Source organism: Citrobacter sp. L55 (assembly GCF_002850715.1).
In the GTDB taxonomy this organism is placed as follows: Bacteria; Pseudomonadota; Gammaproteobacteria; order Enterobacterales; family Enterobacteriaceae; genus Citrobacter; species Citrobacter braakii.
Map to the genome: position 1 here is coordinate 172,515 of NZ_KZ559401.1, position 57,671 is coordinate 230,185.

Annotated in this window: 46 protein-coding genes, 3 tRNA genes and 2 pseudogenes (1 of these 51 only partly in view); 19 read left to right on the top strand and 32 right to left on the bottom strand. The window is 53.2% G+C overall.

Translation table 11 applies throughout. The features are described 5' to 3' along the window. On the top strand, positions 1-550 hold the 3' portion of the coding sequence (xni, locus tag B9P82_RS08250) for a flap endonuclease Xni (protein ID WP_019077587.1). 206 nt of this gene lie to the left of the window's left edge; only the last 550 of its 756 coding nucleotides appear in the window; its start codon lies off the left edge, out of view; it ends in the stop codon at positions 548-550. A 91-nt stretch (positions 551-641) separates the two neighbouring features. Here the strand turns inward: xni and fucO are convergent, their stop codons facing one another. From fucO to B9P82_RS08285, 7 genes are all read right to left on the bottom strand, one after another. Continuing rightward, the gene (gene fucO / locus B9P82_RS08255) at positions 642-1,790 is read right to left on the bottom strand and encodes a lactaldehyde reductase (RefSeq protein ID WP_019077588.1); all 1,149 of its coding nucleotides are present in this window, start codon (positions 1,788-1,790) and stop codon (positions 642-644) included. A gap of 27 nt (positions 1,791-1,817) precedes the next feature. Then, on the bottom strand, positions 1,818-2,465 hold the full coding sequence (gene fucA / locus B9P82_RS08260; RefSeq protein WP_003034062.1) for an L-fuculose-phosphate aldolase: 648 nt from the start codon (positions 2,463-2,465) through the stop codon (positions 1,818-1,820). A 141-nt stretch (positions 2,466-2,606) separates the two neighbouring features. Next, on the bottom strand, positions 2,607-3,605 hold the full coding sequence (locus tag B9P82_RS08265; protein WP_016154251.1) for a LacI family DNA-binding transcriptional regulator: 999 nt from the start codon (positions 3,603-3,605) through the stop codon (positions 2,607-2,609). 66 nt (positions 3,606-3,671) lie between these two features. Beyond that, positions 3,672-5,252, bottom strand: coding sequence for an FGGY-family carbohydrate kinase (locus B9P82_RS08270; protein WP_101700179.1), 1,581 nt, complete (start codon positions 5,250-5,252; stop codon positions 3,672-3,674). A 53-nt stretch (positions 5,253-5,305) separates the two neighbouring features. Further along, positions 5,306-6,256 carry an ABC transporter substrate-binding protein gene (locus B9P82_RS08275; RefSeq protein WP_016157361.1) on the bottom strand — a complete coding sequence of 317 codons (951 nt, stop codon included), beginning with the start codon at positions 6,254-6,256 and terminating at the stop codon, positions 5,306-5,308. A 73-nt stretch (positions 6,257-6,329) separates the two neighbouring features. Then, positions 6,330-7,313, bottom strand: coding sequence for an ABC transporter permease (locus B9P82_RS08280; RefSeq protein ID WP_003034055.1), 984 nt, complete (start codon positions 7,311-7,313; stop codon positions 6,330-6,332). 3 nt (positions 7,314-7,316) lie between these two features. Then, entirely contained in the window at positions 7,317-8,816 is a 1,500-nt protein-coding gene (locus B9P82_RS08285; protein ID WP_046276142.1) for a sugar ABC transporter ATP-binding protein, read from the bottom strand. Between the two features lie 463 nt (positions 8,817-9,279). Here B9P82_RS08285 and fucI point away from each other — a divergent pair, with 463 nt between their 5' ends. From fucI to fucR, 4 genes are all read left to right on the top strand, one after another. Further along, positions 9,280-11,055, top strand: a complete 1,776-nt coding sequence (gene fucI / locus B9P82_RS08290; protein ID WP_047357907.1) for an L-fucose isomerase — start codon at positions 9,280-9,282, stop codon at positions 11,053-11,055. Positions 11,056-11,154: 99 nt separating this feature from the next. Next, entirely contained in the window at positions 11,155-12,573 is a 1,419-nt protein-coding gene (fucK, locus tag B9P82_RS08295; protein ID WP_101700180.1) for an L-fuculokinase, read from the top strand. A 1-nt stretch (position 12,574) separates the two neighbouring features. Then, entirely contained in the window at positions 12,575-12,997 is a 423-nt protein-coding gene (gene fucU / locus B9P82_RS08300; RefSeq protein WP_019077593.1) for an L-fucose mutarotase, read from the top strand. A 57-nt stretch (positions 12,998-13,054) separates the two neighbouring features. After that, positions 13,055-13,783 carry an L-fucose operon activator gene (gene fucR / locus B9P82_RS08305; RefSeq protein WP_016157366.1) on the top strand — a complete coding sequence of 243 codons (729 nt, stop codon included), beginning with the start codon at positions 13,055-13,057 and terminating at the stop codon, positions 13,781-13,783. A gap of 35 nt (positions 13,784-13,818) precedes the next feature. Here the strand turns inward: fucR and rlmM are convergent, their stop codons facing one another. From rlmM to B9P82_RS08325, 4 genes are all read right to left on the bottom strand, one after another. Further along, on the bottom strand, positions 13,819-14,919 hold the full coding sequence (gene rlmM, locus B9P82_RS08310; protein WP_003034040.1) for a 23S rRNA (cytidine(2498)-2'-O)-methyltransferase RlmM: 1,101 nt from the start codon (positions 14,917-14,919) through the stop codon (positions 13,819-13,821). Next, the gene (locus B9P82_RS08315; RefSeq protein ID WP_003034037.1) at positions 14,912-15,307 is read right to left on the bottom strand and encodes a DUF423 domain-containing protein; all 396 of its coding nucleotides are present in this window, start codon (positions 15,305-15,307) and stop codon (positions 14,912-14,914) included. The genes rlmM and B9P82_RS08315 overlap by 8 nt, the downstream gene beginning before the upstream one ends. 18 nt (positions 15,308-15,325) lie before the next feature. Continuing rightward, the gene (gene gcvA / locus B9P82_RS08320; protein WP_016154260.1) at positions 15,326-16,243 is read right to left on the bottom strand and encodes a glycine cleavage system transcriptional regulator GcvA; all 918 of its coding nucleotides are present in this window, start codon (positions 16,241-16,243) and stop codon (positions 15,326-15,328) included. Positions 16,244-16,606: 363 nt separating this feature from the next. Beyond that, complete coding sequence (locus B9P82_RS08325; RefSeq protein WP_016154261.1) at positions 16,607-16,834, bottom strand: YgdI/YgdR family lipoprotein; 228 nt, start codon at positions 16,832-16,834, stop codon at positions 16,607-16,609. 192 nt (positions 16,835-17,026) lie between these two features. Here B9P82_RS08325 and csdA point away from each other — a divergent pair, with 192 nt between their 5' ends. After that, positions 17,027-18,232 (top strand): cysteine desulfurase CsdA, encoded by a 1,206-nt coding sequence (gene csdA, locus B9P82_RS08330; protein ID WP_101700181.1) that lies wholly within the window; start codon positions 17,027-17,029, stop codon positions 18,230-18,232. Then, positions 18,232-18,675, top strand: coding sequence for a cysteine desulfurase sulfur acceptor subunit CsdE (gene csdE / locus B9P82_RS08335; protein WP_016154263.1), 444 nt, complete (start codon positions 18,232-18,234; stop codon positions 18,673-18,675). The genes csdA and csdE overlap by 1 nt, the downstream gene beginning before the upstream one ends. Before the next feature lie 47 nt (positions 18,676-18,722). Here csdE and tcdA read toward each other — a convergent pair whose 3' ends face one another. Together tcdA and mltA are read right to left on the bottom strand one after the other, a co-directional pair. Continuing rightward, the gene (gene tcdA, locus B9P82_RS08340; RefSeq protein WP_019077596.1) at positions 18,723-19,529 is read right to left on the bottom strand and encodes a tRNA cyclic N6-threonylcarbamoyladenosine(37) synthase TcdA; all 807 of its coding nucleotides are present in this window, start codon (positions 19,527-19,529) and stop codon (positions 18,723-18,725) included. A gap of 39 nt (positions 19,530-19,568) precedes the next feature. Next, entirely contained in the window at positions 19,569-20,666 is a 1,098-nt protein-coding gene (gene mltA, locus B9P82_RS08345; protein ID WP_019077597.1) for a murein transglycosylase A, read from the bottom strand. A gap of 205 nt (positions 20,667-20,871) precedes the next feature. On the opposite strand from mltA, the gene B9P82_RS08350 reads away from it, so the two are divergent. The 3 genes from B9P82_RS08350 (at position 20,872) to B9P82_RS08360 (ending at position 21,170) form a co-directional block, all read left to right on the top strand. Further along, positions 20,872-20,948: transfer RNA gene (locus B9P82_RS08350), tRNA-Met, on the top strand. 34 nt (positions 20,949-20,982) lie between these two features. Beyond that, positions 20,983-21,059: transfer RNA gene (locus tag B9P82_RS08355), tRNA-Met, on the top strand. Between the two features lie 34 nt (positions 21,060-21,093). Beyond that, positions 21,094-21,170, top strand: a tRNA-Met gene (locus tag B9P82_RS08360). Positions 21,171-21,244: 74 nt separating this feature from the next. On the opposite strand, the gene amiC is transcribed toward B9P82_RS08360, so the two are convergent. Continuing rightward, a complete protein-coding gene (gene amiC / locus B9P82_RS08365) occupies positions 21,245-22,498 on the bottom strand; it encodes an N-acetylmuramoyl-L-alanine amidase AmiC (RefSeq protein WP_016154266.1) in 1,254 nt (417 codons plus the stop codon). A gap of 235 nt (positions 22,499-22,733) precedes the next feature. Here amiC and argA point away from each other — a divergent pair. Next, a pseudogene (gene argA / locus B9P82_RS08370) lies at positions 22,734-24,064 on the top strand (amino-acid N-acetyltransferase). A gap of 46 nt (positions 24,065-24,110) precedes the next feature. Here argA and recD read toward each other — a convergent pair. From recD to rppH, 12 genes are all read right to left on the bottom strand, one after another. Next, entirely contained in the window at positions 24,111-25,931 is a 1,821-nt protein-coding gene (gene recD, locus B9P82_RS08375; RefSeq protein ID WP_101700183.1) for an exodeoxyribonuclease V subunit alpha, read from the bottom strand. Then, entirely contained in the window at positions 25,928-29,473 is a 3,546-nt protein-coding gene (gene recB / locus B9P82_RS08380) for an exodeoxyribonuclease V subunit beta (RefSeq protein WP_101700184.1), read from the bottom strand. The genes recD and recB overlap by 4 nt, the downstream gene beginning before the upstream one ends. After that, entirely contained in the window at positions 29,466-32,354 is a 2,889-nt protein-coding gene (gene ptrA, locus B9P82_RS08385; protein ID WP_016157372.1) for a pitrilysin, read from the bottom strand. The genes recB and ptrA overlap by 8 nt, the downstream gene beginning before the upstream one ends. A 185-nt stretch (positions 32,355-32,539) precedes the next feature. Beyond that, complete coding sequence (gene recC, locus B9P82_RS08390; protein WP_101700185.1) at positions 32,540-35,902, bottom strand: exodeoxyribonuclease V subunit gamma; 3,363 nt, start codon at positions 35,900-35,902, stop codon at positions 32,540-32,542. 12 nt (positions 35,903-35,914) lie between these two features. Then, positions 35,915-36,238 (bottom strand): prepilin-type N-terminal cleavage/methylation domain-containing protein, encoded by a 324-nt coding sequence (locus B9P82_RS08395; protein ID WP_101700186.1) that lies wholly within the window; start codon positions 36,236-36,238, stop codon positions 35,915-35,917. Further along, positions 36,223-36,630, bottom strand: coding sequence for a DUF2509 family protein (locus B9P82_RS08400; RefSeq protein ID WP_016154272.1), 408 nt, complete (start codon positions 36,628-36,630; stop codon positions 36,223-36,225). Before B9P82_RS08400 ends, B9P82_RS08395 begins: the two co-directional genes overlap by 16 nt. Further along, entirely contained in the window at positions 36,627-37,190 is a 564-nt protein-coding gene (locus B9P82_RS08405; RefSeq protein ID WP_101700187.1) for a prepilin peptidase-dependent protein, read from the bottom strand. Before B9P82_RS08405 ends, B9P82_RS08400 begins: the two co-directional genes overlap by 4 nt. Further along, positions 37,181-37,651, bottom strand: coding sequence for a prepilin peptidase-dependent protein (locus tag B9P82_RS08410; RefSeq protein WP_047359083.1), 471 nt, complete (start codon positions 37,649-37,651; stop codon positions 37,181-37,183). Before B9P82_RS08410 ends, B9P82_RS08405 begins: the two co-directional genes overlap by 10 nt. 183 nt (positions 37,652-37,834) lie before the next feature. Beyond that, positions 37,835-38,629: a thymidylate synthase gene (thyA, locus tag B9P82_RS08415; protein WP_101700188.1), complete on the bottom strand. Its 795-nt coding sequence runs from the start codon at positions 38,627-38,629 to the stop codon at positions 37,835-37,837. 6 nt (positions 38,630-38,635) lie between these two features. Then, positions 38,636-39,511 (bottom strand): prolipoprotein diacylglyceryl transferase, encoded by an 876-nt coding sequence (lgt, locus tag B9P82_RS08420; RefSeq protein WP_016157378.1) that lies wholly within the window; start codon positions 39,509-39,511, stop codon positions 38,636-38,638. Positions 39,512-39,675: 164 nt separating this feature from the next. Beyond that, complete coding sequence (gene ptsP, locus B9P82_RS08425) at positions 39,676-41,922, bottom strand: phosphoenolpyruvate--protein phosphotransferase (protein WP_016157379.1); 2,247 nt, start codon at positions 41,920-41,922, stop codon at positions 39,676-39,678. A 12-nt stretch (positions 41,923-41,934) separates the two neighbouring features. Beyond that, entirely contained in the window at positions 41,935-42,465 is a 531-nt protein-coding gene (gene rppH, locus B9P82_RS08430; RefSeq protein ID WP_003825602.1) for an RNA pyrophosphohydrolase, read from the bottom strand. 684 nt (positions 42,466-43,149) lie between these two features. Here rppH and mutH point away from each other — a divergent pair. From mutH to B9P82_RS08455, 4 genes are all read left to right on the top strand, one after another. Continuing rightward, positions 43,150-43,845: a DNA mismatch repair endonuclease MutH gene (mutH, locus tag B9P82_RS08440; protein WP_016157380.1), complete on the top strand. Its 696-nt coding sequence runs from the start codon at positions 43,150-43,152 to the stop codon at positions 43,843-43,845. Between the two features lie 75 nt (positions 43,846-43,920). After that, positions 43,921-44,634 (top strand): TerC family protein, encoded by a 714-nt coding sequence (locus B9P82_RS08445; RefSeq protein ID WP_016154277.1) that lies wholly within the window; start codon positions 43,921-43,923, stop codon positions 44,632-44,634. A gap of 144 nt (positions 44,635-44,778) precedes the next feature. Further along, positions 44,779-44,997 (top strand): lipoprotein YgdR, encoded by a 219-nt coding sequence (gene ygdR / locus B9P82_RS08450; protein WP_000758660.1) that lies wholly within the window; start codon positions 44,779-44,781, stop codon positions 44,995-44,997. Between the two features lie 106 nt (positions 44,998-45,103). Then, complete coding sequence (locus B9P82_RS08455) at positions 45,104-46,144, top strand: NADP(H)-dependent aldo-keto reductase (RefSeq protein ID WP_046276130.1); 1,041 nt, start codon at positions 45,104-45,106, stop codon at positions 46,142-46,144. 100 nt (positions 46,145-46,244) lie between these two features. On the opposite strand, the gene lplT is transcribed toward B9P82_RS08455, so the two are convergent. Beyond that, positions 46,245-47,450 carry a lysophospholipid transporter LplT gene (gene lplT, locus B9P82_RS08460; protein WP_016154279.1) on the bottom strand — a complete coding sequence of 402 codons (1,206 nt, stop codon included), beginning with the start codon at positions 47,448-47,450 and terminating at the stop codon, positions 46,245-46,247. Beyond that, entirely contained in the window at positions 47,443-49,602 is a 2,160-nt protein-coding gene (gene aas, locus B9P82_RS08465) for a bifunctional acyl-ACP--phospholipid O-acyltransferase/long-chain-fatty-acid--ACP ligase (RefSeq protein WP_016154280.1), read from the bottom strand. The genes lplT and aas overlap by 8 nt, the downstream gene beginning before the upstream one ends. A gap of 599 nt (positions 49,603-50,201) precedes the next feature. Between aas and galR the strand changes: the two genes are divergently transcribed. Next, a complete protein-coding gene (gene galR / locus B9P82_RS08475) occupies positions 50,202-51,230 on the top strand; it encodes an HTH-type transcriptional regulator GalR (protein ID WP_016157382.1) in 1,029 nt (342 codons plus the stop codon). 13 nt (positions 51,231-51,243) lie between these two features. After that, positions 51,244-52,254: a LacI family DNA-binding transcriptional regulator gene (locus tag B9P82_RS08480; RefSeq protein ID WP_016157383.1), complete on the top strand. Its 1,011-nt coding sequence runs from the start codon at positions 51,244-51,246 to the stop codon at positions 52,252-52,254. 51 nt (positions 52,255-52,305) lie between these two features. On the opposite strand, the gene lysA is transcribed toward B9P82_RS08480, so the two are convergent. Next, positions 52,306-53,562 carry a diaminopimelate decarboxylase gene (gene lysA / locus B9P82_RS08485; protein WP_101700189.1) on the bottom strand — a complete coding sequence of 419 codons (1,257 nt, stop codon included), beginning with the start codon at positions 53,560-53,562 and terminating at the stop codon, positions 52,306-52,308. 118 nt (positions 53,563-53,680) lie between these two features. Here lysA and B9P82_RS08490 point away from each other — a divergent pair, with 118 nt between their 5' ends. After that, positions 53,681-54,616: a LysR family transcriptional regulator gene (locus B9P82_RS08490; RefSeq protein WP_101700190.1), complete on the top strand. Its 936-nt coding sequence runs from the start codon at positions 53,681-53,683 to the stop codon at positions 54,614-54,616. On the opposite strand, the gene B9P82_RS08495 is transcribed toward B9P82_RS08490, so the two are convergent. Next, complete coding sequence (locus B9P82_RS08495; protein WP_016154284.1) at positions 54,588-55,295, bottom strand: aspartate/glutamate racemase; 708 nt, start codon at positions 55,293-55,295, stop codon at positions 54,588-54,590. The two genes, B9P82_RS08490 and B9P82_RS08495, sit on opposite strands and share 29 nt — an antisense overlap. A gap of 137 nt (positions 55,296-55,432) precedes the next feature. Between B9P82_RS08495 and B9P82_RS08500 the strand changes: the two genes are divergently transcribed. Beyond that, the gene (locus B9P82_RS08500) at positions 55,433-55,759 is read left to right on the top strand and encodes a cupin domain-containing protein (protein WP_065554331.1); all 327 of its coding nucleotides are present in this window, start codon (positions 55,433-55,435) and stop codon (positions 55,757-55,759) included. A 144-nt stretch (positions 55,760-55,903) separates the two neighbouring features. Here the strand turns inward: B9P82_RS08500 and kduD are convergent, their stop codons facing one another. Together kduD and kduI are read right to left on the bottom strand one after the other, a co-directional pair. Further along, positions 55,904-56,665, bottom strand: a complete 762-nt coding sequence (gene kduD / locus B9P82_RS08505; RefSeq protein ID WP_016154286.1) for a 2-dehydro-3-deoxy-D-gluconate 5-dehydrogenase KduD — start codon at positions 56,663-56,665, stop codon at positions 55,904-55,906. A 57-nt stretch (positions 56,666-56,722) separates the two neighbouring features. Then, positions 56,723-57,558, bottom strand: a pseudogene (gene kduI / locus B9P82_RS08510) (5-dehydro-4-deoxy-D-glucuronate isomerase). Between the last annotated feature and the right edge of the window lie 113 nt (positions 57,559-57,671).

Here is a 57,671-nt window from a genome sequence, read left to right on the forward strand (position 1 = left end):
TCGCCCCCCGATGCCTGATGAATTGCACCAGGAAATGCCCGCCTTACGCGCCGCTTTTGAACAGCGCGGCGTCTGCTGTTGGGTCTCCAGCGGGAATGAAGCCGATGATTTAGCCGCAACCCTGGCGGTTAAAGTGAGCCAGGCGGGACATCAGGCTACCATCGTCTCAACCGATAAAGGCTATTGTCAGTTGCTCTCCCCGACGCTACGTATTCGTGACTACTTCCAGAAGCGCTGGCTGGATGCACCGTTTATTGAGAAAGAGTTTGGCGTGCTGCCGCAGCAGTTGCCTGATTACTGGGGACTGGCCGGGATCAACAGTTCGAAAGTACCGGGGGTTGCAGGTATTGGTCCCAAAAGCGCCACGCAGCTGCTCGTACAGTTTCAACATCTGGAAGGCATTTACGCGCATCTTGATGAAGTACCGGACAAGTGGCGCAAGAAACTAGAGAAGCACCAGGAGATGGCGTTTCTGTGTCGCGATATCGCACGGCTGCAAACGGACTTACATATCGACGGAAACCTGCAGCAATTACGGTTGGTGCGATAGCTCTGTTGCCGAATGGCGCTGTGCTTATCTGGCCTACACGTCGAACACCCCGGTAGGCCGGATAAGGCTTTCACGCCGTCACGCTGAAAAATTACCAGGCGGTGTGGTACAGCTCAACGATATCCCCAAGATTCGCTTCACGGGGATTTCCCCCGGTACAAACATCGTCAAATGCCGCCTGCGCCAGCGCAGGAATATCCTCTTTACGTACGCCAACATCGCGTAAATGCAGCGGGATCCCTACATCGCGGTTAAGGGCGAAGACGGCATCTACTGCCGCTTTACGTGCCTCTGCCAGCGTCAGTTCTTCAACCTTAACTCCCATCACCCGGGCGATATCGCGGAATTTTTCCCCGGTGAATTCGGCGTTATAGCGCATCACGTGCGGCAGCAAAATGGCATTTGCTACGCCGTGCGGCGTGTTATAAAACGCGCCTAACGGGTGTGCCATTCCATGCACTAATCCCAGACCAACGTTGGAAAAGCCCATCCCGGCCACGTACTGGCCCAGCGCCATCGCTTCCCCGGCCTGGGTATCGCCCGCAACGGAACCACGTAATGCCCCGGCTATCATTTCAATGGCTTTAATGTGCAGCGCATCGGTAAGCGCCCATGCTGCCCGCGTAATGTACCCCTCAATAGCATGGGTCAGGGCATCCACTCCGGTGGCGGCTTTTAGCGCCGCTGGCATGCCGTCCATCATGTCTGCATCGATGAACGCTACCTGTGGGATGTCATGGGGGTCGACACAAACAAACTTACGCCGATTTTCTTCGTCAGTGATCACGTAGTTAATGGTCACTTCCGCTGCCGTTCCCGCAGTGGTTGGGATAGCCATAACCGGCACGCTCGGGCTGCGCGTTGGCGATAACCCTTCAAGGCTGCGTACATCCGCAAACTCAGGGTTATTATTGATAATGCCAATCGCTTTACAGGTATCCTGAGGGGAGCCTCCGCCGATGGCGATCAGATAGTCTGCGCCGCTTTGCTGAAAGACACCCAATCCTTCCTGCACCACCGCAATGGTTGGGTTAGGAATAACGCCTGAATAGATTTCCCATGCCAGACCAGCAGCATCCATTCGGGAAGTCACCTTATCGACAACGCCGCACTGCACCAGATTTTTATCAGTCACAATCAACGCCTTGCGATAACCACGACGGATGACTTCATCGGTTAATGCACCAACAGCTCCCCGGCCAAACCATGCCGTTTCGTTCAGAATCATTCTGTTCGCCATCGTATTTCTCCTTTTCGCTATGCGAAATTACTCTTCAATGCGTAATCCGTAAGATTTGAATTTCTCCAGCACAATGGCGATCTCCTCGTCATCCAGCACCGGCACCGGGTCAACAATCGCCAGCGTGCTCAGATAAAGGCGGGCCAGAACTTCCACTTCATGCGCCAACCACAGTGCTTTTTCCAAATTCGCTTCACAAGCAATCAACCCATGGTGCTGTAAAAGCGTTGCCTTACGGTTTTTCAGGGCGACGCTCACATGCTCTGACAGCTCTCGTGTACCAAACGTCGCATAAGGCGCACACGGAATAGAGTTCCCCCCTGCCGCCGCAATCATGTAGTGAATTGCCGGGATAGGGCGATTAAGAATAGAAACGGCCGTGCAATGTACGGCATGGTTATGGACAACCGCATTGGCATCCGGACGCGTCTGGTATGCCGCCAGGTGAAAACGCCATTCACTGGAGGGTAATTGTCCTTTATCATATTTCCCGTCGTTATCTACATACACGATCATATTTTCAGTAAGTCTTTCATAAGGAATACCGCTGGGCGTGATCAGCATCCCATTTTCATAACGCGCACTCACATTTCCCGCCGTCCCCTGATTCAATCCAAGGCTGGTCATTTCAAGGCAGGTTTCAATGATTTCTCGTGACAAACGCATTCTTTCCATAATGATTCTCCGGGTACAGTTTCCCCTCGTCTTTATTGCGAAAAATGCAGCCGCAGAGTAAGACGGGTCAGGTTTCAGATACAGGCAGCCACTGAACGTATATATTCAGGTTCAGTAGGCCGATTTATTTATAGCGGCGTATTAAGGTTGTCTTACGCGCTTAATAAGTTTCATCTCAACTTTTACAGTTTCTTTAATTGGCTGGTCATCAATAGCACTCATCATCATATCGAACGCTTTTTCCGCCCAAACATTTTCATCCTGCTGCATTGACCAGACATTATTGGCGAGGAATCCCAGCATTGGGTGTTCATCGAATGTCCCAATATTAATTTCAGGTGGAATTGTGCCAAAACGATTACGAATAGCGTTAATGGCCCCCTCCAGTACGGGTAATGATGAGGCGATAAATGCCTGTGGGCAGCCCTGTTCGCCGATCAACTCATCCATCAGTCGATAACCACCCTCGGGCGTGTTATCCGGCCCTTCGCGCACCCAATCGCTATGCAAAATACCATTATTGTTCAATGCATTAAGATAACCTTGCAAACGGTCGCCGATGCTGGGTAATCCCGTATCTCCCACCAAAAACCAGATCGGCGACTTTCCAGCGTCAAACAAACTTTGCGTCAACTTTTCGCCGCCCAAAATGTTATGGCTTTCTACCAGAGCGTTATCGGTATACTTAAAATCACGGTCAAGTAACACCATCGGTTTTCTAACCTGACGTAAATGGTGCTGCTGATTCTCTAATGTTGAGGGAACAATAAAAAGGCCATCGACATTGCGAGCTATTAACGCTTTGGTCAGTTTATTTTCGTAATCAACATCGTCATAGGTACAGCTAATCGTTAGCTGATAACCGGAACGACGACAGCGTTGCTCAAGTTTTTCTGCGAGTGTGGCAAAAAACACGTTGGAAATATTGGGCACAATCAATCCCAACGTATCCGTTTTATTCAATTTCAGGCTGCGTGCTGAATGGTTAATGACGTAACCATAGCGCTCGACATATTCATTAATACGCGTTTGGGTTTTGACACTGATTCGATATTGCTCTGCTTTCCCGTTCAGCACCAGTCGTACGGTCGTAACCGATAAATTCAGATCGCTGGCTATCTGTTCTACTGTTTTAGCCATTTTTATGCCCCAGTTCACATCCAAAAACGTCAATCTACAATCATAAAAGTATTTTAAACTTTTGTCTTACTGCATAAGTTGGTTAATCGCCTGCTGCTGATCCCACATCATCAGATAAGCCTGATATTTGCGGTCATAGAAGTTCCGCCGTGCCGGGTTAGCCTTAATCACCTCGCCAGATCGAACCATCGCCTGGCATGCAGATGGAATATTTTCCCACGCGCCGCAGGCAACCGCGCCGGTGATGGCCGCACCTAACGTCACTGCATCCTCTTCCTGCATCAGATGAATATCGCATCCGGTGGCATCGGCATATTCTCGCAACCACAGTGGGTTATGCGTTGCGCCGCCGCACAGCGTCAGTCGGGAAATGGTGTGACCGTTTTCGCGCATCACTTCCATAATATGCCGCGTACCGCAGGCGATCGCCTGTAATGTCGCCAGGTACAGACGAGCAACCTGCATCTCGCCTCGCTCAAGAGTCAAACCGCAAACACTCCCCCGGGCATCGGGTCGCGCGCGCGGTGAACGATTACCGTGATGATCGGCCAACACATGCAAATAACGACCAGGCTCTGACTCCTGCGCCTCAAGTGCGGCAACCCATTCATTAACTAAAACGATGGGATGGCAACCCCGCGCCTCAGCCTTGTGAAATAGCGCCGCGCTGGCTCCTGACTCCTGAAGCGTCCAGTCGACTAACGCCCCAGCGGCACTTTGCCCCCCTTCTGTCAGCCAGTAGCCTGGCAGCATGGCTGACCAGTACGGCCCCCATACACCAGGTGTATGAATTTCCTGCTCGCTGCACAGCATATGGCAATTTGACGTTCCGCTGATCAACGCCAACGTCCCCTCAGGCTCAACACCGGCAAGCGCTACTCCGCCCGCATGGGCATCAATCATTCCGCTGGCGACGACCACTGCAGTCGTCAGCCCCAGCGCCTGGGCCGCATCGGCGCTAAGCGTTCCAACGGCGGCGCCTGGCGGCAGGATCCGCGACGGGATTTTGCCCAACAAATCCGTTAGCTCAACAGCGTCAAGCAAAGAGTGGCTAAAGCGTTGTTCATGTGCCAGATAGTTCCATTTACACGTCAGCGTGCACAGACCAGCAACATCACAGGCGGTAGCTTTAGAGACCAGAAAGTCCGCCAGATCGTAGAAGCGATGCGCACTCTGCCAGGTGGCTGGAAAATGGTTTTTCAGCCACAGCACTTTAGGAAGCTCCATTTCGACGCTGACTTCACCGCCAACGTAGCGCAGAGCCGGATCCTGCGTGGCGTTTATACGTTGCGTCTCCTGCGCCGCACGATGATCCATCCACATGATGATGTTATGGTCCGATGGTTCGCCTGGTGAAACTGCCAGACCCCGCCCCTGTTCATCCAGTGCCACCAATGAACAGGTGGCATCAAATCCCAATGCGCGAATCTCCTCAATGCGAACCCCGGATGACGACACCGCCTCCTTCACTGCATGGCAAACCTGCTGCCAGATTTCTGCAGATGACTGCTCAACCCGCTCAGGACCGGGTCGAAACTGCGAGATGGCATATGTCGCAAAAGCCAGCCGTTTGCCACTGGCATCAAAGACACCAGCCCTGACGCTGGCGGAACCGACATCCACACCGAGGAAATATCCACTGCCCATAGTAACTCCCTGACGCTGGCGAATGATGGGGCGAGCACTTCGCCCCAACGGTGTTATTTTTTACCGAATGGGTGTAACAGCTTGTCAATTTCCGGGGTGTCAATGTTCTTCGCATTAACGAATTTAACCGGAATATCAATTTCTTTCGGTACAGACTGACCCGATACCGCTGCATTTAGTGTCTTGATACCCTGGTAGCCAATCTGATAAGCGTCCTGCACGACAAAGCCCTGAATGACCCCAGACTTCAGGAAAGCAATGATTGCCTCGGTGCTATCAAAACCAATCACTTTCACTTTACCTTTCAGGTTTTGACTATCAATGGCGTTTGCTACGCCCAGCGTTGAGCCTTCATTGGTGCCATAAATCCCTGCAATATCAGGGTTGGCCTGGATCATATCGATGGTTTTATCCATCGCTTTTTGCGGATCGCCATCGCTGTACTGGACCGGTAGCACCTGGATTTCCGGGTATTTCTCTTTCATGCGGGCAATAAACCCTTCCGAACGCTCAATCGCTGAGGAGGTCCCCGCTACGTGCGCAATAATGCCCACTTTACCTTTGCTGCCCACTTCCGCTGCCAGTGCATCCGCCGCTTCAGCACCGGCTTTACGGTTATTCGTGGCGACAAAGCTCACTGGGATATCAGAATTCACGCCGGAGTCAAACGTCACAACTTTAATGCCGCGTGAATTTGCGGTCTCAACTAATGGCGCCAGCGCATTGGCATCTAACGCTGCCAGCAATAGTCCATTGGGTTTTTGCGCCATCGCGTTTTCAACTAGCTGAATCTGCTCGGCAATCTGAGTTTCATCCGCCGGGCCAACATAGCTGGTTTTATCACCCGACTCTTTTGCTGCCGCTTCCGTCCCCATTTTTACGGTTTGCCAGAATTCATGCTGGAAACCTTTACTGACCACCGGAAGGTTCATATCTTTAGCCAATACGCTGGATGTCATACAGGCCAGCAGGGATAACGCATAGACAAAATTCCTGGTTCTCATTGTTTTACTCCGTTCTGAGTGAGTCACCCTAAACGTCAGGGTTATGATGCCCCGTGACTTCCGGGAGCGTAAATCAACGAATTTTTTTGCGTAATGTATCGAGATAAACCGCAGCAATGACCACCACGCCCATGGCCACCATTTGCCAGAACTGGGAAACCCCCATCAGGTTCAGACCGTTTTTCAACACGCTCATAATGAATGCGCCGATGATAGTCCCGCCGATGGTGCCAATTCCCCCCATCAGGCTCGTCCCACCAATAACAACCGCCGCGATGGCTTCCAGTTCATAACCCACGCCAACCGTTGGCTGACCAGAGTTCAGACGTGAGGCCAGAATAACCCCGGCGATCCCGGTCAGCAGACCGCAAAAGGCGTAGACGAAAATTTTGACGCGTTGAACTTTAATTCCGGAAAGGTGTGCGGCCACCTCATTGCTACCCACAGCGTAAACATAGCGACCAATCACCGTTTTCTTCAGGATGTAGGCGGCGATTAGCGCCACCACCACCAGGTAAAAAACGGGATAAGGCAACACATCGAACAAACGTCCCTGGGCCAGCATTTTGAAGGTGGGGTAATCAGCGAAATAAATCGCACGACCATCTGTCATCACCATATTGATGCCTCTGACGGACATCATCAGGCCCAGCGTGGCGATAAAAGGTGGGATAGTCATTTTGGTGACCAGCAGACCATTGATATAGCCACATAATCCACCGGCCAGCACCCCGGCCAGAATACATACGGGCAGAGGCAATCCCAGCGTGGCGCTGATGCCTACCGCAACACCCGAAAAGGCCACCACCGAGCCAAGAGAAAGGTCGATTCCTGACGTGATAATGACGAAGGTAACGCCAATCGCCATAATGCCAATCACTGAAGTTTGCAGAGCGATTGTCATGATGTTTTCAGTGTTAAAGAAAAATGGCGAACCAAAGCTAAAAAATATTACTAAAATAATCAGACTCAAAAGCGGCGCAAGGCGCATTAAAAGTTCTTTGTTAATTTTTATTTTCTTATTATTGCTGTCTGAAGAGGTTACAGAGATAGTCATAAATTAGTCCTCTAACGTCGCATATTGCATGATTTTTTCTTGTGTGGCGTCATCAGAAGCTAACTCCCCGGTAATACGTCCATTACGCATCACTAAAATGCGATCGCACATACCCAGCACTTCCGGTAATTCAGAGGAGATCATGATAATTGACTTCCCTTTTGCCACCAGTCGATTCATTAATTCATAAATCTCAAGTTTGGCACCCACATCAATACCGCGAGTGGGTTCATCAAAGATGAGAATATCGGTGTCTTTACACACCCATCTGGCAATAATAATTTTCTGCTGATTACCACCACTTAAATTCAGAGCAGCCTGTTCTAAATGTGGTGTTTTAATGCGTAGGGCTTTCACCTGTTCTTCGCTGGTTTTCTGACAACGTTTGCTGTCCACGTTGCCATAACGATCGGAATACTCAGGATAATTGCCCAACATAATATTGCGCTCAACGGACAGTCCTAATGCCAGCCCCTCTTTTTTCCTGTCCTCGGTTAAATAGCTGATACCCTGTTTGATAGCATCAGGAATATCTTTAATTACCGTCACGTTACCGTTCAGCTTGAGGGTTCCGCCATCAATGGGATCCGCACCAAAAATCGCCCGCGCCAGCTCAGTACGTCCTGCCCCCATCAGACCGGCGAAGCCCAAAATTTCGCCCTGATACAGAGTGAAATCAATATTGTTCAATACGCCATTGCGCGTCAGACCGCTTACTTCCAACACCGGCTTGCGTTGAGCCAAAGGTTCGCGGCGAGGATAGATATTGCCAAGATCGCGCCCAACCATCATGGCAATCAGATCGCTAATTTTAACCGCATCATAATCCACAGTGGCAATAAACTGACCATCCCGCATCACCGTCGCGCGATCGGCGATCAGCGCCAGTTCCTCTAATCTGTGCGAGATATAAACAATGCCCGTTCCCTGTTCTTTCAGCAAACGAGTTACCTGAAATAAGCTGTCAATTTCCGTTTCAGTCAGCGCTGCCGTCGGTTCATCCATAATAAGAATCTTGGCATTTACCGATATCGCTTTAGCAATCTCAACCATTTGTTGTTGCGCGACGGTCAGATCGGCCACCAGCGTTTCTGGAGAGATATTCAGGTTTAATTTTTGCAAAATATCGATAGCTGCCTGTCGCTGTTGTTTTTCATCCAGACGCCAGCGATTATTTTTGCAAAACTCCCTGCCAATAAATATATTTTCTTCCACCGTGAGTTCAGGGAAAAGGTTAAACTCCTGGTGAATGATGGTGATACCTGCGCTTTGTGCACTCAACGGATTCGCAAAAGTAACAGGTTGTCCCTCAAAAATAATATCCCCTTCATCAGGCTGATAAACACCGGATAAAATCTTCATCAACGTAGACTTTCCTGCGCCATTTTCACCCAGCAGCGCATGAACCTCTCCTTTGCGTAAAGCAAAATCCACATTACTCAACGCTAATACGCCGGGAAAACGTTTCGTAATATGACTCATCTGTAAAAATGTTTCAGACATTGCTGCTTTCCTCAATATACAGAAACTGCAATCAGTGAATCAGGCGCAAAACGTTGCCAGGAAGCCATCGTCACCGTTAATGCGAATACTACCTATAAGTTCATATGCGTTTTATCAATTATGCTAACTCGAGTTAGCGAAGTGCCTTTTAAAGCTATTTTAGCTACTCAAAATAGCCAAATCATTTGGTTTAAAACTGTGACGCTGAACAGACAATTTATTACAACCAATTAATTTAAAAAGGATTTATTGAAAATACCCGTCCTGGTTTATTTGACGCAGATCGAATTTTAACCACTTCTCGTGAAGCCTCTCACAGTTCCACAACAAAAAAGTTGTGCAAAAAACTCTCCAATACCTAAGCTAACTCGAGTTAGCAAAAATGGGTTATTCAGCCAACTGCGACGGTGGTGTTCAACATCCGCTTTTGCAGCACGGCATAAAGTGAGATGAGGAACCTCGAATGAACAAAAATAGCTTACCGAAAATTGGAATTCGTCCGGTGATTGATGGGCGCCGTATGGGTGTTCGTGAATCGCTCGAAGAGCAAACCATGAATATGGCTAAAGCCACTGCTGCGCTGATCACAGAGAAACTTCGTCACGCCTGTGGCGCACAAATTGAATGTGTGATTGCCGACACTTGCATTGCCGGGATGGCTGAATCTGCCGCCTGTGAAGAAAAATTCAGCAGCCTGAACGTAGGCGTGACGATTACTGTTACCCCATGCTGGTGCTACGGTAGCGAAACCATCGACATGGATCCGATGCGCCCGAAAGCTATCTGGGGCTTTAACGGAACAGAACGTCCCGGCGCAGTTTATCTGGCCGCAGCATTGGCTGCGCATAATCAAAAAGGGCTTCCCGCCTTCTCTATTTACGGCCATGACGTACAGGATGCCGGTGACACCACGATCCCTGCCGATGTTGAAGAAAAATTGCTGCGCTTTGCCCGCGCGGGCCTGGCGGTTGCCAGTATGAAAGGCAAAAGCTACCTGTCCGTAGGCGGCGTTTCAATGGGCATTGCCGGCTCGATTGTCGATCATAACTTCTTTGAATCCTGGCTGGGAATGAAGGTTCAACCCGTTGATATGACCGAACTGCGTCGTCGCATCGACCAAAAAATCTATGACGAAGCTGAGCTGGAAATGGCGCTGGCGTGGGCGGATAAAAACTTCCGCTACGGTGAAGATCAGAACGCACAGCAATATAAGCGTAACGCAGAGCAGAGCCGTGCGGTGCTGAAAGAGAGCCTGCTGATGGCCATGTGTATTCGCGACATGATGCAGGGTAACCAGAAACTGGCAGACAAAGGTCGGGTTGAAGAGTCGCTGGGGTACAACGCGATTGCCGCAGGCTTCCAGGGCCAGCGTCACTGGACCGATCAATACCCGAATGGCGATACCGCCGAAGCACTGCTCAACAGCTCCTTTGACTGGAACGGCATTCGCGAACCGTTCGTTGTCGCCACCGAAAACGACAGCCTGAACGGCGTGGCGATGCTGTTTGGTCATCAACTCACCGGCACAGCGCAGGTCTTTGCCGATGTGCGCACCTACTGGTCGCCAGAGGCGGTTGAACGCGTCACGGGTAAACCGCTGACCGGCCTTGCTGAGCACGGTATTATTCACCTGATTAACTCCGGCTCGGCAGCGCTGGATGGCTCCTGCAAACAGCGCGACGGCGAAGGGAAACCGACCATGAAGCCGCACTGGGAGATCTCACAGAAAGAGGCGGATGATTGCCTGGCGGCTACCGAATGGTGTCCGGCTATTCACGAATACTTCCGCGGCGGCGGCTATTCTTCTCGCTTCCTGACCGAGGGCGGCGTGCCGTTCACCATGACCCGCATCAACATCATCAAAGGCCTGGGCCCGGTGCTGCAAATCGCGGAAGGCTGGAGCGTGGAATTGCCGAAAGAGATGCACGACCAGCTTGATGCGCGCACCAACTCCACCTGGCCAACCACCTGGTTTGCCCCGCGCTTAACCGGTAAAGGCCCGTTCAGCGATGTCTATTCCGTCATGGCTAACTGGGGCGCAAACCACGGCGTACTGACGATAGGTCACGTGGGCGCGGACTTTATTACGCTCGCCGCCATGCTGCGTATCCCGGTTTGTATGCACAACGTGGAAGACGAAAAAATTTACCGCCCTTCAGCCTGGGCAGCCCATGGTATGGATATGGAAGGCCAGGATTATCGCGCCTGCCAGAACTACGGCCCGCTGTATAAGCGTTAATGCGACTCTGGCCCGGTGGCGCAAGCTTACCGGGCCTGCGCGGTGAATTTTGTAAGCCGGGTAAGCGCTGCGCCATCCGGCTACGTTTGGGGAGCGATTATGAAACAAGACGTTATCCTGGTTCTCGACTGTGGCGCGACCAACGTGCGGGCTATCGCCGTTGACCGACAGGGAAAGATTGTCGCCCGCGCAGCAACCCCGAACGCCAGTGACATCGCAACAGAAAACAGTACCTGGCATCAATGGTCGCTGGAGGCCATTCTGCAACGCTTCGCCGATTGCTGTCAGCGCCTCTGCACGCAACTAGCCGCCTGCCATGTCCGCGGGATCGCCGTCACCACTTTTGGCGTAGACGGCGCGCTGGTTGATAAGAACGGCAAGCAGCTGTATCCGGTGATTAGCTGGAAATGTCCACGCACCGCAGCGGTGATGGAGAATATTCACCGCTACATATCACCGCAGCAATTGCAGGAAATTTCCGGCGTCGGCGCATTTAGCTTCAACACGCTGTATAAACTGGTGTGGCTGAAAGAAAACCATCCGCAATTTCTGGAGCAGGCGCACGCCTGGTTGTTTATCTCGTCGCTTATCAACCACCGTTTAACCGGCGAGTTCACTACAGATATCACCATGGCGGGCACCAGTCAGCTGCTGGACATCCGGCAGCGCGATTTTAGTCATGACATTTTGCAGGCTACGGGCATACCGCGCCGTCTGTTCCCGCGCCTGGTTGAAGCAGGCGAACAGATTGGGGTTTTGCAACCAGAGGCTGCCAGCTTGCTCGGGCTTACGGCGGGAATTCCGGTCATCTCTGCCGGACACGACACGCAGTTTGCGCTATTTGGCGCTGGAGCCCAGCCAGATGAACCGGTGCTCTCTTCCGGCACATGGGAAATTCTGATGGTGCGCAGTGCGCAGGTGGATACCTCCCAGCTCAGCCAATATGCGGGTTCCACTTGTGAGCTGGATAGCCAGGCTGGACTGAATAACCCCGGCATGCAGTGGCTGGCTTCCGGTGTACTCGAGTGGGTGCGTAAGCTGCTGTGGACTGCCGACACCCCCTGGCAGACGCTGATCGACGAAGCCAGGGTCATCCCGGCAGGCGCCGAAGGCGTGAAGATGCACTGCGACCTGCTGGCCTGTCAGAATGCGGGCTGGCAAGGGGTTACGCTCAATACCACCCGTGGTCACTTTTATCGCGCCGCGCTGGAAGGACTGACAGAACAGCTGCAGCGAAACCTCCATACGCTGGAAAAAATCGGTCATTTCCAGGCCACTGAACTGCTATTGGTAGGTGGGGGAAGCCGCAACGCGTTGTGGAATCAGATCAAAGCGAATGTGCTCGGGATACCTGTCAAAGTGCTGGATGACGCCGAAACCACCGTGGCTGGTGCCGCAATGTTTGCGTGGTCGGGCATTGGGGAATTTGCCTCACCGGAACAGGCACGCGGGCAGGTACGCTACCAGTACCGTTACTTCTATCCGCAAACCGAATCCGAACTAACAGGAGTCGAGTAACATGCTCAAAACAATATCTCCCTTAATTTCGCCCGACCTGCTGAAGGTGCTGGCTGAGATGGGCCACGGCGATGAGATTATATTTTCCGATGCCCACTTTCCGGCCCACAGCATGGGACCGCAGGTTATCCGCGCCGACGGTCTATTGGTCAGCGACCTTCTACAGGCGATTATTCCGCTCTTTGAACTGGACAGCTATGCCCCACCGCTGGTGATGATGGCGGCTGTTGAAGGCGATGCCCTCGATCCTGACGTCGAGGCCCGCTATCGTCAGGCGCTTTCACTGCAAACCCCCTGCCCGGACATCACGCGTATTGACCGCTATGCCTTCTATGAACGCGCGCAACAGGCGTTTGCGATCGTTATCACAGGAGAGCGGGCAAAGTACGGGAATATTCTATTAAAAAAAGGAGTAACCCCGTAATCTCTGGTCTGAATGCCCGTCAGCTACGGGCATTCATCATAAGATGAGGATCAGAACATGAAAGCGGCGCGCCAGCAGGCGATCGTAGATCTGCTTACCAACCACAAAAATCTGACAACCGAAACCCTTGCTTTGCAACTTAAGGTCAGCAAAGAGACCATCCGCCGCGATCTCAGCGAGCTACAAGCCCAGGGAAAAGTGCTGCGCAATCACGGACGGGCCAAAGTGATTCATCGGCAAAATCAGGACAGCGGCGACCCGTTTCATATGCGACTCAAAAGCCACTATGCCCACAAAGCGAATATTGCCCGCGAAGCGCTGGCATGGATCGAAGAAGGTATGGTGATAGCCCTGGACGCCAGCTCAACGTGCTGGTACCTGGCGCGACAGTTACCGGACATCAACATTCACGTCTTTACCAACAGCCAGCCCATTTGCCAGGAATTGGCTAAACGCGAACACCTTCAGCTCATCAGCTCCGGCGGTCGCCTTGAGCGTAAATACGGTTGCTATGTTAACCCCTCGCTCATCTCGCAGCTCAAACCACTCGAGATCGATCTGTTTATTTTTTCCTGCGTAGGGATCGACAGCGACGGCGCACTCTGGGACTCTAACGCAACCAATGCCGACTTCAAGTCCATTCTGCTTAAGCGCGCAGCGCAGTCATTATTGCTGATCGATAAAAGTAAATTTAATCGTTCGGGAGAGGCCCGGATTGGGCATCTGGATGATGTGACGCATATTATTTCAGATACGCCGCTGATTGAAACAATGCAGGCCGGATGAGGCATTTACGCCTTCATCCGGCCTGCAATTTTACCTTATCGCTCGTCGCGACGGCCACCAACAGCAGCCCACAGGCGACGGACGTGCACGGTGACTTCTTCACGGTCATGATACAGCTGACGCGCCTGAATCTGGGCATTTACGCCATGCTCGTCAAGCTGTGCCTGAATATAAGCCAGGTTTTGCGACACCTCTTCGTAGCGTTTTTTCATCGGCAGCTTGAGGTTGAAGATAGTCTCACGACACCAGCCGTTGACCAGCCATTGCGCCATCAGGGCGGCAACCTTCGCGGGCTTTTCCACCATGTCGCAAACCATCCACGAAATGTTATTGCGATTTGGCCGGTACTTAAATCCGTCTTCGCGCAGCCAGGTAACTTGTCCGGTATCCATCAGACTTTGCGCCATCGGACCATTATCCACGGAGTAAACCCACATGTTGCGTTTAACCAGTTGATAGGTCCAACCGCCCGGGCATGCCCCTAAATCCACCGCATACATTCCGTTAGCCAGACGTTCATCCCACTCATCGGCAGGAATAAACACGTGCAGCGCTTCTTCCAGCTTCAGTGTTGAACGGCTCGGCGCATCGGCCGGGAACTTCAGACGCGGAATGCCCATGTAGAACGGGGAGTTATTGTCAGGCCAGGAATAGCCGGTATAGCAACAGCCTGGTGCGATAAAGAACACATGAACCACCGGACGTTTTGGCGTTTCATACTTTGCCAGCACACCCGCTTCCCGCAGCGCCGCGCGCAGCGGTACGGTAAACTTACGGCAAAATTTAACCAACTCTTTGCTTTCATTGGTATCAGCAACTTCAACGCGCAGATCGCCGCCTTTCTCTACCACGCCCTGCAACATGCCGACAATCGGCGTAATGCGGTCTTCCGGCGGTAAATATTGCAGCAGTTCGCCCACCACAAACATTTGACGGGCAAAAATCAGTGAGCTAAACGGCAACTCTTTCACTAACTTTTCGGCATCGTCCTGCTGATAGCATTCGAAGATGACGTAACCCGCATTGTCTTTCACGCGGGCAAAACCGAAGATTTCCCGGCGTCCTGCTTTATCCGTAATTTCTGCGGCGCACTCTTTTTCAAAACCTGGGCGACACAACAATACAACCTTATTCATGGCTAACGCCCTTACGTTTCAATCGAATAGCGCCCACTAACATCAGCGCCCAGCCCACAAGGAAGCTGAAACCGCCGACGGGGGTAACAAACGCCCACAGGCGTAAATGCGAGAGCGCGAGGCAATACAGGCTGCCGCTAAACAGCACCGTTCCTAATGCCAAAAACACGCTACTCCAGTAAAACCAAATGCTAATGCGCCGCTGCATGGCGACAGCCAGGCCAAATATAGCCAGCGTATGGAACGCCTGATACTCGAGGCCAGTCTGGATCCACCCCATCTCAACGACACCGAGGGTTTTACTCAGAACATGTGCCCCAAAGGCGCCCAACGCCACAAAGATAAAGCCACTTACGGCGGCAAAAATCAGCATAAAACGGCTGGTCATGTGAATACCCTACGTAAATTATTGTTCATAACGAAAGCGGAATTTTTCTTGTTCCGTGGCCGCTTTCGCCAGAATCCACTGACGGAAGGCGGCTATTTTACCCAGTTCTGCCTGACTGTCATGACAAACCAGATAAAATGCGTTTTTGCTGACCAGAACATCATTAAACGGACAGACCAGACGTCCGGCTTCTATTTCGGATTGCGCCATGACGTTATTAGCCAACGCAATTCCCTGTCCATGGATAGCAGCCTGGAGCACCATGGCGCTATGGCTGAAGATGGGTCCCTGCTGTACGTTGATATGATTCAGGCCAAGCTGGCGCGTATAGGCTTGCCAGTCACGGCGCGACGCATCGTGCAATAATGTGTGTTTCGCCAGATCTTCGGGCGTCTTTAGCGGTTTATCACCGGTGAGTAATAGCGGCGAGCAGACCGGCAATAGATATTCTGCGTACAATTTTTCAACACGCAGACCCGGCCAGTTGCCACGTCCGTAGAAAATCGCCACATCAACGTCGTCAGCCAGTTTGTCTTCCTGACGGTCCACCGCCTGGATCCTGACATCGATTCCCGGATAAGCTGAGTTAAAGCTAGAGAGTCTGGGAACCATCCATTGGATTGCAAAACTGGGCAATAAACTCACAGTGAGCGCACCTTTTGCACTGCGTGCCTGAAGTTTACGCGTCGCGTCGGTTAATTGCGAAAAAATCTCTTTGATGTCGAGAAAGTAGCTTTGGCCTTCTTCCGTTAACAGCAAAGATCGATTGCGTCGACGAAACAGCTTCAGCCCCAGGAAATCCTCAAGTGACTTGATTTGATGACTTACTGCGGCCTGCGTCACAAAAAGCTCTTCTGCTGCGCGAGTAAAGCTCAAATGACGCGCTGCAGCATCAAAAACACGCAACGCATTTAGGGGTGGTAATCGTTTTGACATGACTTTTAGGCTTTGATGTTAAATGAATTTAACAATTAACCAACAGGTTGTAACCTATTAGTTTTTTTTATCTGAGCCATTATAAATTGTCCGTTGAGGTTCTACCAGCAAATACCTATAGTGGCGGCACTTCCTGAAGCCGGAACGAAAAGTTTTATCGGAATGCGTGTTCTGGTGGGCTTTTGGCTTACGGTTGTGATGTTGTGTTGTTGTGTTTGCAATTGGTCTGCGATTCAGACCATGGTAGCAAAGCTACCCTTTTTCACTTCCTGTACATTTACCCTGTCTGTCCATAGTGATTAATGTAGCACCGCCAAATTGCGGTGCTTTTTTTTGTCCGACTCTTTGTCGATGGACGACCGGTTAGTTATCCAGTTCTACCATCTCTTTCACATCGGTACGGTTAATCTGCTGTTTGTTGCCGTTAGCGTCTTTATACGAAATCATCCCCGTTTCATTGTCGGTCTGTGGCTTACCATCAGATACGATTGATCGACCATCATTGGTGTGCATCACGTAATTCGAACCAGAACAGGCGCTCAGGGCAAAAGTCAGCATACAAGCAGAGATAATTGCGGCAGTCTTTTTCATCTTTTTCTCCTTAAAGCGATTTATGCTATTAAAAACACACTCCGTAACAGGCTAAATTGCTCGCCTAACGGTATATAGCATAAGACACTGCGTGGACTTTGCCAGGATATCCAGAGTATTCCGATGGTTAGCACACCCCTTGTATCAGCGCCCTTTTTGCGCCACGATCGGTTTACTGAACTGAGGAATACCATGAACGCTTTTAACCCCGCGCAGTTTCGCGCGCAATTTCCCGCACTCAACGATGCTGGCGTCTATCTCGACAGCGCTGCTACAGCACTGAAGCCGCAGGCAGTGATTGAGGCCACCCATCAGTTTTATAGCCTGAGCGCCGGGAACGTCCATCGCAGCCAGTTTGCCGAAGCACAGCGCCTGACCGCACGCTATGAAGCCGCGCGGGAAAAAGTCGCAAGCCTGATTAATGCGCCGGATGACAAAACAATCGTCTGGACCCGCGGTACGACTGAAGCGATCAACATGGTTGCCCAAAGCTATGCGCGACCTCGCTTACAACCGGGTGATGAGATTATCGTTAGCGCAGCAGAGCATCATGCCAACCTCGTGCCCTGGCTGATGGTGGCGGAGCAAACGGGGGCGAAGGTCGTCAGGCTGCCGCTTAACGCCCATTTATTGCCAGACGTTGAAAGCCTCGCGCAACTCATCACTCCACGCAGCCGCATTCTGGCGCTTGGGCAGATGTCGAACGTTACCGGCGGTTGCCCGGATTTAGCCCGCGCCATTACGCTCGCCCATGCGGCTGGAATGGTGGTGATGGTGGATGGTGCCCAGGGGATTGTCCATTTCCCCGCCGACGTACAGCAATTAGACATTGATTTCTATGCGTTCTCGGGCCACAAGCTGTATGGTCCCACCGGCATTGGCGTGCTGTACGGTAAACCGGAACTGCTGGATGCCATGTCTCCCTGGCTCGGTGGCGGTAAAATGATTAGCGAAGTCAGTTTTGACGGTTTCACCCCCCAGGCTGCTCCATGGAAGCTGGAGGCCGGTACGCCTAACGTTGCTGGCGTTATCGGACTAAGCGCGGCGCTCGAATGGCTGGCGGACGTTGACGTGGTGCAGGCCGAAAACTGGAGCCGGGGTCTGGCGACGCTGGCAGAAGATGCACTGGCGAAACGCCCCGGCTTTCGCTCCTTCCGCTGCCAGGACTCCAGTCTGTTAGCCTTTGATTTCGCAGGCGTTCATCACAGCGACATGGTGACGTTGCTGGCCGAATATGGCATTGCACTGCGTGCAGGACAACACTGTGCGCAACCGCTGCTGGCAGAACTGGGCGTATCCGGGACGCTACGCGCCTCATTTGCACCTTATAATACGCAAAGTGATGTAGATGCGTTGGTCGCAGCCGTTGACCGCGCGCTGGAAATATTGGTGGATTAATGACAAGCCCTCTGTTCGCCGGACACCCGTTTGGCACAACCGTAACGGAAGAGACGTTACGCAATACCTTTACCCCGCTCACCCAGTGGGAAGATAAATATCGCCAGCTGATTCTGCTGGGTAAGCAGTTGCCAGCGCTTCCTGATTCGCTAAAGGCACAGGCCAAAGAGATCGCGGGCTGCGAAAACCGCGTTTGGCTGGGGCATACCCTTCATGAGAATGGTACTTTGCATTTCTTCGGCGACAGCGAAGGTCGCATTGTTCGCGGGCTGCTGGCGGTATTACTCACGGCGGTCGAAGGTAAAACTGCAGCCGAGTTACTGGCGCATTCGCCTATGGCATTATTTGACGAGCTAGGTTTACGCGCGCAGCTCAGCGCCTCGCGTACCCAGGGGCTGCATGCTCTGAACGAGGCGATTCTTGAGGCTGCCCGACAGGTTTGATGGTTGCCGGATGGCGACGCGAACGCGCCTTATCCGGCACAACACACTCAACTCTGGCGCGCCGCTTTCGCCATCATCTTCTTCAGCGCATGTGAGACGGCAACAAAACCAAAGGTGGCGGTCACCATAGTGGCCGCGCCAAAACCGGATGCGCAATCCATTCGCTTCGGCCCTTCCGCCGTCGCTTTCATCGCACATACCGAGCCATCTGCCTGCGGGTAAACCAGCGCTTCGGTCGAGAACACACAGTCCACGCCCAGCTTGCCTTTGCTGTTTTTCACCACGCCAAAATCGCTTTTCAGCCGCTCGCGTAGCTTGGCTGCCAGCGGATCCTGGATAGTTTTTGCCAAATCAACGACCTGTATCTGCGTCGGGTCGATCTGCCCTCCCGCACCACCGGTGGTCACCAGCGGAATTTTGTTACGCCGACACCAGGCGATCAGTGCCGCTTTTGGGCGCACGCTGTCAATCGCATCAATGACATACGAATAACCCGCACTCATATACTCAGCAACATTATCCGGCGTGACAAAATCATCGACCACGTTCACCCGGCACTCCGGGTTAATCTGGCGGATACGTTCAGCCATCACTTCAGCTTTTGCCAGGCCGACGTTATCGCGCAGAGCATGGATCTGGCGGTTAGTATTGGTGACGCACACATCATCCATATCGATGAGCGTGATGGCGCCAATACCGGTACGCGCCAGCGCTTCCGCCGCCCACGACCCTACCCCGCCAATCCCGACCACACAAACGTGCGATTGGGCAAACAACTGCAGCGCATTTTCGCCATACAGACGCGCCGTACCGCCAAAACGCTGGCGCCAGGCATCACTGATAACCACAGACATAACACCTCAAATTCATTAATATCGAGCGCCATCCGGCTATTAACCGCTGAACACGTTACCCGTACCCGGCGCTGTTTTCAGTACCCACACGCGACCGTAGTGATTATACCACCCCGCACGGTGTCCGGCGTCAGCACCAATGCCCTGATAGATATCGAAGTGTTGCCCTTTAATAGCGCCACCCACATCTAACGCCACCATCAGGCGCAGTTCGTACTGGCCGGTAAACTTGCCGTTATTGTCCAGTAACGGGACTTCCGCCAGCAATGTTGTGCCCGCCGGAATGATACTGCGGTCAGAAGCCACAGACGCGCGGCCAATCAACGGTACCGCGCTGGCCCCTTTGACCGGTGCAAAAGATTGCGGTTTAAAGAAGACAAACGATGGGTTCTGCTCCAACAGCTCACGCACTTCGGCTTCGCTGTGCGTTTCACCCCAATGGCGAATAGCCTGCATCGACATATCTTCTTTTTTCACTTCGCCACGGTCGATAAGCACTTTACCGATGCTGCGATAGGCGTGGCCGTTTTTCCCGGAATAGCTAAAGAAGTTAAGCGGACTGCCATCGCCAAAATCGATGTAACCACTGCCCTGCACATCCATAATGAAGTTATCCATCAGGGAGTTGCTGTACGCCAGAATGTAGTTGTCGCTCAGCGCACCCGCGTAAATCTCGGCACGGCTTGGTAAGCGCCCACGTTTTGGCGGCATGCGATAGATAGGATACTGAAACTCGCCCTGGCGCGTATGGCGCGCCTGAATAACCGGCGTGTAGTAACCGGTAAACTGGACGTTACCGTAATTGTCCGCCCCTTCCATTTGCCAGGCATCAATACCAAACTGGCGCATACTGCGCGTATCACCGCCCGCACGTAACCACTGCTGGATAGCGTTGTAAACGTTGCTCTGGTTGCCGTACAAACGTGGCGAAGCGCTGCGAATTTGATTAACCTGCTCGGCGAAATCACCGGCATTGATTGGTGCGCCAACCGCATCAGGCTGGTTCACCAGTGAGAAAGGCTGGGTAAATTTCCCGTCTTTATACTGCTGCCCACGATCGGTGGGTTTTGAGGAACACGCGGCGAGCATCGCGACGACAGCTCCCGCAAGAAGATATTTTGCCCAACGTCCTTTCATTGTTCTCGTCTTATGTTGCCTGAATGCGAGACGAAGATAACAAACCCCCGAACCTAATGAAATGCGTATACATACCCGAACGCAAATTTTGAGCAAAAAACAATCCAGAATGCGTTGTTTTTGTTCATTTTCACCTTAAAAACGTGATCAAGGTGAAAAAAGGGTTGCATGAAAATGCGAGCAGAGTATAGTGCGCATCCACGGACGCGGGGTGGAGCAGCTTGGTAGCTCGTCGGGCTCATAACCCGAAGGTCGTCAGTTCAAATCTGGCCCCCGCAACCAATTAAAATTTGATGAAATAAAAGCAGTACGGTGACGCGGGGTGGAGCAGCCTGGTAGCTCGTCGGGCTCATAACCCGAAGGTCGTCGGTTCAAATCCGGCCCCCGCAACCAATCAAATTTGATAAAATATAAAGCAGTACGGTGACGCGGGGTGGAGCAGCCTGGTAGCTCGTCGGGCTCATAACCCGAAGGTCGTCGGTTCAAATCCGGCCCCCGCAACCAACATTATAAACACCCTAAAGGGTGTTTTTTTGTATCTGCGGTCCATAAAAAAAGCGCTTTTCAGCGCTTTTTTGTTATCCCCTTCTCGCCAGCGTCGCGCCATCGGCAAAGTAGGCTTTGATCCCCGCCAGAATCGACTCTGCAACTTCCTGCTGGAAGGTCGCAGTTTTGAGCTTGCGCTCTTCCTCAACGTTACTGATAAATGCGGTTTCCACCAGAATAGACGGAATATCCGGCGCTTTTAGTACCGCAAACCCGGCTTGTTCAACCTGGTTCTTATGCAGATTGTTAACTTTACCGAGCTTATTCAATACCGCTTTACCAAACTTCAGGCTGTCGGCGATGGTCAGCGATTGCACCATGTCGAACATGGTATGGTCGACGTAGCGATCGCCGCTCTTGCTGACGCCGCCAATCAAATCCGAGGCGTTCTGAGTTTGCGCCAGATATTTCGCGGCGGTGCTGGTCGCCCCTTTGGTCGAGAGCGCAAATACCGACGAACCTCTGGGCTGTCGACTGGTAAATGCATCAGCGTGAATAGAGACAAACAGGTCTGCACGCTGCTTCTGCGCTTTCGCCACGCGGACTTTAAGCGGAATGAAGATATCTTCATTTCGCGTCATAAAGACCTTCATGTTGCCCTCTTTCTCTATGAGGGCTCGCAGGCGTCGGGCAATCTGCAGCACCACATCTTTTTCACGCGTCTTGTATTTCCCCACCGCACCGGAGTCCTCTCCGCCATGTCCTGGGTCGAGCATAATGACAATGGGACGATCGCGCCCCGCTTTACCCGGCTGCGGGCCACTTTGCGCAGGCGGCACCTGTTTGTCCAGATCGCCCTTGTTGTATTCTTCCAGCAACGCCAGCAGCGGATCCTGAACATCCTGGGCATTCGCGGGATAGAGATCCATCACCAGACGTTCTTTAAAGCCGGCCACCGGAGCCAGCGCAAAAAGTTGCGGCTTCACATTCTGTTTCAGCTCGAACACCATCCGCACGGTCTGTGGGTCAAACTGCCCGACGCGCGCCGATTTAATATACGGATCGTCAGGACGGATCTGCGCCCCCATGCCCTTGAGCACCGAGTTCAAATTAACGCCTTCAATATCCACAACCACACGCTCAGGATTACTCAGGGCAAACTGTTTGTATTTCAGCAGACGGTTAGATTCTACCGTGACGCGGGTGTAGCTGGACGCTGGCCAGACACGTACGGCAACGACCTGACTCATGGCAGCCAGACCAACCTGGCTGACGCTCAAAAGCCACATAGCACCCGCACCTTTCAGTAAACGGCGGCGACTGATTGCTGAATTGGATCCCGACATGCTTCTCCCGAGCAAAAAGAAATCTTTATTGAGGTAATACGTAAAACGTCTGAATTGACCGGAAACTTTAGCGAATGACGCATAATCTGTCATCTATAAAAGGGTAAACATTCTTTTTATATTCACGGCATTACTGAGAAAAATCTTCGGCATGGGTAAAAATTACGCTTGCGCACAGCGCCAAAACAGAATAAAAATACACAAATTACGAATAATCATGCAATGAGGGTGTGCCGTGGTGAAGGAGCGTAGAACCGAACTGGTACAGGGATTCCGCCATTCTGTTCCCTATATCAATACCCATCGGGGAAAGACGTTTGTCATTATGCTGGGCGGCGAAGCCATCGAGCATGAAAACTTTTCCAGTATCGTCAATGACATTGGCCTTCTTCATAGCCTCGGCATCCGCCTTGTCGTGGTCTATGGCGCACGACCGCAGATTGATGCCAATCTTGCGGCACATCATCATGAACCGGTGTACCACAAGAATACGCGCGTTACCGACGCTAAAACCCTGGAGCTGGTCAAACAGGCGGCAGGGTTACTTCAGCTTGATATTACCGCCCGCCTGTCAATGAGCCTGAATAATACGCCATTGCAGGGGGCGCACATCAATGTGGTCAGCGGTAATTTTATTATCTCCCAGCCACTGGGCGTTGATGACGGTGTGGATTACTGCCATAGCGGACGTATTCGTCGTATTGATGAAGATGCCATTCACCGCCAGTTAGACAGTGGCGCGATTGTGCTGATGGGCCCGGTCGCCGTTTCCGTCACCGGAGAGAGCTTTAACCTGACTTCAGAAGAGGTCGCCACGCAGTTGGCTATCAAACTGAAGGCAGAGAAAATGATCGGCTTTTGCTCCTCTCAGGGCGTCACCAACGATGATGGCGATATTATTTCCGAGCTGTTTCCTAACGAAGCCCAGGCGCGCGTTGAGTTGCAGGAAGAGAAAGGCGATTACAGCTCCGGCACAGTGCGCTTTCTGCGCGGGGCAGTGAAAGCCTGTCGCAGTGGGGTACGGCGCTGCCATCTGATCAGCTATCAGGAAGATGGCGCATTGCTGCAGGAACTGTTCTCCCGTGACGGGATCGGTACGCAGATCGTAATGGAAAGCGCCGAGCAGATCCGCCGCGCTACCATTAACGATATCGGCGGGATTCTGGAGCTGATCCGCCCGCTGGAGCAGCAAGGCATTCTGGTACGTCGCTCCCGCGAACAACTGGAAATGGAGATCGACAAATTCACGATTATTCAGCGCGATAACCTGACCATCGCCTGCGCCGCTCTGTACCCTTTCCCGGAGGAGAGAATTGGCGAAATGGCGTGCGTGGCGGTGCATCCGGACTACCGTAGCTCATCGCGCGGGGAAGTATTGCTGGAGCGGATCGCCGCGCAGGCCCGGCAAATGGGACTGAGCAAACTGTTCGTGCTGACCACGCGCAGCATTCACTGGTTCCAGGAACGTGGTTTCACGCCGGTGGATATCGACCTGCTGCCGGAAAGCAAGAAAGAGATGTACAACTATCAGCGGCGGTCAAAGTGCTGATGGCGGATTTGGGGTAGTGGTCGTTGCCGGATGCGGTATAAATGCCTTATCCGGCAACGAATTTTATTGATTAAACAACGCCGACAATCCGCTGCGACGTTCGGTGCGGGTGGCAATGGCGTTACTTAATATCCGCTCATCGGCATACAGTGACAGACGCCGGCGCGCGCGGGTGACGGCGGTATAGACCAGCTCGCGGGTAACCACGGGTGAATGCTGGCTGGGTAAAATCAACGCCGCATGGTCAAACTCAGATCCCTGCGATTTGTGCACGGTCATCGCCCAAGTGGTTTCATGTTCAGGTAAGCGACTGGGCTGGACTGATTTGATAGAACCGTCCGGCAGCGCAAACCACACCCTCAGGCCCTGTCCACGATCGAGGGCAATGCCGATATCACCGTTAAATAATCCCAGCGAACTGTCATTGCGCGCGATCATCACCGGTCTTCCCTCATACCAGCGGCTATGCGTTGAACGATGAATTTTACGTTTTTGCGCCATCACTTGCTCAAGGCGTTCATTCAAACCACCCACGCCAAACGGACCTTCACGCAGGGCACACAACAGCTGATACTCATTGAAGGCCTGAATGACGGCATCCGGCTCAGCGCCCTCGCGCAGTAAATCCAGATAGTGCCCATAACCCGCCAGCGCCTCATCCAACATCGCGGCGTAATCTTCGCTGCTATGTAGCGTGCGTTTTTCGATGTCGCTAAACCCCTGCTGGAAGACCGTTTTGAGCGCGGCTTTGTCACCACGATTAATCGCAGCAGCCAACTGACCGATTCCCGAATCGCTACCGAAACGGTAACTCTTTTGCAGCAGACACAAACTGTCGCGCAAAGCGGCGGCCTGAGTTCCCAGACCTGCCGGAATAGCGCTTCCGGTCAGACGACTGAGCTGGCGGGCGCGTTCCGGGGTAAACCCGTCACCGACGAAAGCACAGATATCCCCCAGCACCGCCCCCGCTTCGACGGAAGCGAGCTGGTCACGATCGCCAAGAAAAATCACCCGCCCGTGCGGCGGCAGCGCATCGATAAGGCGCGACATCATCGGCAAATCAATCATCGAGGCTTCATCCACCACCAGCACATCCAGATGCAGCGGGTTTCCCGCATGATGGCGCAGGCGCTGACTGCCTGGCTGAGCGCCTAATAATCGATGCAACGTACTGGCGTCATCGGGAATGCGTTTCTTTTGCTCTTCGGTTAACGGCAGTTCTCGTAGCGCTGTGCCCAGCGAGGCAGTCAGGCGCGCTGCCGCCTTTCCAGTAGGAGCCGCCAGACGAATACGGCAGCGTTCTCCCTCCGCCATCTGAATCAACGCCGCCAGAAGCCTCGCAACTGTTGTCGTTTTTCCGGTCCCCGGCCCGCCGGAGATCACCGATATACGACGGGTCAACGCCACCGCAGCGGCCACTTTTTGCCAGTTAACACCTTCCGCTGGTGGAAACAACGCCGCCAGCGTGTGGGTAAGCCGTTGTTCATCCACCTCAATGGCGTGGTTAACTTCACTGAAAAAGCGAGCCACCGCCCGTTCGTTATGCCACATCCGGTTCAGATACAAGCGATCGCCGTGCAGCACCAGCGGCGTGGGTTGCTCACCACGGCTTACCGCCCCGGAGGCCAGCAGACATTCCGTCCAGTCTTCTGGCTCCCCTACTTCAGCGAGCCAGGCGCTTAAAAGGGGATGGGCGTCCTCGCTCAGGGATAACCGCGAAAGTGGTAAGCAGACGTGCCCTTCTCCTGCTTCACGACTGAGCAACGCCGCCGCCAGCGCAACGGCAGGGTTATCATTTCCGGCAACCGCCAGCGCAAACTGGGCATCCAGAGGCCGGAGCTGTTTTTGCTCCACAGCTTCCAGTAATCGTTTCTGGATTGTCATGACATCTCCTCCAGTGGCGCACCGACAAACATCTCGTCCATCAAGGCGATTAACTCCCCGTCTGGTCGGGTCGCGTAAATTCCCTGTTGCGGATTTTCACTGTCAATGCCACGCAAGAAGAGATAAATAACGCCGCCAAAATGGCGTTCATAATCGTAATCAGCAATGCGATGGCGCAAGTAGCGATGCAGCGCCAGGGTATAAAGTTGATACTGCAGGTCGTAGCGATGCGCCTGCATGGCAGAGGCCATCGCCTGCTGCGTATACGCTGAGCTGTCTTCCCCAAGCCAGTTCGATTTGTAATCGAGAAGGTAATAACGCCCCTGGTGGCGGAAAACCAGGTCAATAAATCCTTTCAGCATGCCGCGTACCTGCATAAATTCCAACGCAGGGCACCCCGCGGAGAGAGGATCGTATTGGCGAATTAACGCATCAAGTTGGCTGGCCATCAGCGGCTGCGAAATCGGCAGGTAAAACTCCATCTCCACCTGTTTTTCACCCGCGGAAAGATGGCTCAAACTCACGCCCGTCTCGTTGAGAGGCGCCTGCAAAATGGCATCCAGCCATTCGGTCAAAACCGGCGTCCAATGCGCGTCATAACCGCCCAATGCCAGTTTTTCCTCGACCCAACGCGGATCTACCGGTTGAGTAAAGTCGAGATCTTCAAACAGGCTATGCAAGAATGTACCTGGCGAAGCGCCGCGCGGGAACTGATGCGGTGTAAGCCCTGACTCTTCAATAACCTCACCAACGCCTGCGGCATCAATATCCAGTCGCGGGATCAGATCCTGCGCGATTCCATGCCCACGCTGTTGCAGACCGGAATAACTGGTCACGCGCCAGCTATCGCCGGGCGTACGCTGCAGTATTTTCGCACTCAGTTCGCAGCTAACAGCCTGCGCAACTTGCCAGCGTTCACCGTCAGGCTGCGCAGGCGTCTGGCAGGCAATATCGTCGCTACACAGTGCTTCAATCGCACTACGCAGACCCGCGGCATCCATCGGCTCACCTTTTTGCAACAGGCGACCAAGGGCGCTGTGATGTACATCGGTATCCCCTTTTTTATCGCCCCGACGTCGCACCAACGGCGCAACGCCAAGGCTGCAGTGCCATACCGAACGGGTTAGCGCGACATAGAGCAAACGCAGGTCTTCCGCCAGACGTTCCGCTTCAGCCAGCTCAACGCTCTCCTCGGCATCGCTGAGATCCAGCACGGCTTCAAAAGAGCTGCGATCGTGGTAGAAAGCCTGATCCTGGACGCGGAAATTCGTGATAAACGGCAGCCAGACCAGCGGATACTCCAGCCCTTTAGATTTATGGATAGTGACGATTTTGACCAGATGCTTGTCGCTTTCCAGCCTGAGCTGCTGGCTGGACGCGTTGCTGTCGGGTTCAAGAATATGCTGGGACAGCCAGCGCACCAGCGCATGCTCGCTTTCCAGCTGCGAGCCTGCTTCCTGCAACAGTTCGCTGATATGTAAAATATCGGTCAGGCGGCGTTCGCCCCCCGCCGTCGCCAGCAGGTTTTCCGCAATCTGGCGGGTTGTCATCAGCGCGCGCAGCATCGGCATCACGCCGCGTTTATGCCAGATCTGACGATAGCCATCAAACTCTTCGACCACCGCATCCCAGGCATTTTCATCGTTATTTAACGCTTCAAGATCCTGCGCATTCAGCCCCATCATTGAGGTCGCCAGCGCGCTACGCAGCGTGTTCTCACGCTCCGGCGTCATCACCGCCTGCAGCACCCACAGCAACTCCCGCGCTTCCAGCGTTTCAAATACGCTGTCACGGTTGGAAAGGTAGACGGAGGGAATTGCCAGCTGCGTCAGCGCATCACGGACCAGTGCCGCCTCCTGGCGGCTACGAACCAGTACGCTGATGTCCGACGCGCGTACCGGACTGGATGTTTTACCACTGACCAGTTGCGCAGCGCCAGACTGCCCGGCATTAAGCCAGTCGCGAATTTGCGTGGCGCACACCTGGGCCATGTAGTTCTGATAATCGCCTAGGCCGCAGCTTTCCCCTTCCATCAGCCACATGCTCATGGCTGGCTGTGTCTCACCGTGTAAAACAAACCGAAACGACTGGTTTTTTTCTGCAAATTTTACCGGGCTAAAGGGGATTTCGCGGAACATAAAGGCGTCATCCATCTGGCTGAAAAGCGTATTTACGCTATTGACCATGCCGGGGGCCGAACGCCAGTTGGTATCGAGCGTATAGTGTGCGCTGACCTCGCTGCGCGCCTTCATATAGGTGAAGATATCCGCGCCGCGAAACGCGTAAATCGCCTGTTTTGGGTCGCCAATCAGCAGCAGTGCGGTATCCGGCTGATGCTGCCAGATCCGGCGAAAAATACGGTACTGCTGCGGATCGGTATCCTGAAATTCATCGATCATCGCGACCGGAAAACGGGTACGGATAGCCGTCGCCAGCGCATCGCCGCTTTCACTGCGCAACGCCGCATCCAGACGGCTGAGCATATCGTCAAAGCCTAGCTCACCGCGGCGTCGTTTCTCCTCGGCAACCGCTGAACGGATCTCCGCCAGCGCCCGGGTGATCACCAGATCGCGGAGAGTTAACGGTTCGCTAAGCAGTTCATCAATAGCGACAAACAGCGGGTGCTGAGGGGTTATTCCGCCCGCTTTAGTGCGCTCTTCCAGAAAACGCTGTGAGAATTTCTCCAGCGCGTCAGGAAGCTGATAACTTTGGGTTTCTTCTTGCGCCCATGCGCTGATCTTTTCGATCCACTTGCCCTGGTTACCACGATTAAATTTACGCCGGTCGATCCCGGAGGCTTCCAGCAGGCCATCCAGCTCATCAACAGAATCACGCCATTGCTGTTTGATCTGGTTAATGCGCGTGAGAATTTGTTCGTGCCGGGAAGCCAGCGTTTCGTCATCAGACGGCGGAGCCTTGATGACCGGCGCTTCCCCCTGCAGATAGCGATCGATGTCTCTCAGCAGAGCCTGCGGTCCTTTCCACGTTTCAAAAATCACCTGCGCAATGTCGCGGGGTAGTGGATAGCAGTGTCGACGCCAGAAGTCCGCACAGGCCTGATAGCGCAGCAGCGATTCATCTTCTATCAGTTGCTGTTCGAACAGCATGCCTGATTCAAAGGCGTTGAGACTGAGCATACGCTGACAAAAGCCGTGGATGGTAAACACCGCCGCTTCATCCATCTGTCTTTCAGCCAATAGCAGCCACTGAGCGGCCTGTTTTTTATCGGCGATTTCATCTAACAAACGGGCATATAGCGGGTTGTCGGTCTTTTCACGCAGGCAGGCAATTCGCAGTTCATGAATGTTGCTACGAATTCGTCCGCGCAACTCTTCGGTGGCTGCCTCGGTGAAGGTGACCACGAGCAGTTCTTCAACGGTCAGAGGACGAGGAAAGGCGGCAGAGCCGCCCAGTCCAAGCAGTAAACGTAAATACAGGGCGGCGATGGTAAAGGTTTTACCGGTGCCCGCAGAGGCTTCAATCAGGCGCTCGCCCGTCAGGGGCAAGCGCAGTGGATCAAGGGACTCAGCGGCATCATTCATTCTTATCACTCATCAGGGGTAAGGTTTGCTGCAACGCGCTGACTGTCTGCCACACTTTCCAGCCTTCCGGGTGCACATATTCTGCTTTCCCGTTCTGACTGCCGGAAACCTGTGACAGTATCGCCATGCCTTGCGGCTCAACCACCGCCTGATGGAAGAAGTCGGCAAGTTTTTGCGGCGTCAGCAGTTTAATCTGAGCCACTATTTTATCACGTGAATCGAAGCGCATATTGCCGCGATCAAAATCTTTGCTTAACTGTGAGGCTTCTTCCCCCAGCGTTTGCGGCGCCTGCAGCATTTGCGCAATAATCGCCTGCTGAATTTGCGCAAACTCTTCAGGTTTCATCGCCCGCAGCTTCGCTTCCGCCGTCGGGAAGAACGCTTTATAACGCTCCCAAAGATAAGACGGCTGCTTATCATTGCTTTGCAGCAGGAACCCCATTCCCCACTGACGGCCGATACTCATCGGGAAAGCAAATACAGCGTAGCCTAACTGCTCTTCAGTACGCAGTTGATTGTAGAACCACGGCTGAACAATCTGCCCTAACATGGCGCTGTAGGCTGAACTGGCGTATTCATCGTATCCGGTTGGCACAAATACCGCCGCCAGCGCGGAGTCCGTGCTACTGCCTGCTTTTTCAAAGATGACGGACTGCTTCTTGTCCACAACCACATCTTTATTGCGACACCACTGTGACCCGTTAGCGCCAAGCTGTTGTTGGATATCCCGCGCCATGGTCGTCGCCTGAGCGGCGCTCATATTACCTATTACCAGGAATTCAGGCCGCGCACCGGTTTTTAAGGCGTCGCGGTACGCCATCACCTCTTTCAGGGTGATGGAAGGCAGTAGCTTACGGCGCTCATCGCGTGAGAAGTACGGCACCTGAGAAAGCATTTGCACTGGCATAATTGCCTGATCGTAGGCTTTACCCTTCTCTGCAGAATCCATCATCTGGGCATACCAGGATTTCGCCTGTTCCAGCTGTTCATCCGTTGAGGTGTAGCTGAAATAGCCGCTCAGCAGCGCCTGAAAAAGCTGCGGCAGACGTTGGGTATAGCCGTTGGCGTTAAGCATCAACCCATTGTTAGCGTTGGTAGAGAAACCAATTCCACCTACCGACGCCTGATTGCTTAACTGATCGAGCGCAATCCCCGCCAGGTAATCGTTAAGTGCGAATAATACCTGGTTGCGGGCGCTGTCCATGGCCTTCGGGTTACGCAGGATCACGCTGACGTCAGCCTTCGGCTCACTGGCAAAATACTGGCTCGGCGCATACACCACGCGTAGATCCGGCTCATCAACGATCAGTTCCGGGTGCGCGTATTTTTTATCCGTTTTAATCAGCGTGAAATCATCCGGAATGTAGGGGTTCAACTCCGGTAACGACAGCGCAATGCCCTGCGCTTTTTGCTGCCAGTCGGCAAAGGTTTTGTCGCTGATTTTATCCACCTGGTAAGGCGCATCGACAAAATAAGCGGTTTTATTATGCGGTTCTTTCGCACTGATATACCAGATACGCGCATTCTGTGGCGTCATCATTGCCAGGCGTTGCTCAACGGCTTTCACATCGTACTGGTCGGCAATATTCACCGCATCCAGCGTATGTTCGACAGGAACGCGGATCATGGTATCAGCCAGCCATTCCACGTAGTCCATATCACGGGTGATGGAGGGATAACGGAAATCGAGATCCAGTACGTGCGCCAGTTCGTCAAAATAGCGTTTATCGACGCCTTTATCGCGTAACAGATTGAGATAACTGAAAATTGCCGCAACAACTTCATCGCGGTTCGCCAGCCCTTTGTCGGTTAACGTCGCGGAAATGGCTAACACGCCGCTGTTCCCATTGACCACCGGATCGGAATCCGCACGAATACCTTCAACCAGCCCCTGCTTTTGCAGCCAGTCAGACAACGTGCCAGGGCTACGATTACCAATCAGATAGGTCACCAGCTCATCGGTTTTACTGCGGAACTGCGCGCTGTTGTTATCGATACGAAACTCGACGCGCAGTACTTTACGCGGCATTGCCGGAACATAGTGGATGATGACGCCCTTTTGCGCGTCGGTGACTACCGGTACGGTAATTTCAGGCTTTGCGATATTTCTGTTCGGTACGCGTCCAAAGGTGTCAGCAGCTATCCGCGCCAGCTCTGGCAGGGGCTTATTGCTATAAATCACCGCCTTCATCAGGTTCGCGGAGTAGTACTTTTCATGAAATTTTTGTAATGCCTGCACCACCGGGTTTCCCGGTTTATCGCTTAATGTCTCGAGATTTCCGCCGGAGAAACGCGAGCCAGGGTGCGCCGGGTTGATGGTCTCAGCACTCACCTGCGCCATACGCATCCCGTCTCGGGTGCGCGCCAGCGTCAGCTCGGAGTTAACCGCGTTACGCTCACGATCGGCATATTTTTTATCCAGCAACGGATCGGCAATAGCGTCTGCCAGGCGATCCACCGCCCCCACCAACGCGTCGTTTTCGACTTCAAGATAGAAGGCCGTACGGTAAGGCGCGGTGCTGGCATTGTGGCTGCCGCCGTGCATTTTCAGGAATTCAGCCAGACTGTCCGGCTGCGGGTATTTTTTCGAGCCCATCAGACACATGTGTTCGAGATAATGCGCCAGCCCCTGATGCTCGTCCGGATCTTCCAGCGAGCCCACGGGAACCACCAGTGCAGAAAGGGATTTCACGGCCTGAGGATCGGATACCAGCAACACGACCATGCCGTTATCAAGGCGCACGGCCTGATACTGGCGGGTGTCTTTATCGCTTTTACGGATGGTTTCAGCTAAAGGCTGCCAACCGGTATCTGCCTGACTTACGGGAACCCAAAGGGCGACGAACAACAGTAATGCGCTGAACCAGGTGCTGCGGGGCATTCACAAACCTCATCATTAACGTATTCACCTGTTCACAGCAAAGCACGCATAAATACGTGGTCTGAACAGGGCAAGACTATGTGCTGAACGAGCCAGCATCCTCTCTTTGTAAGAATCAGTCCGTGACAGAATGCGCATCATAGTGGAAGCCATCGAACTGCGCAATTTTTATACAATCATCATGACTAATTAAAGCGAAAAATCGGTAACAGGTAGCGCTGAGACTGTAAAACAATGGTCTCCAGCGTAGCCGCATCCAGCTGACGCCAAAGGCGCTGATACCAGATATCATCACCTTCACCCCGTACCATCATGTTACCTTCATAGGCCTGCAGAAACTTACTGCGCGCTTTTTGCAACGTTGCATCGTCATCTAACATGGCATCATTTACGGCGTCATAACAGGTTTTTATCCAGGCGCCGCCGCTTTCGGGCAATACCAGCAATGGTGACGACATGCCTTCCCGATACCCCTCAACGAGCTGCGACAGGTACAGCAGCGCCTGCTCTGCATCCAGTGGCGGAAAACGCCATTCCCCGTCTTTACGCAGGAACAACCGGCTCTCTCCCGTACCGCCACTGGCACAATAGACAAGATGTTCCAGCCAAAGTTGCACACCCTGCGCAATGCTTATCAAAGATGGGCGCCAGCGCAACAAACCGTCCTCTTGCACCTGTGGCAGCCAACCGGTGATTTGCACGCCGTTACAGTTAAGATCGATTTCCATACTCTGGCAGGGCTGACGACAGGCGATAATGCGTTCAGCCAGCGACTGCATCTCCTGACGCTGCGTATCCCACAGAATTTCGCCAAATGGCCCATAGGGAAGCGTGCCCGCCGCACGAAAACGGCGAAACAGTTGTTCAGCATCCTTCTCTTCAACCAGCGTGTTAAGCAATTGCTGATTAAGCTGATAGCGGGTTAATCCTTCAAGAGTGAACGGTTCCGTTTCCGGGATCTCACTTTCTTCAGAGCGGAAGTTGACCCTCAGACGCATCTGGAAAAAAGCCCTTACCGGATGAGCCCAAAATCGCTGCAGCGTTTCCAGCGTCAGCGCTTCAGGCATCTCAAAGGGAAGCGTCTGGACAAAATCCGTGTGCGCTTTTCCTGACAGGCTCGCCGCAGGCAGCCATTCCCGGGCATAGCTTTGCTGTTCGCCCGGTAGATAGTTTTGTGCATCAAAGGGCATACGGGTATGCAAACGGGTAATGTGTGCTTTTACCCGGGCTTCGCTTTGATCGCAGGTCAATGATTCATCGCCCGGCAGATAGTGGCTTTGCCCGATGTAGTCCATCAGTTCCTGCACCAGTACCGACGGGAAGCGCTCGCTGTTGTCCTGAATGGAGCGGCCAATGTAGCTGATGTAGAGCGTTTGCTGTGCTGAAATCAATGCTTCAAGAAACAGGTAGCGGTCATCATCGCGACGGCTGCGATCGCCCCTCATCGGTTTTTGACTCATCAAATCAAAGCCCAACGGCGCAAGCTGACGCGGATAAACGCCATCGTTCATACCCAGCAGGCAAACCACCTTGAAAGGAATAGAGCGCATCGGCATCAGCGTACAAATGTTAACTGGCCCCGCCAGGAAGCGCTGGCTAATGCGCTCCTGGTCAAGACGCTGAGCCAGCTCATCTCGCAATAGAGAAAGCGGTATGGCATCACCATACTCAGCCCCCAGACCTTCAGTGATAATGGCCTGCCACTGCTGTTCAATCAGCGTCATCGCCGCTTCGGTATCTGCATCCGGCAGGAAGAAATCATTAAGCATGTCCCGACAAACGGGCAGCCACTCTTCCAGCGGGCGCTCCTGCGCTAACCCTCTACGCCAGAGATTGAGCTGCATCAGCAACGAGGCCAGATGCCCTACCAACTCGGCAATCAAACCGTTGGACTCATCGTATGGCAATACCGATTGCCACTCGCCCTGCGCGCTTTCCATCGCGTAGCCGAGCAGCATGCGCGTTAAACCAAATTGCCAGGTATGCTGACCTGTAGGCGGAAGTTCCAGTTCACGCACGTTATCGTCGTCAATTCCCCAGCGAATCCCGGATTCATTGACCCATAACCGAAGATAGCGCAGCCCTTCTTCATCGATATTGAAACGCGCCGCCAGCACGGGCACATCCAGTAATGCCAGCACATCCTCTGAGACAAAACGGCTATCCGGCAGCGACAGCAGGCTAATAAAGGCCTGTAAGACGGGATGAGACTGGCGCGCCCGACGGTCGGAAATCGCATAAGGTAAGTAACGCTCAGCTGGCGCACTGCCAAAGACCGACTGAATAAATGGGCTGTAGCTGTCGATATCCGCCACCATCACAATAATATCGCGCGGCGTCAGCGTGGGATCCGCTTCCAGCATTGCCAGCAGGCGGTCATGAAGAATTTCTACCTCGCGCTGTGGGCTATGACAAACATGGAAAGTCACGCTGGTGTCGTTCAGTTCAAGCCGTCGTTTATTGTCGCTACGCGAATACTCTTCCAGCGTAACGCCCGCCACGGCATGACTTTCAAGTTCCAGAATATCCGATTGAATATTATGCAAAAGATTGTCAGGTGTTATATCGACAAACGCATCCAGCTCCTGACTATTTTCCAGTTCTGAAAGCAGATAAATGTAATCGCGCCCCAGTTTGCCCCACGAGGCCAGCATCGGGTTGCCCACATCCTGTTCACCATCGCTGTTAAACAACCCTTCGGCTTTCTGACTATCGCGAAACAGCGGCAGATGGCGTTCTTCAAAGCTGTGCCGACGCTGACGCGCCATCAGCTTCGCCAGCCAGGCGGGATCTTTTATATCTCCCCAGTAGTAGCGACAAGGGTTGGTAAACAGCAGATGAATATCAATGTGCTTGCCCAGCGCCTGCAATGCCTGCAAATAAACCGGCGGCAGCGCCGAAATGCCGCAAATAAAGACGCGAGAAGGCAGTCCCTGCGGGCACTCGGACGCGCTTTCCAGAGTCTGAATAAATCGTTGGTATAAATTGGCGCGATGCCAGCGCGGCTGGCCCAATTCCTCGGTGTGTTCCACCAGCGCTTTCCACAACGGCGCCTGCCAGGCCTGAGATTCGCCGAGTCCCTCAACCAGTCGCCCGGCTTCCCACTGGGTCAACCACTCAGGGCGATAGACTAAATACTGGTCAAAGAGGTCAGCCGCGCGCGAGGAAAGCTGAAACAGTTTACGTTTATCGGTGTCGTCCGTCAGATAGTGGCGCAGCAATGCGAAGTCATCGCCATCCAGCAATTGCGGCAACAGCGTCATCAACTTCCAGCTCATGCTCTGTTTGCTGAACGCGCTCTCTTTCGGGATATCCGGCAGCACGCGCACAAACATATCCCAGATAAAACTCGCGGGCAGCGGAAAATCGATGTTGGCGGCAATACTAAACTTCTGTGCAAGGGTCATTTGTAGCCACTGCGCCATACCGGTACTTTGAACCAGGATCATCTCAGGTTCAAAGGGGTCGTCCAGCCGCTCGCGCTCAACGATAAATTCCATTAACGCTTCCAGCACATCCAGACGATTGGAGTGGTAGACCCTTAACATAGCGACTCCTGACTACTGACGATTCGGGCAATGCAGACGCGTCATCTGACCCTGCCTGCCCAAGGGTGAAGAAATTTTAACGTTGATGCTGACACATCCCGCGCTCGTTGTCTGCATTCGGTTAACCTGCCAGTTCAAAGGCAATGAAAACTGATACAGCTGGGTTTGCTGCCAGGCGTGACGCCAGAGTTGCTGATACTGGTTTCTGATGATAAAGCTGTTCATCAGCGCCCGCTGGTATCCTGACAGCGCGGTCACAATCATGATCATCAGCACCATTGCCAGCATCACTTCCGGCAGGCTAAAGCCACGCTGTCTGTTCAGGGGATCTGACATAGCGCCTGCTCCTTTAGCGGACAAAAATCGCTCCAGCCATGCACCGAATATTCGATATTGTCATCAATAATCGCCCCCTGCCGCCATAACGATACCCCTTCATAATGGACTATTAGCAGCACGAAATTATTAGTAAGCAGTCGCAGGCAAACCGCGGCATCCTGCGTGGTATAACGCCGACACTGTACGGCGAGTTGTAAGCGCCAGGGCTGCATACGCCCCCATTCCATCGCGGATTGCACCACCGCCTGGCGCTGCAGAGCCTGACTTTGCGTGACCACTCGCGAAGCAAAACGGGACTCCTGCCTGCTAACGCCTTGCAGCAGAAGGCTACCGAGCACCAATAGCAACAAGACCATCGCTAAAGATGAAACGCCCCGCTCACGGTTCACAGGTTGAATCCTGTCACGCTGTAGACTGCTTCAATAACCTTTTGTGGTTCGGCATTGTTCACTCCGCGCAAACGCAGCGTAAGGAGCGGGGAATATCCGCTGATATTCAGACGTTCGACCTGAAATGCCTCAATCTGTATCGTGGCTGGATCGGTCATTTTCTCCCACCCTTTTCCATTGCAGTCCGTTACTCCCCGCAGGGTCTCCAGTACCTTGTCCTGTAAACGAAATCCAATCGTATCGGCCTCTTTCGCGGGACTGCTCTCCCAAATGCCGTTGCTATTGGCATCCCAGCGCGCAATGACACAGTCGCCCTTAGCCGATATCTCCAGCCCTTCTCCGACACAGTTTCCGCGGCAGTACCCTGCCCGCTGAAGATGCTTCGCCACGGTGTATACCCGCTGCCATATTTCATCTTCAAACGCTAACTGGCGCGTGTTGCGCAGGATCTCTCGCTGCAGCGCGGGTAAAAATCGCGCTGAGCTAAGCAATAAAACGCTGCTAATCGCCATAACAATCAGCACCTCAAGGAGTGAAAAGCCCCGTTCATTTACTGACATAACCTGGCCTCATCTTTCTCGCAAAGCCTGATTCGCCCCCAGCCTGACACCACCACGCGCCATTCCCCTGTCGTATTTTTCAGGCGAATATGTCCAGCCCATGCCGTATTGCGCAGACCAAAAAAGGCCAGTGAAGGCGTTATCTCTGCCATTTCGACATCGTCCCAGGGCGGTGTAAAAACCAAGGGCGAAACGGGTAGACACGTGGTTTGCACAGCAGCAGAGCTGACAAAACACCAGGATGTGCCATCCCGAATCACGCTGATGACGTGATCGCGGTTACGCCAGTTAGCATCTTCACGCAGTTGCAGCAGGTAATCTCGCACCTGAATGGCGGTTTGCCATAGCCGCTGTTGCTGTTGCCAGCGCTGCCAACCATACAGCCCCGAGGCGCCAAGCGCCGCGACGATCAGCATCGCAATCAGGGTTTCGATAAGCGTGTAGCCGTGTTGTTTTTTCATGCCGCCAGTATGGCGTGAGGAAAATGAATAACGAGCGGGAAATTCGGTTTCTACGGCGAGCTACGAGGAATATTTGTCGCGTTGCAGGTCGTTGCAATATTTCAGGAACCCACGCCGAAGAACGCGATTTGAGACAAAAAAAACCGACGCACACGGGCGTCGGTTGTGACAGCATGAAGCCGGTTAGATAGCCACGGGCGCTTTAATACCAGGATGCGGATCGTAGCCTTCAATTTCGAAATCTTCGAAGCGATAGTCAAAGATAGATTCAGGCTTACGTTTGATGACCAGCTTCGGCAGCGCGCGCGGTTCGCGGCTAAGCTGCAGATGCGTTTGATCCATATGATTGCTGTACAGGTGCGTGTCGCCGCCGGTCCAGACAAAATCACCCACTTCCAGATCGCACTGCTGCGCCATCATGTGTACCAGCAAGGCGTAGCTGGCAATGTTAAACGGCAAACCGAGGAACACATCGCACGAACGCTGATACAGCTGGCAGGAGAGCTTGCCATCCGCCACGTAAAACTGGAAGAACGCGTGGCACGGCGCCAGCGCCATTTTATCCAGCTCACCGACGTTCCATGCAGAAACGATAATTCGGCGAGAGTCCGGGTCATTTTTGAGCTGGTTTAACACCGTGGTGATCTGGTCAATATGGCGACCGTCTGGCGTAGGCCACGCACGCCACTGTTTGCCATAAACCGGGCCCAGATTACCGTTTTCATCCGCCCATTCGTCCCAGATTGAGACGTTGTTTTCATGCAGGTAGGCAACGTTGGTGTTGCCCTGCAAAAACCACAGCAGTTCATGAATGATCGAGCGTAAATGACAGCGTTTAGTCGTAACCAGCGGGAACCCTTCCTGCAGATTAAAACGCATCTGATGACCAAAAATGGAAAGCGTTCCGGTTCCGGTACGGTCGTTTTTCTGTGTGCCTTCATCCAGCACTTTTTGCATCAGTTCTAAATACTGTTTCATGGTTCCTCAGGAAACGTGTTGCTGTGGGCTGCGGCGGTACGCCCAAACCATCATAATAATGCCTGCGACAATCATCGGGATTGAGAGGATCTGTCCCATGCTGATGTACTGTACCCAGGTGCCGGTAAACTGCGCATCCGGCTGGCGGAAGAATTCAACGATAATACGAAACGCGCCATAACCAATCAGGAACAGACCGGATACCGAACCCATCGGGCGCGGTTTACGAATGTACAGATTAAGAATGATAAACAACACAACGCCTTCCAGCGCCATCTCATAAAGCTGTGAGGCATGGCGCGGCAGCGAGCCGTAGGTATCAAAAATAGACTGCCATTGCGGGTTAGTTTGCAGCAGTAAAATGTCTTCGGTACGGGAGCCCGGGAACAGCATGGTGTACTTGAAGTTCGGATCAACGCGTCCCCACAGCTCACCGTTGATAAAGTTGCCCAAACGCCCTGCGCCCAGACCAAACGGAATCAGCGGGGCAATGAAATCAGAAACCTGGAAGAACGAACGCTTGGTGCGTTTGGCGAAGATAATCATCACCAGGATCACACCAATAAGCCCACCGTGGAAGGACATCCCGCCGTCCCAGACGCGGAACAGATACAGCGGGTTATCGAGGAATAACGGGAAGTTATAGAACAGTACGTAACCAATACGCCCTCCAAGGAAAACCCCGAGGAAGCCCGCATACAGTAGATTTTCTACTTCATTTTTGGTCCAGCCACTGCCCGGACGATTAGCACGGCGCGTCGCCAGCCACATCGCAAAAATAAACCCCACCAAATACATTAAGCCGTACCAGTGAAGCGCGACGGGTCCGATTGAGAAAATGACCGGATCGAAATCCGGAAAATGCAGATAGCTACTGGTCATCTGTCACCACAAGTTCTTGTTATTTCGCTGAAGTCAGACAGCAATTGATAAGCGCACCTGCATAATGCAGGCGCTCCAAAGGTGCGAATGATAGCACATGGGGATCGCAGCGGATGCCGATTACAGTTAAAAGATATGTATACCTACTGTTACCAGCCCTCGATTCACAATCCCCCGCGAATCAGTCCCCCCATGCCACGGCGTTCCATAAAAGCCGCCACCTGATGGCGTACTTCTGTCGCCATCTGCGCTTCCAGGCTGCGTTGCGCCAGCGTTTGCGCCTCATCAAAATCGATATGGCGCAGCAGATATTTAACGCGAGCCACGGAACGACCGTTCATCGACAAATGGCGAAAACCCAGGCCGATCAGAATGGCCACGCACATCGGGTCGCCCGCCATTTCACCGCACAATCGCAAATCGATACCGCTTCTTTCGGCTTCCTGCGCAATCATCGCCAGCACACGTAACATACCCGGATGCAGGCTGTCATAAATGCTGGCCACCCGCGTATTGTTACGATCGACAGCCAGAATGTACTGGGTGAGATCGTTGGTTCCGACCGAGATAAAGTCTATCCGGTTTATCAGGTGCGGCAGCATAAACACCATCGACGGAACTTCCAGCATGATGCCAATGCGCGGTTTTGGGATCGCGTAGCCGATCATCTCTTCCACTTCGCGTCCGGCGCGTTCAATCAAACGTCGCGCTTCGTCCACTTCATCAATGCTGGTGACCATCGGCAGCAAAATGCTCAGGTTGCCGGTTGCCGCGTTGGCACGCAGCATGGCCCGAACCTGGATCAAAAAGATCTCCGGCTGATCGAGCGTTATGCGAATGCCACGCCAGCCAAGGCACGGGTTCTCTTCACTGATCGGCATGTAGGGCAGTTGTTTATCGGCGCCGACATCCAGCGTACGTAGGGTCACCGGCTTGTCGTTAAACATTTGCAGCATGCCCTGATACTGCGCAACCTGTTCTTCTTCCGAAGGAAAACCGCTTTGCAGCATGAACGGGATTTCGGTGCGATACAGGCCAATGCCGTCGATCCGGCTCCCCAGCTTCTCTTCATGCTCCGGGCTGAGGCCCGCATTGAGCATCACCTTCACACGCTCGCCGCTTTTCAACTGTGCTGGCTGGTTGACGTCGTCTTCCGCCAGGCGGCTCAGCTCAATTTCTTCACTGATAAGACGCTGGTATTCCTGGATCAATACCGGTTCTGGATCGACCAGCAGTTCACCGCGATACCCGTCCACTACCAGCGTACGGCGATGTAACACCGATGGCTGGATATCGGCCCCCATGACGGTAGGGATACCCAGCGCACGAACCATAATAGCCGCATGAGAGTTGGCCGCGCCGTCCCGGACAACCACACCGACTAAGCGGTCCTGAGGAAGTTCCGCCAGCGTGGTGGCGGAAAGTTCATCCGCCACCAGCACAAAGCGTTCCGGCCAGGTATTCGGCCCCTGGATCGAGTCGTCAAGATGGAACAGTAGACGCTGGCCCAGCGCGCGTAAATCTCCGGCCCGCTCTTTGAGGTAGTTATCACTCAGCGCGGCAAACTGTTCGGCAAACTTTTCAATGATCGTTTTAACGGCCCACTCGGCCACCGAACCGTTATCCACTTCCGCAAATAGCTCACGGCGCAGACGAGTATCGGAAAGCAAGTGTGAGTAGAGATCAAAAATCGCCGCCGTTTCTTTTTGCGCCCCGGCGGTAAAGCGTTTGCTGTAGCGGCGGAATTCATTCGCCGCCTCTTCCAGCGCACCGGTGAGCCGCTCGCGCTCAAGCACCGGATCCAGCGTTGAAGCCTGATAGACCTGCTCCATCAGCGGCAGCGTCGCATCCTGCCAGCCTTCGGCTATTGCCACACCAGGGGCGGCGGGCAATGCGCGGATGCGCGTTTGCCGGTATTGGCCGAACAGCGCGTTAAGCTGCGACTGCGAAAGAATCGCCGCCATTTGCGTAGCGAGCGTGACGAGGAAAGACTCTTCACTTTCATCGTACTGGCGCAATTCGCGCTGCTGGACCACCAGCACACCTAACAGCTGACGGCGCTGAATAATCGGTACGCCTAAGAACGCACGAAAGCGCTCTTCTTTTACCGAAGGGATGTATTTAAAGCTGGGATGTTTTTGCGCATCGGCGAGGTTGATAGGTTCCGCCAGCCTGCCAACCAGGCCAACGATACCTTCATCAAACGCGAGTGCGACAGTACGACCACGCGGTTTCTTCAGTCCCCGGGTCGCCATGAGGTAATAACAACGTCGATCGTGATCGGCCAAATAAACCGAACAGACCTCTGTATCCATCGCAAGACAGATGTCGGTAACCAGAATATTCAGCGCTTCATTCAGACGCGGAGCACTGGCCACCTTTTCGACTATTTCGCGCAGGCGGGTGAGCATAATTTGCGTAGCTTAACCTCTTTTACGTCTGTACGCAGGTGCGCTTTGCGGCTTAGGAGTGCTCTCCTGAAGCGCCATGACAACACTTGCGAATTCTTTCATCACCCTGCGATAGACATCGCGTTTAAATGACACCACCTGTCGAACCGGATACCAGTAACTCACCCAGCGCCAGCCGTCGAACTCAGGTGTACTGCTGGTTTGCATATTGATTTCAGCATCGCTGCTGACCAATTGCAGAAGAAACCATTTTTGTTTCTGGCCGATACAAACCGGCTTCGTGTCCCAACGCACCAAACGTTTCGGTAACTTGTAACGCAACCAGTTACGAGTAGAAGCAAGGATCCGTACATCTTTACGACTGAGACCCACTTCTTCAAAGAGTTCCCGGTACATCGCCTGCTCTGCTGTCTCTCCTGCATTTATCCCACCTTGCGGGAATTGCCAGGAGTGCTGACCAAATCGCCGGGCCCACATGACCTGCCCCTGGCGGTTACAAATTACTATCCCTACATTCGGGCGGTAGCCATCGTCATCAATCACCGGACTACCTCAATATAAACCTTATATACAAACGATTGTTTCACACTCCAGAGAGGCGGTAAACCACTCTGTTAAGGGCGCGATACTCTAATAACAATTGAATAACTCACAGCTAAGGGCGGAGTTATAAACAGAAGAAGGGCAAGCAAGGCGATTTTATTCACCTTTTCTGTGGATATAGTTGTGAAGAAGTACGGAATTACTATGGGAAAACCCAGAACAGTCCGAATAAGACATTCGTCACATATCAAAAATAGTCTTCTATATTCATAAAGTTAAAACCGTTCAGCGCAAATAAACCCATAGAAATGTGACGTATATCACGCACACGATCTTCAGGCTGATGAAAGATCGACCAGCGTTGGTTTTATCCACAGATTATGCCAATAAGTTAGGCACAATTTGTGTGAAAATTCGATTTTCGTCGCACGTCAAGGCTGTAAATTGAAACAGTAGTGGGGGTTTTTCACAGTTATCCCATCTTTCTGTGGATAACATGGTGTAAGATCCTGTTCATTGTCAGTGACCAGAATTGGAAAACCCGCTTCGCTGTTGCGCAACTCTGCGTATGTGAATCTAAAAACCAATATAAATCATAGAATTGAATAAAGCATGTGGAAAAAGATAAACTCTGTCCACACGGTATAAAATCTTTGCTCATTTTTTCACCTAAGGGTTAACCCGATGTCAGAACTCCATCCGCTGCTTTCTCCCCCTGAATCTGAAGCCCAGTTGTTGAGCCAGGCACAGCTGCTTTCGGGCTACGCGCTGGGAGAGTTGGCGGCAATGGCGGGACTCGTCGCCCCCAAGGATCTCAAGCGCGATAAAGGCTGGATTGGCGTGCTACTGGAAATCTGGCTCGGCGCCAGTGCGGGCAGCAAACCGGAGCAGGATTTTGCGGCGCTGGGCGTGGAGCTGAAAACAATCCCAGTGGATAGCCTTGGCAGACCGCTGGAAACCACCTTTGTGTGCGTGGCACCGTTAACCGGCAATACCGGCGTTACCTGGGAAACCAGCCATGTGCGGCACAAACTTAAACGCGTTCTGTGGATCCCGGTAGAAGGCGAACGCAGCATCCCGCTGGCAGAGCGCCGCGTCGGCTCTCCCCTGCTGTGGAGCCCGAATGAAGAAGAAGACCGGCAATTGCGTCTGGACTGGGAAGAGTTGATGGATATGATTGTGTTAGGCCACGTCGAACGCATCACTGCCCGCCATGGGGAAGTGCTACAGCTGCGTCCTAAAGCCGCCAACGCCCGAGCGCTTACCGAGGCCATTGGCGCCCATGGCGAACCCATCCTGACCCTACCTCGCGGTTTTTACTTGAAAAAGAACTTCACGCGCGCATTGCTTGAGCGACATTTCTTGTTCCAGGCGCAATAGGCACCGTCCGGTCTTTCACCCGCCGCGTTACGGGCCTATAATTACCGCTTCTTTTTTTTGGCAGGACTTTGTTCGATGTTATTTGCATGGATAACCGATCCTAACGCCTGGCTTGCGCTCGGTACGCTGACGCTGCTGGAGATCGTTCTTGGGATCGACAATATTATTTTCCTCTCTCTGGTTGTAGCCAAACTCCCGACAGCGCAACGCAATCATGCCCGACGTATTGGGCTTGCGGCGGCGATGATCATGCGTCTGGCACTGCTGGCCTCTATCGCCTGGGTAACGCGTCTGACAAACCCGCTATTCGAAGTGTTTGGCGAGGCAATATCAGCGCGCGACCTGATCCTTCTACTGGGGGGATTGTTCCTGATCTGGAAAGCCAGTAAGGAGATCCACGAATCCATTGAAGGTGAGGAAGAGGGGCTGAAAACCCGCGTTTCCTCTTTTCTGGGCGCGATTGTGCAGATCATGTTGTTAGACATAATCTTCAGCCTGGATTCCGTGATTACTGCGGTAGGCTTGTCCGATCATCTGTTTATCATGATGGCGGCAGTGGTGATTGCCGTGGGTGTGATGATGTTTGCTGCACGCCCGATTGGCGATTTTGTCGACCGCCATCCTTCGGTAAAAATGCTGGCGCTCTCGTTCCTGATTCTGGTCGGTTTCACGCTAATTCTGGAAAGTTTCGACGTCCACGTTCCGAAAGGATATATCTATTTCGCCATGTTCTTCTCTATTGCGGTAGAGACCTTGAACCTGTGGCGTAATAAAAAAAATCCGCTCTGATGAAATCCATCGCTCCCCGCACGGGGAGCGAATGCGCGCCACACCTACCTCTTCTCACAGTTTAAGATTTTACTGCTTTCGCCATGCACAACTTCGCGTTATTACTAAACTATTGTCAGATGCAGGCTATGTGAGGATAAGCAGATGAAAAAATGGGCAGTTTTGATTTCCGCCGTAGGACTGGCTTTTGCCGTTTCCGGATGCAGCAGTGATTATGTAATGGCGACAAAAGATGGTCGAATGATCCTGACCGATGGAAAACCAGAAATTGACGATGATACCGGTCTGGTGAGCTATCACGACCAGCAAGGCAATGCGATGCAGATTAATCGCGATGATGTGTCTCAAATCATTGAACGCTGATGGTTGAGGTCAGCAGCGCGCTGGCCTTAACAATTTTACTTCCCTTTTTCTCTTCCCTCAGCCATTTTTATAATCCTTATGTCGTGATTATAAAAAGGAAACGGCTATGCAATATCACCGTATACCCCACAGCTCGCTTGAAGTCAGTACACTGGGGCTGGGCACAATGACGTTTGGTGAACAAAACAGCGAAGCCGACGCACATGCACAGCTCGATTATGCCGTAGAACAAGGCATAAATTTGATCGACGTTGCCGAGATGTATCCGGTACCGCCGCGTCCTGAAACCCAGGGTCTCACCGAAACCTACGTAGGTAACTGGCTCGCCAAACACGGCAGCCGTGAAAAGCTAATCGTTGCTTCTAAGGTGAGTGGACCTTCACGTAACAACGACAGCGGTATTCGACCGAATCAGGCGCTGGACCGTAAAAATATCCGTGAAGCGCTGCACGACAGCCTGAAAAGACTGCAAACCGATTACCTGGATCTGTATCAGGTTCACTGGCCGCAGCGCCCGACCAACTGCTTTGGTAAGTTAGGCTACAGCTGGACGGACTCTGCGCCAGTCGTTTCGCTGCTGGATACGCTGGACGCGCTGGCAGAGTTTCAGCGCGCGGGGAAAATTCGCTACATCGGCGTGTCCAATGAAACCGCGTTTGGCGTGATGCGCTACCTGCACCTGGCGGACAAACACGATCTGCCGCGCATCGCCACCATTCAGAACCCCTACAGCCTGCTGAATCGCAGCTATGAGGTTGGACTGGCGGAAGTGAGCCAGTATGAAGGCGTTGAACTGCTGGCCTACTCTTGCCTTGGCTTCGGTACATTAACCGGTAAATACCTGAACGGCGCGAAGCCAGCCGGTGCACGCAATACGCTGTTTAGCCGTTTCACACGTTACAGCGGCGAGCAAACGCAAAAAGCCGTTGCGGCCTATGTGGATATCGCGAAACGCCATAATCTGGATCCTGCGCAAATGGCGTTGGCATTCGTGCGTCGTCAGCCGTTTGTCGCCAGCACCCTGCTGGGAGCCACGACGATGGAGCAGCTAAAAACCAACGTTGAAAGCCTGCATCTGGAGTTGAGCGAAGAAGTACTGGCAGAGATTGAAGCGGTGCATCAGGTATATACCTATCCTGCACCGTGACGGTTAGTGCCTGATGGCGCTACGCTTATCAGACCTACAAATTGCTGCTCTCTGTAGGCCAGATAAGGCGACGCTGCCATCCGGCACATTCATTGTTCATTCATCTCGTACCAGGCTGGCGGCGCTGCCAAATCCACAGCGCCGCAATCGCCAGCGCAAACAGCGCGCCGAATCCAATACCAATCGCTACCGCCGGGATCCCCACCAGCACTGCCAGTGAGTAAATCCCAAGCATCAGCAGCATCGCGCTGTTTTCGCCCAGGTTTTGCACCGCGATCGCATTACCCGCACCGACACTTTTCTTGCCCCGCTCCTGCAGCAACGCATTCAGCGGTACCACAAAGAAGCCACCTGACACGCCGATAAGCATCAGCAACGCGTAAGCCGGAAGCAGCGCATGCTGAAGTGAGAAAATCAGCACCACGACGCCAATCAGGATCCCCGCTGGCATACAGCGCGACACGGTTTCCAGCGTCACCAGCTTCGCTGCCGCCCCCGCGCCTACGACAATCCCAATCGCTACCATAGCATTGAGGTAGGTCGGCGTAGCGTTATCGGTGATGCCGAGCGCCACCGGAACCCACAGCACCAGCAGAAAACGCAGCGTGACGCCCGCGCCCCAAAAAAGGCTGGTTCCGACCAACGAAAAACGTGTTTCACCGTTGCGCCACAGCGAAGAAGCGGCGCAGAAGAAACTGCGCGTCATTTTCCCCAGATGCCAGGATTGGCCAGGACGAGCCGCGGCCAGTTTCGGGATGTACAGGTTAGCCACCACGGCGCCAGCATAGGCCAGCGCACAGGCAGAAAGCGCGGCAATCACATGCCAGTCGGCCAGAACGCCACCAGCGACAGAACCGAGCAAAATCGCGGCGATAGTGGAGGCTTCCATCAGGCCGTTGGCTTTCACCAGTTTGTCACCGGTGGTCAATTCACCGAGAATGCCATACTTGGCCGGTGAGTACGCGGCCGCGCCAATCCCCACCAGCGTATACCCGAGAAACGGATTAATACCGAAGCAAATACTCGCCGCGCCCAGCAGTTTCAGGGCGTTCGCGAACATCATCACTCTGCCTTTGGCAAAGCTATCCGCCACCTGTCCAACAAATGGCGCAAACAGGATATAAGCGCCCACAAACACCATTTGCAGGATTGGCTGGCTCCAGTCCGGATAAAATTGTTCCTTCAGCAGCGCCAGCGTGGCGAACAGCAGCGCGTTATCGCCAAACGCCGACAGAAACTGCGCGGCGATGACGGACATCATCCCTTTGGACCAGATTGAAGTGTTAGTGTGCGCTGACTCAATCATGTTGTTTTTCCGGCTCATCGACCCAGCTTTTCAGCGTAACAAAATCCGGCTTACCGCTGCCGAGTAATGGGAGTTGCTTCAGGTGGCGAATATCACGCGGTACGGCAAGTTCAGGCACGCCATGCGCTCGCGCATACTGCTGTAGTTTTTCACGTGTGAGTTCGCTGTCGGTAGTGAACAGCACCAGCGCCTCACCTTTGCTGGCATCGCTCTTGATCGCCGTGGCGTGCATTTTGTCTGCAGATACCGCCAATGCCAGTTGCTCAACCATTTCCAGCGAGACCATCTCTCCGGCAATTTTAGCAAAACGCTTGGCGCGCCCCTGGATCTGTACAAAGCCGTTTTCATCAAAGCGGACGATGTCTCCGGTGTCATACCAGCCGCGCTCAATCTCACCCTGCGCATTTTCTGCCGTCGGCACTTCCAGCACGCCAGGTTTTTCGACGCGCAAATAGCCGCTCATAATATTCGGGCCTTTCAGTTGTAAACGCCCACCGTCCTCAATACCCGGAACAGCCAGCAGTCGGGCATCCATGCCAGGCAAGATGCGCCCTACCGTTCCTGATTTTGCCGCCATCGGCACATTGATCGACACAACCGGCGCACATTCCGTCACGCCATAGCCTTCAAGGACACGCAGGCCAAATTTCTCCTGCCATAGCTGCTTTGTGCTGTCTTGCAGTTTTTCTGCGCCTGCCACCACATAGCGCAGGCGGTGGAAATCGTACGGATGCGCGAAACGCGCATAGTTACCGAGGAACGTTGAAGTACCAAACAACACTGTGCAGTTCCGGTCGTATACCAGCTCCGGCACAATGCGGTAATGAAGCGGGCTGGGATAAAGAAACACTTCCGCACCGGTCAGTAGCGGTGTGAATAATCCCACCGTCAGGCCAAAGGAGTGGAACAGCGGCAGCGCCGACATAAAGCGGTCATCGGCGGTGAAATCGGCAATCGTTTTAATCTGCTCAACGTTCGCCAGAATACTCTTGTGGCTGTGGACCACGCCTTTCGGATGGCCTTCCGAACCAGACGTAAAGAGGATCACCGCAGCCTCTTCCGGCTGCTGTTTCACCTGCGCCAGATGCGGTGCCAGCAGATGTGAGAAAATCCACAGCTTATCGCTCAACGTCACATCGGCTTTTAAATCTTCCAGATAAACCCAGCGTACCTGGGTGAGCTGTTCCGGTAGATGCCAGAGTTTGCCTTTATCGAGAAACTGTCGGGAAGTGAAGATCGTTTTGATTTCAGACGCAGTAATGGCGCTGGTTAACCCTTTCACGCCCGCCGTGTAGTTCATCATGGCCGGAATGCGTCGACGCGCAATGGCTCCAAAAATGACCGCCGCGCTGATCCCCGCATTTGGCAGCATCAGGCCGATTTTTTCACCTTCGGCGCTGTATTTTTCCAGAATACGGGCCACAAAGAGCGTCTTAGTCAGCAGTTTGCGGTAGCTGTCTGGCGTAAAGTTAACATCTTCAATGCAGTTTTTGCCCGCGCCAAAACGGTATTTTGCCGCCAGCAGCGACTCGTATAGCGTTTCACGCGGGCGTACCGCCATGCGTGCTTCCATCATAATTTGATGCAGCATTTCACCGGCGATTTTGCGGCGATCGCGCGCTCGCGGGGCTTCCGGCATTGGCATTTGAGTCGGCGGTAGAATGTGCAGTTGGATACGCGGGAAGAATCGCTGTTTAACCAGACCTTTCAGGCGGCTGAAGTGGGAAAGCTCTGCTCCCTCAATGCGGACAGGAACGACCGTCGCTCCCGACTTCGCGGCGACAAACCCGGCACCGTCATATATCTTCATCAACGAACCGGTGGTCGAAATGCGTCCTTCGGGAAAAATCACCACCGGACGGCCCTGCTCGACCAGACGGACCAGATGCTTAATCGACATCGGTTTGGTTGGGTCTAACGGCACGAAGTCAATCAGCGGGGTTAGCCAGCGCATATACCATTGCTGGCTGATCGAGGTGTAAACGGCGAAGACGGGACGAATCGGTAAAAATAGCGCCAGTAGGATGCCGTCTATAAATGAGACATGGTTGGGAGTGATTAGAACGCGTTCTCCCTGTAGCGCGCTGACATTGCCCGTGACGCGAACGCGGAAAAGCACGCGAAACAGATTACGAAAAAAGCCAAATAGCATCTCAACTCCCTGTGCCATTAATTATAGAAACATTAATGGTGGGAGAGTATACGAGTTGGGGAATGGGCGCGACAGGTAAACAGGTAAATACAGTCCGAAAAAAAACCTGCGCATCCGCGCAGGTCGGTGCAAGAGACAGGTACGAAGTGCGTACCGAATAATCTCACCAATCAATACCTCTGGGATCTTGATTGTGGTCGTCAGCAGCCAGATACGCCAGTACGAAAACGCAAAGGAATGAACCCAAATGCAACGAGTTGTGTAAATTATCGGTTACTGTTACAGATAGGCTGAAGGCAAAAAAAAACCTGCGCATCTGCGCAGGCTGGTGTAATTCTAGTGATCAACCCGAAAGTTGATTTCACCTATCAATACCTCTGGGATCCCAACTTTAGCAATCCGCTCAGTTCTCCCACCAGCGAACAATCGCAACAGCACATCGCAAAGTGTAAGCAAAAATTAGCATTTTCTATTTTCTGTCTTATCTTCGCTCGCGCGCGCTCACATTTGCGAGGTCCTGACGGGCAATCTGCTTGAACAGCCAGCCATTTTCCGTAACACTGACGGAATGTAAGCGTTTACCCACAACAGGTACTATCATGGCGACCATAAAGGATGTAGCCCGACTAGCTGGTGTATCAGTCGCCACCGTTTCTCGAGTGATCAATGATTCCCCCAAAGCCAGCGAAGCATCGCGTCTGGCCGTAACGAGTGCAATGGAATCACTCAGCTACCACCCCAATGCGAATGCGCGTGCACTGGCGCAACAATCCACAGAAACCATCGGACTGGTCGTTGGTGATGTGTCCGATCCATTCTTCGGGGCAATGGTTAAAGCTGTCGAGCAGGTGGCCTATAACACCGGGAATTTTTTGCTGATTGGCAACGGCTACCATAATGAACAGAAGGAACGTCAGGCGATTGAACAGCTCATTCGCCACCGCTGCGCGGCCCTTGTTGTCCATGCCAAAATCATCCCGGATGCGGATTTGGCTTCATTAATGAAGCAAATCCCCGGCATGGTATTGATTAACCGAATTCTGCCGGGATTCGAACAACGCTGCGTTGCCCTCGATGACCGTTTCGGCGCGTGGCTCGCTACCCGACACCTTATTCAGCAGGGCCATACGCGCATTGGCTACCTGTGTTCTAATCACAGTATTTCTGATGCGGAAGATCGTCTGCAAGGCTATTACGACGCGCTGGCGGAGAGCAATATACCGGTAAGCGATCGACTGGTGACGTTCGGCGAACCGGATGAAAGCGGCGGTGAACAGGCCATGACCGAGTTACTTGGTCGTGGCAAAAACTTCACTGCGGTAGCCTGCTACAACGACTCAATGGCGGCTGGCGCCATGGGCGTATTGAATGATAACGGCATTGATGTGCCGGGAGAAATCTCGCTGATTGGCTTTGATGATGTGCTGATTTCCCGCTATGTGCGCCCACGTCTGACCACGGTACGCTATCCCATCGTGACGATGGCAACCCAGGCCGCCGAACTGGCGCTCGCGCTGGCGGAGAAGCGACCCGCACCTGAAATTACCCACGTCTTTAACCCAACTCTGGTGCGTCGCCATTCCGTTTCGGCGCTGACAGAGCCGGGGAACTCATCGTCAAACGATTAACCAGGATTGCGTCATGACTACGATGTTGGACGTTTCACGACACGCAGGCGTCTCAAAAGCGACCGTTTCGCGCGTACTAAATGGAACGGGTCAGGTAAAAGAGAGCACGCGCCAGAAAGTGTTCAAGGCCATGCAGGCACTCGATTATCGGCCCAACTTTTTAGCGCGCTCTTTAGCGAATCGCACCAGCAACAGCATTGGCCTGGTGGTTTCCACATTTGATGGATTCTACTTTGGCCGCCTGCTGCAACAGGCCTCGCGCCAGACGGAGTCTCACGGCAAGCAGTTGATCGTCACCGATGGTCACGACACGCCGGAGCGTGAGCAGGAAGCCGTGCAAATGCTGGCCGACAGGCAGTGCGACGCCATTATTCTCTATACCCGCTATATGAGTGAAACGGCGATTATGTCGCTGATGAACAGCATTGCGATGCCCTTGCTGGTCATCAACCGTGATGTCAGTCAGGCCCGCGATCGCGCGATTTTCTTTGAGCAGGAAGACGCGGCGTATCAGGCGGTCAATTATCTGATCTCGCAGGGGCACAGCGATATTGCTTGTATCACCGTGCCAGGCCATACGCCTACCGGTAAATCCCGCCTGATGGGGTATCGTAAGGCTCTGGAAAAAAACGGTATTCCCTGGGATCCTGATAAGGTTAAATACGGCGACTCCACGATGACGCGAGGCTATGAAGCCTGTCGAGAACTGCTGGAGGAAGGGGTGAAATTCAGCGCCCTGTTCGCCTGTAACGATGACATGGCATTAGGTGCATCAAAAGCGTTACATCAGGCCGGACTGAGGATCCCGACGGACGTCTCGCTGTTTGGTTTTGATGATGCGCCCAGCGCCAAATGGCTGGAACCGGGGTTATCTACCGTTTATCTGCCGATTGATACCATGATAACCACGGCAATCGACCAGGCTATACGTCTGGCCAACGGTGAGAGCGTGGAGCCGATCCCTCCGTTTACCGGCAAACTGGTATTACGTGACTCAGTAACGCTCGGACCGTACTTTAAGTAATATGAAAAAGAGCCGGATAGTGACGCAAGCACCTTATCCGGCCAGCTTTACTCAGATTAATTCCAGCGCTAACAGCTCATCAATGGTCTGGCGACGACGAATCATTCGCGCCACGCCGTTATCAAACAAGACCTCCGGCAGCAGCGGGCGGCTATTGTAGTTTGACGACATTGACGCTCCGTACGCCCCGGTATCATGCAAAACCAGATAATCACCCGGCACCACCGCAGGCAACAGACGGGTTTCCACATTTCCGCCTTCCTGCTGGGTAAACACGTCGCCTGATTCGCACAACGGTCCGGCCACCACGGTCTCTCGTTGAGGAGTTTGTTGCAGAGAACGACCATCTCCCGCCAGCGCGGAGATATGGTGATAGCTACCGTACATGGCCGGGCGCATCAGATCGTTGAAGCCCGCATCGATCAGCACAAAGTGACGGCTGCCCATCTCTTTTACGCTGCGCACCTGCGCCACTAACACGCCGGCTTCCGCGACCAGGAAACGCCCTGGTTCGATCTCCAGTTTGACGGCATGACCCAGATGACGCGCAATACTATCGCGCGCGGCGTTCCACAATCCAAAATAGTGATCGGTGTCGATCGCCTCTTCACCTTCGCGATACGGGATTGATAAACCGCCGCCTGCGGAGATCGCTTCCAGATCCTGACCAAATTCCACCACCTGACGCACCATCGCGCCGCACACCTGCTCCAGATGCGCGTAGTCCACGCCAGAGCCGATATGCATATGAATACCCACCAACTTCAGCTTATAGCGCTGAATTACCTCCAGCGCCGCCGGAAGATCGCTGTACCAGATGCCGTGCTTGCTGTTCTCTCCCCCGGTATTGGTTTTCTGACTGTGTCCATGCCCAAAGCCAGGGTTTACGCGGAGCCAGACGCGATGGCCCGGCGAGAGCTGGCCCAGTTGTTCCAGCATATCGACCGACCCGGCATTTACCGGAATGCTCAATTCATGCACCCGGGCGAGCGTCGCTTCATCAATCATATCGGCGGTAAAGACAATCTCATCTTTGCCCGGTACAAAACCTGCCGCCAGCGCGCGTTCAATTTCGCCAAGCGAGACGGAATCGACCTTCACGCCCTGCTCGCGCATCAGGCGCAAAATATGAATATTCGAACATGCCTTCTGGGCAAAACGCACCACGTCAAACTGACTCAGTTTGGCAATCTGCGCGCGAATAATCTGCGCATCATAGACCCACACCGGGCAGCCGAATTCGGCAGGCAGGCGCAACAGGTTGTCGGCGGTCAGGTCAGTGTCTGTGTTGTTGAGTGGGCGTGGCATGGCGTGCTCCGGTATTGGCTTTTTTATGATTACGCCACAGCTCAAAAAGAATAAAAAATATCGTTTTATCTTGAGTCTATGCAAAAATGATATGGATTAGCTCATTCGAGGATTGCTTATGCCTGCGGTTAACCTGCGTCACATTGAAATTTTTCACGCCATCATGACCGCAGGCAATCTGACGGAAGCCGCGCGCATGCTACATACCTCGCAGCCCACCGTCAGTCGGGAACTGGCCCGATTCGAAAAAGTCCTGGGATTAACGCTGTTTGAACGCACGCGTGGCCGACTGCATCCAACCGTGCAAGGCTTACGTCTGTTTGAAGAGGTACAACGTTCGTGGTACGGCCTGGACAGAATTGTGAGCGCCGCCGAAAGCCTGCGCGAATTTCGTCAAGGTGAATTGTCGATTGTTTGCCTGCCGGTATTTTCGCAGTCCTTTTTACCGCCGCTGCTGCAGCCATTTCTTGCGCGCTATCCGCAGGTCAACATTCAGATCGTGCCGCAGGAGTCACCACTGTTGGAAGAGTGGCTGTCGGCGCAGCGCCACGATCTGGGGTTAACGGAAACGCTGCATACGCCAGCCGGAACGAAACGCACCGAATTGCTGGCGCTGGATGAAGTGTGTGTACTGCCGCAGGGGCATCCGCTGACCGAGAAAGCGGTATTAACGCCGCAGGATTTTCAGGGAGAGAACTATATCAGCCTGTCGCGGACCGACAGTTACCGTCAGCTACTGGACACCCTGTTTAACGAACATCAGGTGAAGCGCCGCATGGTGATTGAAACCCACAGCGCCGCTTCAATTTGTGCAATGGTGCGGGCGGGCGTGGGGATCTCGGTGGTAAACCCACTGACCGCGCTGGATTTTGCCAGCAGCGGAGTGGTTATCCGCCGCTTCAGCATTTCGGTACCCTTTACGGTCAGCCTGATCCACCCACTTCATCGCCCTGCCTCGGCGCTAGTCGATGCTTTTACGGCGCATCTGCAAGCTCAACTCCCGAGACTTATCGATCCGCTGGAGGCTATTTTGTATCCACAGACGAAAGCATAAACGCCACCGCATCTTGCGCATGGATTGCCGCGGTGTCGAAAACCGGTAATGGACTTAGCTCGGCTGGAACCAGCAGACCAATCTCGGTACAGCCAAAGATAACCCCTTGAGCGCCCTGTTTAGCCAACTGATCAATTACGCTCAGGTAGTAGTCGCGGGAAGCGTTGCTGAACTCACCGAGGCACAGCTCGTCGAAAATAATCTGGTTTATTTTCTGACGATCATCAGCCTCAGGAATAAGCGTGCTAATACCAAATTCAGTCTGTAGGCGCCCGCGGTAAAAATCCTGCTCCATGGTGTAGCGCGTACCCAGTAGCGCCACATTGCTCATCTGCTGTTTTTGTATGGCCCGACCCGTCGCATCGGCAATATGCAGGAACGGCACGTCACAGGCGGTTTCAATCGCCTCGGCAACTTTGTGCATGGTGTTGGTACACAACACAATCCCCTCCGCTCCGGCTTGCTGAAGCCCTGCGGCGGCCTGCGCGAGGATCTCCCCAGCCCGCTGCCAGTCACCGCCAGACTGACAGGCTTCAATCTCGTGAAAATCTACGCTGTGCAACAGAATCTGTGCCGAGTGCAGGCCACCCAGACGCTGTTTTACCCCTTCATTAATGAGTCGATAATAAGGAATGGTGGATTCCCAGCTCATACCGCCTAACAGACCGATCGTTTTCATCATTTCCCCTGATTTGTTGTTATCTCTCCAGTGAACCAAAGATGTGATCAACTTTCCACATCTGTTGGCGTGCATTTCTTTTTTTAATTTTCTGATATAGGTTTAATGAAACATTGTTTTAATTACAGGAAGGCCGAATGTTTATTTTTCATAAAGAGACCACCCTTGAAGATCTGGGCAATGGCGTTACCCGACGCATTCTTGCTCACGACGGTAAAATGATGGCGGTTGAGGTGAACTTCGAGCAAGGCGCGATTGGTCCGATGCACAATCATCCGCATGAGCAGCTGACTTACGTTTTGTCTGGGGAGTTTGAATTTACCATCGGCGAAGAAATGCATGTCGTTAGGGCAGGCGATACCCTATATAAACAGCCCAACATTATGCATGGCTGCGTCTGTTTAAAACCGGGAACGCTACTGGATACCTTTACGCCCATGCGCGAAGATTTTCTGCCTGCGTAATTTTATCTGTTCGTAATCTGCCTGGCGGCATAATGTTGTTCCAGAGGGAATGAATATGTCGCCTCCGGTGTATTGCTACATTCACCTTATGTTTAACCGACAAAACCTGCCAAAGGGCAGGGTTTGTCGGTTCTGGAAAGCGGGTTAACGTGCCAGCCAGCCGCCGTCTACCGCAACGGTATAGCCGTTGATATAGTCAGATGCGCTGGATGCCAGGAACACAATCGGCCCCATCAGGTCACTCGGCAGACCCCAACGACCCGCCGGGATACGATCGAGAATTTCTGCGCTACGCTGCTCATCAGCGCGCAGCTGTTGAGTGTTGTTCGTCGCCATGTAACCCGGCGCAATTGCGTTGACGTTGATGTTATGTTTGGCCCACTCGTTCGCCATCAGGCGGGTGACGCCCATTACACCGCTTTTAGACGCGGTGTAAGACGGCACGCGGATCCCGCCCTGGAAAGAAAGCATAGAGGCGATGTTGATAATTTTGCCGCCGTTACCCTGAGCGATAAAGTGCTTCGCCGCGGCCTGAGACATAAAGAACACGCTCTTAATGTTCAGGTTCATCACGTCGTCCCAGTCTTTTTCACTGAAGTCGATCGCATCGTCACGACGGATAAGACCTGCGTTGTTGACCAGAATATCGATATGACCGAATTCTGCCACTGCGCGCTCCAGCAGCGCCGGAATGCCGTCAATTTGACGCAGGTCGGCGGTCAGACTTAAAAAACGGCGCCCCAGCGCGGTCACGCGTTCGATAGTTTCCGTCGGTTCAACGATGTTGATCCCCACGATATCGCAGCCTGCTTCAGCCAAACCCAACGCCATACCCTGACCCAGGCCAGTGTCACAACCGGTCACAACGGCGACCTTACCTTCAAGAGAGAATGCATTCAAAATCATTGTAAATCCTTAATTTTTTATAATGCCCGCCGCAGCAGGCACGGCTATCGCCCGCAACTAGCGCAGATCTTTGACCGCTACATGGTCCATATCATCAAAGACCTGGTTTTCGCCGACCATGCCCCAAATGAACGATAAGCTTTTGTGCCAACGCCGGAGTGAATTGACCAGCTCGGCGAAATCACCGCCTGCTCGTTGTGCATCACAATATGACGCGTTTCCTGAGGCTGCCCCATCATGTGGAAGACGCAGGTATCTTCTTCCATATTGAAATAGAAATAGACTTCCATACGACGTTCATGGGTATGACACGGCATGGTGTTCCACAGGTTACCCGGCGCCAGTTCGGTCAGACCCATGCTCAACTGGCAGGTTTCCAGCACATCCGGCACAAAATATTTGTTGATGGTACGACGGTTACTGGTGAGGTCATCGCCCAGCGTCACTGGTGCAACGTCTGCTGGCGTGACTTTTTTGGTTGGATAAGTCGTGTGGGCCGGCGCGCAGTTGTAGTAAAACTTCGCTGGTTTCGCCGTATCGATGCTGGCGAATACCACTTCTTTGGCCCCTTTCCCGACGTACAGCGCGTCACGATGACCAATTTCATAGCACTGGCCGTCAACGGTAATCGTGCCCGGGCCACCGATGTTAATCACACCCAGCTCACGACGCTCGAGGAAGTAGGTTACGCCCAGCTGTTTGCCGACTTCGCCACCCACAGAGACGGTTTTGGCTACTGGCATAATGCCGCCAACAATGATGCGGTCAATGTGGCTGTAGACCATGGTGTATTCATCTGCGACAAACACTTCTTCGACCAAAAACTCATTACGCAGCTCCTGAGTGTCCAGGGTTTTCGCATGCGCACTATGGATGCTTTGTCTTACGTCCACATTTACCTCCAGTGATAAATTGACCGTGAATGCTTAAACGAATAGCAAAACGCTGTTCCGTTTTATCTTATGCGCTCATGATATCCCTCCCGGAATGGGTTTTCAATTACAAA

Excerpts from the sequence above, each read along its gene's own strand:
- B9P82_RS08280 (WP_003034055.1), bottom strand. The coding sequence starts at position 7,313 with ATGACTATCTCTGTAACCTCTTCAGACAGCAATAATAAGAAAATAAAA.
- B9P82_RS08500 (WP_065554331.1), top strand. The coding sequence starts at position 55,433 with ATGTTTATTTTTCATAAAGAGACCACCCTTGAAGATCTGGGCAATGGC.
- fucA (WP_003034062.1), bottom strand. The coding sequence starts at position 2,465 with ATGGAAAGAATGCGTTTGTCACGAGAAATCATTGAAACCTGCCTTGAA.
- B9P82_RS08395 (WP_101700186.1), bottom strand. The coding sequence starts at position 36,238 with ATGTCAGATCCCCTGAACAGACAGCGTGGCTTTAGCCTGCCGGAAGTG.
- galR (WP_016157382.1), top strand. The coding sequence starts at position 50,202 with ATGGCGACCATAAAGGATGTAGCCCGACTAGCTGGTGTATCAGTCGCC.
- B9P82_RS08270 (WP_101700179.1), bottom strand. The coding sequence starts at position 5,252 with ATGGGCAGTGGATATTTCCTCGGTGTGGATGTCGGTTCCGCCAGCGTC.
- aas (WP_016154280.1), bottom strand. The coding sequence starts at position 49,602 with ATGCTATTTGGCTTTTTTCGTAATCTGTTTCGCGTGCTTTTCCGCGTT.
- kduD (WP_016154286.1), bottom strand. The coding sequence starts at position 56,665 with ATGATTTTGAATGCATTCTCTCTTGAAGGTAAGGTCGCCGTTGTGACC.
- csdE (WP_016154263.1), top strand. The coding sequence starts at position 18,232 with ATGACAAGCCCTCTGTTCGCCGGACACCCGTTTGGCACAACCGTAACG.
- B9P82_RS08490 (WP_101700190.1), top strand. The coding sequence starts at position 53,681 with ATGCCTGCGGTTAACCTGCGTCACATTGAAATTTTTCACGCCATCATG.
- fucU (WP_019077593.1), top strand. The coding sequence starts at position 12,575 with ATGCTCAAAACAATATCTCCCTTAATTTCGCCCGACCTGCTGAAGGTG.
- fucI (WP_047357907.1), top strand. The coding sequence starts at position 9,280 with ATGAACAAAAATAGCTTACCGAAAATTGGAATTCGTCCGGTGATTGAT.
- rlmM (WP_003034040.1), bottom strand. The coding sequence starts at position 14,919 with ATGAATAAGGTTGTATTGTTGTGTCGCCCAGGTTTTGAAAAAGAGTGC.
- fucO (WP_019077588.1), bottom strand. The coding sequence starts at position 1,790 with ATGGCGAACAGAATGATTCTGAACGAAACGGCATGGTTTGGCCGGGGA.
- csdA (WP_101700181.1), top strand. The coding sequence starts at position 17,027 with ATGAACGCTTTTAACCCCGCGCAGTTTCGCGCGCAATTTCCCGCACTC.
- lplT (WP_016154279.1), bottom strand. The coding sequence starts at position 47,450 with ATGATTGAGTCAGCGCACACTAACACTTCAATCTGGTCCAAAGGGATG.
- fucK (WP_101700180.1), top strand. The coding sequence starts at position 11,155 with ATGAAACAAGACGTTATCCTGGTTCTCGACTGTGGCGCGACCAACGTG.
- B9P82_RS08445 (WP_016154277.1), top strand. The coding sequence starts at position 43,921 with ATGTTATTTGCATGGATAACCGATCCTAACGCCTGGCTTGCGCTCGGT.
- ygdR (WP_000758660.1), top strand. The coding sequence starts at position 44,779 with ATGAAAAAATGGGCAGTTTTGATTTCCGCCGTAGGACTGGCTTTTGCC.
- recD (WP_101700183.1), bottom strand. The coding sequence starts at position 25,931 with ATGACAATCCAGAAACGATTACTGGAAGCTGTGGAGCAAAAACAGCTC.
- fucR (WP_016157366.1), top strand. The coding sequence starts at position 13,055 with ATGAAAGCGGCGCGCCAGCAGGCGATCGTAGATCTGCTTACCAACCAC.
- B9P82_RS08405 (WP_101700187.1), bottom strand. The coding sequence starts at position 37,190 with ATGTCAGTAAATGAACGGGGCTTTTCACTCCTTGAGGTGCTGATTGTT.
- amiC (WP_016154266.1), bottom strand. The coding sequence starts at position 22,498 with ATGTCGGGATCCAATTCAGCAATCAGTCGCCGCCGTTTACTGAAAGGT.
- B9P82_RS08285 (WP_046276142.1), bottom strand. The coding sequence starts at position 8,816 with ATGTCTGAAACATTTTTACAGATGAGTCATATTACGAAACGTTTTCCC.
- thyA (WP_101700188.1), bottom strand. The coding sequence starts at position 38,629 with ATGAAACAGTATTTAGAACTGATGCAAAAAGTGCTGGATGAAGGCACA.
- lysA (WP_101700189.1), bottom strand. The coding sequence starts at position 53,562 with ATGCCACGCCCACTCAACAACACAGACACTGACCTGACCGCCGACAAC.
- mutH (WP_016157380.1), top strand. The coding sequence starts at position 43,150 with ATGTCAGAACTCCATCCGCTGCTTTCTCCCCCTGAATCTGAAGCCCAG.
- B9P82_RS08315 (WP_003034037.1), bottom strand. The coding sequence starts at position 15,307 with ATGACCAGCCGTTTTATGCTGATTTTTGCCGCCGTAAGTGGCTTTATC.
- mltA (WP_019077597.1), bottom strand. The coding sequence starts at position 20,666 with ATGAAAGGACGTTGGGCAAAATATCTTCTTGCGGGAGCTGTCGTCGCG.
- B9P82_RS08455 (WP_046276130.1), top strand. The coding sequence starts at position 45,104 with ATGCAATATCACCGTATACCCCACAGCTCGCTTGAAGTCAGTACACTG.
- B9P82_RS08495 (WP_016154284.1), bottom strand. The coding sequence starts at position 55,295 with ATGAAAACGATCGGTCTGTTAGGCGGTATGAGCTGGGAATCCACCATT.
- lgt (WP_016157378.1), bottom strand. The coding sequence starts at position 39,511 with ATGACCAGTAGCTATCTGCATTTTCCGGATTTCGATCCGGTCATTTTC.
- B9P82_RS08410 (WP_047359083.1), bottom strand. The coding sequence starts at position 37,651 with ATGAAAAAACAACACGGCTACACGCTTATCGAAACCCTGATTGCGATG.
- recB (WP_101700184.1), bottom strand. The coding sequence starts at position 29,473 with ATGAATGATGCCGCTGAGTCCCTTGATCCACTGCGCTTGCCCCTGACG.
- tcdA (WP_019077596.1), bottom strand. The coding sequence starts at position 19,529 with ATGTCTGTGGTTATCAGTGATGCCTGGCGCCAGCGTTTTGGCGGTACG.
- B9P82_RS08275 (WP_016157361.1), bottom strand. The coding sequence starts at position 6,256 with ATGAGAACCAGGAATTTTGTCTATGCGTTATCCCTGCTGGCCTGTATG.
- B9P82_RS08480 (WP_016157383.1), top strand. The coding sequence starts at position 51,244 with ATGACTACGATGTTGGACGTTTCACGACACGCAGGCGTCTCAAAAGCG.
- ptrA (WP_016157372.1), bottom strand. The coding sequence starts at position 32,354 with ATGCCCCGCAGCACCTGGTTCAGCGCATTACTGTTGTTCGTCGCCCTT.
- recC (WP_101700185.1), bottom strand. The coding sequence starts at position 35,902 with ATGTTAAGGGTCTACCACTCCAATCGTCTGGATGTGCTGGAAGCGTTA.
- ptsP (WP_016157379.1), bottom strand. The coding sequence starts at position 41,922 with ATGCTCACCCGCCTGCGCGAAATAGTCGAAAAGGTGGCCAGTGCTCCG.
- gcvA (WP_016154260.1), bottom strand. The coding sequence starts at position 16,243 with ATGTCAAAACGATTACCACCCCTAAATGCGTTGCGTGTTTTTGATGCT.
- B9P82_RS08265 (WP_016154251.1), bottom strand. The coding sequence starts at position 3,605 with ATGGCTAAAACAGTAGAACAGATAGCCAGCGATCTGAATTTATCGGTT.
- B9P82_RS08325 (WP_016154261.1), bottom strand. The coding sequence starts at position 16,834 with ATGAAAAAGACTGCCGCAATTATCTCTGCTTGTATGCTGACTTTTGCC.